The organism is Candidatus Uabimicrobium amorphum (assembly GCF_009002475.1).
Lineage (GTDB): Bacteria > Planctomycetota > Uabimicrobiia > Uabimicrobiales > Uabimicrobiaceae > Uabimicrobium > Uabimicrobium amorphum.
The window spans coordinates 5,047,672-5,105,342 of sequence record NZ_AP019860.1 but is presented as its reverse complement, the minus strand read 5'-3'; the positions used below and the strand labels follow the sequence as shown (position 1 = coordinate 5,105,342).

The following is a 57,671-nucleotide window of genomic DNA, read 5'->3' as shown; positions in this document are numbered from 1 at the left end:
ATGACCGAACAAGCATACATGGTCATCGCCGGAGCGGCACTCATCAAGGGAGCAAAAAGCCAAAAAATGACCTCTCTAGGCATCGGAGGACCCGACGTTCACGTACATATATCTAACTGTGCCGATTACCGTTGCCCCAACGATGAAACGCTACTAGAAAACATCCGACGTGAAATACAAAAACTACCTTCCTCTGCAGCAGATTACTACCGATACGGAGGACAAGCGGCAAACCCTCTATTTCCGGCAACTGAGTTACAAGGTCTATTCCCCAAAGATTACCGCATAGCATACGACATGCGACAAGTCATCGCACGTTTGGTAGACAATAGTTTGTTTTGGGAAATATTACCTGACGTAGGCAAAGAAATGATTTGCGGTGTGGGAAAAATAGGTGGTTTGTACATGGGATTTATCGCCAACAATATATACCTAACCGACCATCCCACCCAAGCAGGAAGCAAAAGACCAGGAAGTATCCTCTACCAACAAGGTATTGCCAAAATTTCGGCCTTTTCGCGTGCATGCAACTCCGATGGTATACCGATTATTTGGCTGCAAGATATATCGGGATTTGACATTGGTGCCGAAGCCGAAAAACAAGGACTCCTTGGATATGGATCCAACTTGCTATACACCAACTCTAACAACGAAGTTCCGATGATTACCGTTTTGCTACGCAAAGCTTCCGGAGCGGGTTATTATGCCTTAGCAGGTGCCCCATACGATCCCGTGTTACAAATATCTACGCCCATCACGCGCTTGTCGGTAATGGATGGCAAAACATTGGCCATTGCAACTTACAATACACGTTTGGACGATAATTTTGAAATTGCGACATCTGACCCTGAAGAACGCGCCAAAATAGAAAAGGGCATGGCGGATGTTCAGGCCCGTATCGAAAAAGATATGGACCCTATTGTCTCCGCACGGCAAATGGACACAGACGAAATTGTATTTATGCACGAATTGCGTGAATACTTAGAAACCATCAGTGAAATGTGCTACCAAACAACAGGGTATCGCACAATCAAAAATCCACGTATTTGGTCAATCCATGATATAAACGCATTGCAAGGATAAAGATATGGAAACAGCAATATGCGAAGCTACGCAAAATGGTTTTGTGGTAAAATCTCCCGCAGTTGGTGTTTACTGCAATCCACCGAGAAATGGTGCTCTTATTAACAGTAAAACGACTTGTGGAACAATTCGTATCTTAGGACAAAAATTTCCGTTACAATTGCCGGAACACGTTCAGGGAATCATAAAATTCACAAATCGTGAAGAATCGACAAATGTGGGATATGAACAGGAACTATTCCACATTGAAAATGTAGAGAGCCTTACCACAACAGCGGCGAGCGAAGCCGATGCGCAACAAGAAATGCAAAATAAAAATGTTGTCGTTGCCCACACCGACGGCATGTTTTACCGCCGACCAACACCAGAAGAACCTTGCTATGTCAATGTAGGTGACGAGGTAAAAAAAGGTCAAGTACTGGGACTTGTCGAGGTAATGAAAACATTTAACCAAATTTTATATAGCGGCGAAGATTTACCTGAAACAGGAAAAATAAAAGAAATATGCGTGGAAGATGGTGAAGAAGTAAAGAACAAACAAGTTTTATTTGTCATAGAATAATTCGCAATAAATATTCCTTCTATTATGAAACTTTTTTGTTTTTTGAGTGTCTAACCATCTACCGTTTATAACTTTTTTACTTTTGCAGTTCTACAAAACTGTAAAAGCATCTATGTTTATATGGAGTTTTTCATGAAAAAAACTTTAATCATACTAACCATGTTGTGCAGTGTTTTCTCTTTTGCCAACGTTCTAGAGAAAGCAAAAGCACTCAAAATAATTCCTAGCGATACCTGGGTCGCGGTCATGGCAAGTAACCTTGACGACCTGACCCTACGCCTAGGAAAAGAAGACATCATCAATAAATACAGCGATGTCTACAACGCAATGGTTGGTGAAGTCACCAAAGTAACAGGTGCGAATCTTTTTACTCCAGAAGGTTTAGCACAAAAAGGTATTGATATCACAAAACCATGCGGTTTCGTGGTTTTCGATGCGGAAAAAGAGTACCTTGGATTTACCGTTACCTTAAACGACAAAGAACTCTTTCGCAACTTTGTTATGGAAATATCAGAAAAACAAGGTGACAAGTTAGGAATAGAAAAAGTCGGTGATGCCGAACTCATCTACCCCAACAACGGATCTTTCAAATCAGGTATGGCTTTACGCGACGATCAAATGATTTTCTTTATTGCCGACCGTTATCGTTATCGCAAAATGGCTCTTGAATTCCTAAAAGGTTTGGCGGCAACAAAAACCGAAGATTCACTCGCCGGTAACGCCACTTTCCAAGAAAGTGTCAGCAGCCTAAATTTTGGTAAAGATTTTGGGGTATATGTAAATATCGATACCATTTTAAAGAAATCTCCTCTGGGTGGTAACCAAGAATTAATTGAGCAAATGTCAGGAAAACCTGCTTTGGCAATCGGTGCTGAATTGCACAGCAACTCTCTACAGTTCAAAAGTTATTTCCACATGAGCAAGAGCGCTGTTTTGGGAACATATGTACAAGACAGTCATGTTCCAAATCTTCTATTCGCACTCAACGAATCACCATTGATGTATTTCAGTACTGCGCTAGATATTCCTTCCTTGATGGAATCACTGAGCTCTTTCGCTCCTCCACAACAAATGGAAGAAGCCAACCAACAAGCCCAGGGAATGTTTGGCATGTCTTTTACAGAGTTGGTCACTCTGTTTACTGGTGAAATGGGTTTTGCGATCACCGGAAACGTCGATATGGCAAACTTTACTCCCGACTCTCTAAAAGAAATAAATGGGAGTGTCAACATTGGTATTACAAATCACGAAAAAGTGCAAGGTTTATTGGACAAGATGATTGAAATGCAAATGTTTCCGATACCTGTACAAAAAGAAGATGGCGTCTACAAGATTGCCACACCTGAATGGAAACCAGTTAGTGTTGCCATTACCAATGACCATATTGTTATTTCTAGCGATCAAAACGTCATTGACAACATGCAAAACGGAGTCAATGGTAATGTTACCAACCAACTAGTACAACTTTCGAGCCCTACATCTATCTTCAGTTTGGATGCAAAAGTATTTGGCTATTTCCTACTTTATAGCGTGATGGGAAAACACTCAGACTACGCAACATCAGCCAAAGAAAGTGTATCGGCAACCGCAAAAGTTGCTGATAACTCCGGCGTTCCTTTTTCCGAGGAATATCTCGCGAAGCAAAAAGAGCTTGAAGAATTAAGAGCAGCCAAAGAAAAGGCTTTGAATGATCTAAGAGACGCTCATGAAAATAAATTGGAACAACTACGTAACGAAACAAACAAACTCAATAGCGAACTAGAACAAAAAACCACAAAAATTGCGATGGACATCATCGGTCGCTTGGGACATGTAACACTTGTCTCACACAAGACGAGTACTGGTGTACGTATGAGCGGCGGACTTTTCATTACCGTGGATGCAAAACAATTTGCGATGAATATGTTCGATGATATCATGGCCATCAGTCAAATAGAGCAACAACGTAGCCAAAATAGAAGACAGCGCTGGCAAAAAGAAGATCAATACTACAGTGAATATCGCAAAAACCGCGATAGCACAAGAGAAGAATACAACGCCAAAGAATATAAACTAGAAGATGAATTACGACAAATTCGCAATAAAGACGTCGAAAATCATCTCAATAAAGACAAGTAATAGAACAAATAAAACCCGTCTAGATATTTATAGACGGGTTTACTAACTTCCCTTAAATCAAACCACGCCACTTTTGACCTACACACCATACGCTTTTGGACATCTTTCCCAACAAAAAAGCACGCCATTCTACTAGCGTGCTTATACTATGCATTTACAAATCAAATATCGAAATATATCATTTGGTGTATAAAGTAATTTAGTTTAGTCTGTTTTATCTTTTTCCCACTGAGCACTGGTGGCGACCGCCCAACCTTTTAAAGCGTTTATATCTTCAATATAAGTGTTTAATTGCTCCACCGCATTTTCGGGCGTCCATGCATCACCACCATTGCCCCATGCATCGAAATGGGTGATCACATCATCAATATCACCGGTGTCATATGGGAAGTCTACACCGAAAGTGCCTTTCCAGTTCATAATGTTACTGGTATTTTGCGAGACACGTCGTGTACCAGCATCCTTTGCTAGATAGGTACCGTTAAATTTGTTTGCCAACGCCTGTGGATCGTTGCGTAGCTTTTCTAATTCGGGAATAACTTTACCTTCGTAGTCACTGCAAACATCGGTAATACCTCCGCTGAAAACAGCGTTTAATAGAGCCATCGCTTTTATCAAATCTAACGGATTCATACCTGTCTTCTTCAATTCATCGGTTGCTTGGACGAAGGCAATCGCATTTTTTTTACTGCTTTGGAATTTCTTCAGCCATTTTTTGGGTTTTGTTTTTTTTATTTTTTTGCTAAATTTTTCGGCTTCGTCTTTTAACTCATTCACAGCGTCTATGGCGATTTGCATTTTGGCAATTTTTTTCTTATTTTTTTTCGCATTTTCTTCTAACGTTTCTTTTTCCTCACCAAATGCCTCCGCAGCTTTTTCCGCAAGATCCGCGGCTTTATTTAATTCATTCATGAGATTACTGACCTGTTTCCACCCGTCTCGTCCAAGTTTAACGGCATTGGTAACATCCGCCGCTTTGGTAATTTTAGGTGAAAAGACATCGGGAAAAACAAGGTTGTCTTTGTTATCCGATATACTTTTGTGATTTGCTTCCACTCGTTTTAGCACATCAGCAAGACCCGTTTTGTGTTTTTTCTTCGACAAACCAGCCTTTTTTCTTTGTTTGCGCCAACCTTTTACCGTCAAAATATCCTCAAGTTTTTTGTTGAGTTTTAATGACTTAATATCGGCATCTAGTTTTTGGCCGTCTTTACGGCTAAATGTATCCGCAGAACTAAAAGAAGCAACAATAAAAACAAACAGCATGAGCATTATCTTTTTCATATGATTTCTCCATAAAAATAGATACATTCGTTTAAATGTAATACTGCATAGTCGTATAACTTAGTTCGAGTTTACCGACAACGAACAAAAGTAGCAAGAACAAACTAATGTTCCTACTGCCAGTATTATGCATCGCATGCCCTAGGTAAAATATCTTTTTCCACAAAAAATTTCTCATACATCGCCAATTTCAACCACGACGAGGCAAACTGTTTTTCATCTAATTCGCGACGATACCCAATCGAATTGCGTTGTGGGCGCTGCGCTGCTTTATGAACGCCTTGTAAAAGAGCCACCGCGGTTTTTAACATGTTTTCTTGTAATACAAAGCTTTCCTTACTGACATTTAGAGCAAGATCATTTGCGAACGACGACACACCACAAAGAACCGCGGCACGAATTCTGCGCTTGCATAAGTCGATAGGACTTAAAGAAACTTCAGGGGTTGCAGCGATGACACAGGCATTTTTCACTCTGGGTAAACAATCTAGTGAAAAGTTATAATGTTCTGTGGCAAAACGCAGGGCAACTAGAGTAATTTTGCTATATTCTTTACGCGCAATACATTGGAATTCTTCGCCTAGAGGTAAACGTTCGTAATTTTTTTGCGCTTCTAAACAAGACGGGATCTTTGGTAAAGAAATTTTCCATTTGTACTGCTCATAAGAACAATCATTTGCAATTTGTAGGTATATGTAGTGCTCACGAACACCTTCTATTTTTCCACGAAAAAACAGAAATCCCTGTTGCTTTTCTTCCAAGACAGAAAGTTGCTCTTCGAGAGGAATATCCCATAATTTTTTTATCAACGGTGTATCCCAACTGCACGCACCACCACTTACGGCCTTAGCATTTTTGTGAGCACTGAGACGATGATCAAAAGAAGCGCGCGCATTTTTGATAAAGATTTGGCTACGACTCAAGTGGTGGTGCGTCATACTAAGATCTCCCAAGTCAGGAGCAGAATGATAATAGGTGTATATTTCCTCGCGAGTACCTGGTTGCACAGAGTTAATACTCCATAAATTGTGATCTTCGTCAGTAAACCAAGTGCTCACCCCTGTGTAGCCACTGTCGCTAATAATCGGTAACGAAAAAATACCAAAAAGTTTGCGTTGATCTATTTCTCGGTACGAACGACGACCAATACCAATCCATTTGACCTCACACGTCTCCTTTGTCGTCAAAATATGCGCAGTGAGCAAACTTTCGCGCATGGCACCAACAACATCATGGGGTTTTTTATCTTTTACATTTTGCATTTGTTTATACAAATACGTTGTATTTGCCGCTAAACGGTGCAACGATACACTTTTTGCCCTATGAATAATCCGCAATAACTTTGCTTCGAGGATAAGACCGGCATTACAACAACCACCCGCGAGAATTTCGCTAAGAGTGTCTAGTGCGGCAACACCGGCATCGTATTGTTCTTCACTAATAGCCACATCTTTGTTTGTGTTAAATTCAGGGGCTTCCGGCTGTGCAACTTTTTGTGTGGCATCGTCGGTCACTTCAAGAACCGCCAGACAAGCAAACACGTGATAACAACGAGGTGTTAGCAAACAACTACAAGTCACTTGTTCCGGTTCCTTGAGTACTTCGCCACAAAGCGTAATGCGTTCTCCTTTTTCACTCTCAATAACAACATTGTCTCCGTCGCGATTCCACTTCCAGTTCTCTGCAGCTTGCGGAGATTTTTCAATGCGTTTGCGAATGCGTCGGGGTAAATTTTCGGTAAAATCCGCCAACAACAACTGCGTAATTGTTGGACGTTCTATTTGCTTACTTTTTTTGCAATCCATCGCGATAACTCCAATGGTGTAAGAGCAGCTACCGGCATACCCGCACTCACAACTTGTTCAGCAATAGCTGTTTCATAGCACGGCTGGCCACTATTGTCAATCGCCGCCAGCCCCAGTAGATGACAACCGGTGTTTTTCAGTGCATCGACTTCGTGCAAAAGATGAGATACCGCACCGCCCTCGGCAAAGTCAGAAATCAACACCACAATCGTCTGCGCTGGCTTTTCAATCAAATTTCGTGCATAGTTCAGTCCTTTGGCAATCAAAGTTCCTCCGCCAATAGACACATGAAAGAGTAAATCCAAAGGATCTTGAACGCGCTCACTAAAGTCGATAACTTCGGTGTTAAAAGCCACAAAGTTCACAGATAAAGCGGGAAGGCGTGCTAAGATAGATGCGGTGATGGCGCTGTGAATGACACTGCGCTCCATCGACCCGGAAATATCCACAACGAGTACAATGCGCCATCCCAAACTTTTCTTTACTTTATTTTGAAAATATATTTTATTTGGCACAATGTGCAAACGATTCTTCGCATCATAATAGGCATTGTTCAGATTGGCATTTAAGGTTTTTTTTAGATGTATTTTACCGGTGTTGCGCATCGTAGGTTTAGGAGTAGATAAGCCAGTAAACGCTGGACGAATTTTTTGAGAAAGTTCCTGTGTTAGTTCGTCAATAATACGATTGGCCAATTTTCGCAAATGCTGTAGTTGTTTTTCGGAAGCGGCACCTTTTAAGGACAAAACTTGTTCCAGCAGATCTATAGATGCTGTCACTTGTTGTGGATTAATTTCACTAATAGCGGCAATACGGCCTTGCATTGCTGACTGGGCCAGAACTTCGTCACAAATTTGTTGTTGAAAAAACTTTTGCAACTCCTCTTTCCATTCGCGAATCGTGGGAAAGCCACTTTCCGTAGGCGAACCACTCTGCGAACCATATAATTCATCTAAGCAACACGCCACCTGCGAAGCAAAACCACTATGCCGCGGCGCATATCCAAAAATCAGAGAGCAACGATCTTGGGGAGAGATTTGCTGCTCTCTCGTTGTCTTTTTTATGTGTTTCTTATTGCGAGTGGTCACTTCGTGATGCGTCGGCATCTCAAAACCCAATTCACAAAGTCGTTGCCGTGCATACAAGTCCTGTTCGACCCACTGCGGTGTATTTCTTGTGGAATGTACAATATTTAGATCCTCGTCGTAGCGTTCTTTTAGCCATGACAGAACTTCGTGACGCGAGGTACGCGAAAGAGGAAGAAATCCCTGACGCAAAAACGGAAGACGCTGCAAAAATTGTGCATCATCCATGACTTCTATTTCGTCAAAAAAGTCACTTAACCAATCGTGCTGTAGCGCAAATAATTCGTCGGCGAGATAAATCCCTCCTTGCAAAAAGTCGCAAAGTTTTTTTGCCATTTCGATATACTGCGCCTCCCTCAACAACGAGCAAAGACAATGTGCAAAATCAGCAACGGTTTGTTGTTGTAAAAGGACAAGCGCCACATGAGAAATTCCGCGAATCATGTAGCTCTCACAACGAGAAAAACGCTGTAGTATTTCTTCTAAGTACAGGCTCTCGTAACTATTGCGAATTTGATACTGTACAACTTCTTTCATAACCGCAAGGTCCTCAGGTTTACTCCCGATCCCTTCTAAAGAAGCAAGAAGTCTTTCGTAAAAATGCTGCACATATTTTTCATATGTTTTTTCTCCGAGATCGCTTTGCTCAAAACCCGGTATGAGTCCACTTCGGATCTTTTCCAAAATAATCAATACTTGGTGATTTACGTGTAATTTTTGCGGTGTCTCATATAGCTTACACAAAATTTTACGGGCACTTTGTGGCAATATACAATGACAGGCAAATTCCAAACAATACACCTCATTGTTCGCATCCTGCTGTCGTTGACGCAATACCCCTTCGCATACTTGTGTGATATTCGCACCATTGATGGCATATGTATGAATTTGTGCCTCCACAACGGGATTCCACGCGATACTCCATTTACTGGTAAGTGGCGACGAAACAGAAATTTGCTGGGTGGTTTGTTTTTCCACCAATTGTATTCCCACATAATGTAAACGTTCAAAAAACACGTGGCGCTTATAATCCAGAGAAGAGCGAAGTGGATCTAACACAAGTTGCTTGGGTTGTTTCTCCAATTGTGGCAAAGAAGGTAATTTCAGGATTTGTAGATTCTGTTCGATATTCGCGTACAAACCGCTTCGCGGCACGCGTTTATGGAGAAATCCGCGCTGTTCGCCGACAAGTGCTTTTTGTAACGCGCGCGCAACAATTTGTCCGCGACCATATATTTCCCCTTGGGTAAGACAAGTTTCGATCGCCTCTAAAAACTCGCCGCGCCCAATCGTTTTTAGGCTGCGTAAAGAACTAAGGTCCTTGGCCATGCGTAATATTTCAATGGCATCTGGTGTTCCTGCACAATGGTCCTCATCGCGAATCGCCTGACAAATTTGTGTGAGTACTTTTGCCATAGTATCTTCGATACAGCCACTATTCCTAAGAGTTTCCCATACTCCTTGTCGCCACAACGGATCGCGTATTCCCGCTGGATAACCAGAACGAGAATCAAGAAGATCAAAAGAATAAGGAATCAGAGATGTGGTAGTATCTTCGCAAATTTTTCCGGTGGTCTCTTGCCACAAAAGAGGCTGGCGAAGTAAGGCCGCGGCATGAAAAGCCCCCACAATGACGACGACTTTTTGCTGTTGTGGATATTTTTGCAATTGTTGGCGCATAAAAGTCTCGCGAATCAAATCGCTGCGATCAATACTCTCATCGAGAAAAGAATCTACGCGCAATGCCCACCCCAAACGCAAGGCATTGCGACGTATTTTCCATGGATCACCACTATCGGTCTCCACAACACTATCCCACAGGGAGGAAAAATCTTTACATGAAAATTGATCTAAGAGGTGGTGGAGAACATAATCGTTGCGTATCACATACGAGTCATTTTCCACAGGGGATCGCTCCACAAAACAATCGCAAGGCTCAATAGCAACATTATTGCGTAATGCCCAACGAATCGCGACGAGCTCAGGAGAAAAATCTGCCAAAGGATAAAAAGAAAATAAACGATTTTCTTCTCCCCCTGCAAGAGCCACCGGAGCTTGAATATCTTTGTCGTTTAAAAAAGGTAGCCACTTGCGAAAAAATACCGGAAGCTCTAATAAAATGTGTTGCGGATGGTACTCCTCTAGTATACGCTCCACCATGTAAGCACATGCGGGAGAATGGTGACGAATTCCAATAATAAAAGGCTGTCTTTCACTTTCCAGCAGTTGCAAAGTTGTTTGCAACTCAGGTACTTTTTTTGTTTTTTCCATGACATCTCTCACGATAGTTCGTCGCGTAGTTCATACAACTGTTCCCATATGCGTTCGTTGCGTTTGGTACGTTCAAGAACGGGGCCGTCCCAATAGCGCAGAATTTTATCCTCATCTTTTGGTTCGTCTTTTACGACAACGCCCTTAATATAACCAGGAAGATCGCGAACAATGTCTTTTGCAGAAGAAAAATAACTTTGTTTGCGCGACAACGAGCAGGCAATGCTCACAGCTTCCGCGGTACTCATAATGGCCGTTGGACGTTCCACGCTCCACCCTTCCTCCGTAACTCCACTGCGCAAATCGCGAAAGCAAGTGACAAGAGCATCTAAAAGTACATCATCTAACTCAAACGTAAGTTGTTCATTTGCGAGGTATGTCGTCGCTTGGGAACGAATCAAGTCCGCTTCTTGTTGTTGATCGGCAATAGGATGAACATTTTCAAAATTAAAACGTCTTTTTAACGCCGCGGACATTTCCGAAACCCCCTTATCGCGTAGATTCGCTGTCGCAATAACGTTAAAACCTTGCTGTGCGTATTCTATAAGAGAATTTCCCGTGCTGTCCTCAATCTCCGGTACGACTAGGCGTCGTTCAGATAAAATAGAAATCAATGCGTCCTGAACTTCGGGCAAACAACGCGTAATTTCCTCTATGCGTACCACGGCCCCTTGTCGCATACCTTGCAACACGACCGATGGTGTTAACGCTTTTATCGAATATCCCTCAGCAAGTAGTAACGAGTAGTTCCAGCTATAGCGAAAATGCTCCTCTATTGTTCCCGCCGTCCCCTGGACTGTAAGAGCACTATTGTTACTGATCGCAGCCGCGAGTAGTTCTGACAACATCGATTTTGCTGTCCCAGGTTCCCCCACAAGAATAAGACCGCGCTCACCAGCAAGGGTGACAACACAACGCTCTACAAGTGAAGTATTGCCGACAAATTTACGGGTAATTTGTAAATTTTTGGGAATTTTCGCCGGTGCTTTTGTGCCCTTTTTCAACGACAACTTTTCTCCACCGAGAATAAATTTCACCGCAGCGCGTGGCGTGATCTGCCACCCCTTGGGACGTGGCCCTTTGTCCCACACTTTTAAAAAATCGAGCTCTTTTTTGTAGAGAGTTTCAATTGCTTGGCGTTGTGTTTGTTTGCCCATTACATTTTCTCCCACTGTGGAATATCACCATCGACGACTCGTTGCCAAGCATCATTAAATAATTGATGCACGCACTTTGTCGCCACTATAGTTCCCAAAGGTGTCACTAAACGATTTTCTTCATCCAAACATGCCTCGTATAATGGGAGCTTCCATAACTCAAGTGGCAAATGCGGCGCTTTGAGATCGAGCCATGCTCCCGGCAAAAAGTGCTCACGTCCCGCACGTTTTCTTTTCGCATGTAGAAGTAACTTCTTGTCTACGAGTTCCGTGGTGGCCTTTTTGTACTGTGCTGTTTTCCAGTGATTCCACTCTAATATGTTTGCTTTTGTAGGCTCAGCAAGCGTGAGTGTTTGTAAATATAAGGTCGCCGCCTCGCTAGATATTTTGTATTTTTTCTGTACTTTTGCTACGATTTTTGGCGCAGATTTTTCGGGATTGGCTTCGAACTCTCCGTGCCGCAAAGGTGAGCTTTCCATGCGTTTTATTACCGCAGCAAACGCCTTATCTTTGAGCAATGAAATACAAAAATGGTTGCTAAGCGCCCTTTTTGAGCGAGGGGCAATTGCTGTCATTTTACTCCATACGTCCTCCTCGACAAACAACGCCGGACGTATTAAAAAATAAAATGTGAAATAATACTTACCGCGCAAATACAAAACGATATCGTAAGATTTTTTGTTCCATATGAACGACTCACCATGTTTGCACTTCTTCTTTTTTGGTTTCCCTAACATCGTGGTGAGAAGTTGTAAAGTTTTCCCTTCGTCTTTCGGTGACTCCTCTAACCATTGTCGTTCCAGACACATCACAAAACTTTTGTTACTCATGCGTTCTTTTGTTTGTGCGTACAATTTCGCCAAGCCTGGAGCCAGTGCATCGCCTACCGCAAGCTTTGTCTGCAACCACAAGGTCATCTTACAAAACGTCTTGAGTGTCTCTTCATCAAAGCATGGTGTATCTTCACAGCTATTTGTCAACTCACCATCATCGGCAATGTTCCATTTGCCATCATTGGCGTAGCTGTGCTCACTAATGCTACCGTTTGCTATCAGTAAAAAGTTGGTGTAATCTATTTTCTGCGAATAGTAGTCTCCTGTGGCAAACTTTTTCTTGGCTTTTTCTAAAAGAGCCAAAGAAACGGGTTCGCGTTTACCAACAACCTTATTCCAATTTTTTGCCAAAAGCAGCGTCATTTTTTCCATACTACTAGACTTCCAATACGTTTCTAAAACGCCCTCATACAGATGATTAATTTGTGTCAGACTCAATTTGGGAATCTCTTTTTCTGCAATTTTCATTTCCTTTGCCTTAAGGCCTAGTTGATCACGCACTGTTTTTGCGTAGTCAGACTCATGCAGATATTGATTTCCGATAGAAACATTCAAAATATAAAAAGCGCCCCCTCGAGAAACTCCTGTTTCCTGTGCAAAAATTTCTAAAATTTGCGGAGTAATTGTAAAACATTGCTGATCGCGCAATTTTTCTAACAAGTCATGTATTTTTTTACTTCCCACATAGGACTGCTGCGTGTAGATTTCCTCTTGCAACGAGTGATATGCAACAAGTGTTGGTTTCTTTGCCGTAGATATTTCACTAATCGTTACCTGTGTTTCCTTATCCTGGTAGTAATATCCTTGCGAAACAAAGTTCATAATAAATACGGCATTTTTTTCGCGTTGCAACACGAAATTAGATCCCTCATATTTTTTTTCATACTTTGTCACATATGTTTTTAACTGTGCTTTTTTGGGGAAAAATGCGGCGATGTTCTCTAAAAATAGCCATAAGCTCTCACGTTGTTGATCTTCTAGAATAGGAGACAAGGCCATCATCCCCAAAGTTTCTATTCCGCTTAAAAATTTATTCCATCCCAGAATCGTATTTGTCGATACTTGGTCTTTGTTTGACTGCACAAAATCACTTACCTGTTGCAGTGATGGGTATAAATTGTTTTCAGAACTATAACCATAGTGCCGCCGGGCATTCAACTGGTACAATATAGGGGCGATCGTACGGCGCTCGATAATAACCCCCGCCACACTCTCGTTGCGTTTAGCAAGACTTTCTAGTTGTGCTTCGCGGTGCACGATAGAATTCAACAACTGTGTTATACTGTCAATGATACGTTCATTTTTTATCTTAGGTAATTTTTCGGCAATGGCCTTACATTGTTCGCGATGAATTTTCTGCTGTTTATCTTCATCCGCATCCAACTCATACAGGTTTTTACACGCTTTGTATATCTCTTCGACTTTGCTTTTGGAAATCTTACGCAAAAATTTCGACGCTGTTTCGTCGCGTACATCGTATAAATGCCACCACAAAGCAGGCAACGTAAAGTAGCTATAACTAGAAAGTGTGTATCCATCTTCATCCACAACAAAAGCGTCTGATCGCGAGTCGTTCACGCAAAGTGCCAGTGTTTCTTTTTGCTGTGGCATACAAATGACAGCATCTGGCTCGATGTGTCTACTCGTTTGAAATGTTTGCCTGCAAATGTTTTCGACAAAGGTGATGTCGTTGTTTTTTTTCACACGAAGTCCGTAAAGTTTTCCTTTTTGCCCTAAGATAGATTTGGAAATCTGCTTAGGTAGTGAGTGCAGTTGACATTGTCGATGCAGCAAAGTGTCTTCGTCTTGTAAAAATTCATCAAAAAATTTAGGCAAAGAAGCCCGCCCTTCTTTATTCGTTTCCAGATCCCACTCACAAAACTCTTCTTGTCTCTTTTGCATATTCCATGTACACGCCCAATATTTTTTACCGTCAAACAGTATTTGACGTCCATCCAGGGCACTCAAAGACTCGTCACTGCGAGGCTTGATAAGATATGGATATAGACTTGGTTCTTGGGTACGACACAATTCGTTAAGTCCATATATCGTCTGGTAGTAAGAGCCATTGTAGGTGAACTTCTTTTGCGGCTTTGACATCCAATAACACATGTGCTCCGACCAAGTTTTGCGCAAAATCACCAGTAAATCATCATGAACAAAAAAAGCTTTTTGGTAGGAAAACCCTTTGGCGATCGTAATGTCGTACTCCGCTATTGTTTTGCTGCTATCTAAAACAGCTATTTTTCCGCCGTGAAACACCACCAAATACGGGAATATACCGCTAATCTTGACTTCATCGCGCGCTTTCTCATCTAAGCTTTGCAAGTAACTATCCAACGATTTTAAACCGTATTCTGCCAAAATTCCCTTTTGTAAATTGCGTGTAATATTGGCAATAGGAGATCTTTTCTGCAAAGCTTTTTTCACTTTAGGGTATAGTTTTTGTGTATTAGGTGTGAGCGAACAGGCAAGAAGTTCGGTATTGTGGACATATTCAAAAACGTAACCTTGCTGTAAAGATTCAATTGTATTCAGTAGATACTCTTCGAGCATCTCTTTTAAATGGGCTCTTTTATAAATTTGTTTCTCAAGACCGATACGTTCGTTTTCATCGTCACAATAAATCAAATTTCCCAATGCGCGCATCAGCATGGGTCGAAATACAGTATTTGTCGCCACATACTCAAGCTCACGGCTTTTATCTGGCCCTGGAATTTTAGGCGACAACCACCTATCAAAGCTCATCAGTATTGTTTTCGTAGAAGGTGCAATATCTATTTGCATTTCGAGCAATAAATCCAATAAATCAACATCTACGGTAATTCGCGTATCGTACTGCCACCTTTTAAAAGACGATTGCAGAGAAAGCGACTCTTTAGAAAAAGCACTGTGGTAGTCACGTATAATCGCAAATAATTCATTGCACACGTTGTCCTGCGAATAGTAATCTACGCGATTGCAATAGTTAATCGTTTGTTCTAGCCAAGCGATTGTCTTAATGTCATGGTTTTTGCAGTATTTCTTGTCTTTCAGCGCCTCCAAGGCGCCAACATCGCGCAATAAATTCAGCCAAAAAGCGTAGTTTTCCGACTTGCTATGTTTCATCGGAAAAAGAAATAACAATTTCGCATGTAGATGTTTATCGGTCTTACACAGCTGAACAATATTTTTTTGATAATACTTCCAAAAATCCAACGGTGCATTGTTCAGGATGGGCGCTTCAATGATACTATGGAGAAATTCTTTCTCCAACGCCTGCGCGTTTTTTATTTGTTTGGTGAACGATGCCAGGAGTTTTCCCATACCAACAAATGGCGGTACTCCACCACAAATTCTCTTACTGCACAACTCTTGAAAGTGATTGTACGCTTCTTTGGCAGAATATAACTTTTGCAACTCCTTGGCGTAGTCCTTCAAACTAGCAGTGGTGACTGCCCCGCAAAGAGCAAATTCCAAAAAGGTTTCACGCCGTGCATTTTCATCTATTTTGAGCGCATATACTTTTTCTGCACTACGCGCTTTGGCGAAAAACTGCGCCGCATATTTTTGATTACTGTTGTCAATAAACCTTCGTCCCGCTTCTTCATGAAAAGAGGGCAAGAAATGCGGAGCTGTCTTTGCCAACTCTTTTGCCAAGTCATCAAATGCGGTTTTCGCATGTCCAGGCTTACTCTTGATAAGCTTTTCGCATTTTTTGAAATCTTTGAGAATCGTCAGTGCATATTTGGCGTTTTTGCTGTCATTGACCAAAGCCCATTCGGGAAAACCCATGGCGCGATTTATTTGTTTTCCTAACTTACCTAGCGTTTTTGTCAACGAAAAACCATAGTAGTTCATTAGCGCGTCTTCACCTGCACCTAATTTCTTCGTGGTAATGACTATGGTTTCCTCTTCTAAAACGGGGTGTACATAGTAACGAGCCTCTACCATGTCGCATTTATACTTTTTTGTTTTATATGCATGATCCGCCACACCTCCGGCTTCTAGCAATTTCGCTGTAGATAGAGCCGCTATTTTTTGTGGCGGGTTGCTACTTTCAGCAACAGGAGGCGGTAAATCCACAGGATATTTTTCTTCATCTTTCTTGCGCTGAGCAAAAATAGCACTCGCCATGCGATGCCCTTCAGAAAAAGCAATCGGGCCAATCTCTTGCAACGTTAAACTTTTACCTTTTTCATTTACCCAAATAAGCTCACCTGTATATGTTTCGTATTCTGGATACTCTGCTCCAATCCAATAACGAGCTTCTGTTTTCTCTCCTCGCTCCCAAATAAGGCATGTCGCATAACCACCTGAAACTTTATACCCTAAGTTTTTTGCACGTGTAATGGCATAAAATAGCTGTTCAAAATGCCCATTGTCGTAGTTGAGAATTTCTTTGGATTCCGATTTGTCATTGCTATTTTTTTCCCAAATCTCACGAAAAAGTTGTAAAACTTTTTGTTCTAAATCAAGCTCTGTAGCGAGTTCCCTTAAATCAGCAAGATCGGGAATTAAAATAGGGTGGGGAATCACAATATACGAAGCCCCCAACCACTCCGTTTCCCCATCAACATTGATAATACCGACACCTTTTTCGGCACAGATATTTTTGAGAAAACCACAGGCAGACAACTCGATATGATCGTCTTCAACAGGGCATACCACAAGATTTTCCAATGTATTTTGCCATAGCTTATCTTGCCATAAAATACACAAAATTTTCGTTGAAATTGGCAGAGAGCGTTGAAACCAAGTTTCAATTTGCTGTGCAATTTGTATTTTGCGCTGCGTGAGCCACTGTTGCAATTCTTTTAGCTGTTCTGTTTCGGGAAGTTCTTTGACTTTTTTGGGAAGGGTCTTGACGATTTTACCTTTGGCGTTGCGACAAAGTATATTGTTATCTACTAAGGCAATGTCGTACCCTAAAGATGTGGAAATCCATTTTTCATTGGACATGCGAATTCCTTTGTTTAATGAATGTGGAAATTTGTTCAAATAATCGCGATATCGTTTTGTTTATCGACAAAGTCTTTTACCGAGCTTAACTATACAATCGAACATCGCAATTAGGCAACCATTTTCGCCTTTGTGATGCTATGTACATTCTTACTCTGAGAACATTGAAAAATGAGAGCTAAATTTTAGCTCTCATTTTTATAGTTTTACTTTTGATTAAATAGAGGAAATTTGCGTGGTTTGAAAACGTCAAAAAGAGGTCTTAGGAACAATGACAATTGCAGAAGCCACTTCTCGTTCGATTTCTCCTCCTTGCGGTCGATTAATTAAGTCTCCATTGATAACAAGAGTGGAGGAACCTCCTCCGTCTAAATTTAGTGCTTTCTCAGCTCCTAGATTTACAAAAATGTCTGCCAATTCAATTAAAGATATCCCTGCGCTGGATGTTTGTCTTCCATCCACAACAACGATTAATAAATGCTGATCGGGAGTGTATCCTAGAGCAGTTCTAGGTTGTTTTTGCGTGGTGTTCCCTATTCCTGATCCAAAAAAAACTTCTTGTTCCCAAGTAACAGAAGGTAATCTAGAGTATACCAGCATTGGTCCTCCTCCTACGCCCATGTGAAAAGAAGTTTTCGTTCCAAGCGTTGGAAAAGTTTTGTGTGGCTGTGGTTGTGTTTGACCTTCCCGAATGGGGCTGGGAGATGTATATGAGAGTAAATCTCCTTGAAACTTATATCCCCAAAAGATATCCGCTACACCAAATTGGTCTACAACAAAAATGCTTCGTGTTGGATAGTAAACGATTCCTTTACGCCAAAACTGAGACACGTTGTTTGACAGTATTTTTTTGTTATTCGCAATAAAACTATAGGAAATTCCCTGTCCTTTGCTTACGCCAAAATATCCGGCATTGATAGCTACGAAAGCGTCGTGTTCCTTCGCAAATCGAGTGACAGGCTGTTTTCGTTTTGAGTTTTCTGCTAAAACTGCCTGCATTTCCATATCATGTTTTCGCAAATCAATATCAACATACCAAGCGCGTATGGGCGTCATGTCATTTTGCGCACTAAAAACTCGTATAGAAAGCGGTAATTTGCTATTGAGTTTCTCTACCGGTTGCCAGTCTAAATTTTGGCAGAACAGAATTTGAGAGAAGAAAAAAAGATATATTATATACTTCATCTTTACCTCTACTAATGCATAAAGAAGTTCTGTAAATTCATGTGTTGATGTTATTATATCAAAGAAGTGGTAGTATGATCTTGCAAAATGATTTAAATTTATTTGAAGTGCTGAACGAAATCTAAGGTATGCAGGCCATTGAGGGATCTACACTGACGGTTGAATTTGCTATGGAAAAGTTTTTAAATGTGGGCAAAAAATTAGAGGCTACCTTCAGTAGCCTCGATTGGTTCAAAAATGATGTAGAAACTCAATTTTTAGTAACTTTAATTACACACGGATTTTTGCAGTTGAAGAGAAACTGAGTCTCATTCTCAAAAACAATAATACAAAATTACAAAATAATACAATTCACTAATAACAGCACAAAAGGAAGTTTATGCTTTGTTTTTTCATCAAAGTAGAGGAGAGACTTTGATTACAAGGAGCTATAGACAAATTGATATGAGCGTCTTCTTTAATTGACACTGAGTCTCAATATCATGCTTAACTCAAGAGAAAAATAAAATTTAAAAATACATATAAGGTAAATTTGTGAATAGATTACCTTTCTGTAGAAGAAATGTCAAGAGTAAAAAAAATTTTTTTCCCATAAATAGCATTACAAATAAGCTATTAGCGATAAGACGCCCAAATATATTGGCTCGCAGAGTATTTCCTTGATAAGAAGATTAGTTTTCGTATATATGTGCAGAGAGGTGGTGATTCATAGGGATGCTTTTAGGAATAACGAGATTATTCTCGTTAATTCCTAAAAGTGGTAGTAATTTTATAAATTACTCTTAATGTACTCGATAGCTTTTTCTTCGTCTCCGACGATAGGTAGTCGATCGGAAAGCCCGATTGTTTCTATCAAGTTTTTAAACTTATCTGCATTTATGAGACAAGCACAACCACTTGCCATGCCAATTTGAGAAGTGATATTGATTAGAACACCAATACCTGTACTATTTATATTGTGAGTTTGCCCAAAATCAAAAATGTAAAACTTGATATCTTTGGAGTAGCACTCACTAATACTTGCTTCAATGACTTGCATACTTTTCTGATCTACAGAACCAATGAAGCTTAGAATAGCTACATCCCCGATTGTTTCGTAATTCTTAAATTCTGAAGTAATTTGGAATTCCATAGGTTTGCCACAACTAAAATTGAACTGCTAGAAATTATACTTTTGACAATGCCAATATACTAGTTATTCAAGCAGTTATCAAGATTTATTTGTTATTTGTAACAAATAGACAATGCCAGTACAGCATAAGCCGTAACCAATCGGGGATCACCCTCCCACCATTTATCTTGTGTATTCACCCAAGATCCATCCTCACGTTGTTTTTCAAGCAAAACCTTGGCTAAATCTTCACGCCAGTTATGCACAACATTTTTATCGTCGGTAATGGTATCTTCTCCGTAAACACTCATGGTTTTTGCAAAGGTGTGGTAATAATAAAAAAGTCCTTTGTGTCCGACACCTCCTGGATTTTCGCTAAGGTCGTAGTTACTTGCTATCCACTTATATGCCGCTTGAACACGTGGATCATTTTTATCTACGCTTGCATAAATATAACTTTTAATACCCGCGTAAGTCATACTACCGTAAGAGCGATATTTGCTACCATCACTTCCTGCCTTGCTATTTGCAGGATAATATACGAATCCACCGTCATTAGCTACCCAGCCTTTACCAATTTGGTCGTTACTCTCGGTACGATTTTGGCAACGTTGTAAAAAAATCAGGGCTTTCTTATATACTTCATGGTCTTTCGATAGGCCTGAGTCATGTAGTGCTTCCATTGCATATTGAGTATTCGACAGGTCAGGACGTTCATCTCCACCATAGCCAACTCCACCATAGAAGGGATCTTTTGCAGGATCGTAGCCTTCGCCTTCATCGCACTGTAAATCAACCAAATATTGCTGTGCTTTCTTGATAACATCTTCATGCTGTTTTGCCACATCGGGATTCCCCGACAATGCAAGTAGAGCAACCGCGGTAATATAGTTGCCTAAATTCGTTGCATATATGCCTCCATTTTTTTTCTGCAAACTCACAAGGTGTTCGATCGGTCTGCGAACCCATGGTCCATCATCAGGACCATACTTGCGAGGGCTTAGAAAAAAAGAATACAAAACAAGAGCTGTTACTCCTGGATGTCCCCAATGCCCTTCTTTGTTTTGGGAGTAACGCAAGTAGCGCACCCCACGGTCTATCGCGGACTTTACTTTCCCTTTTGTTTCTTTTGAAAGTTTTACGGAAGTTGATTTTTTCTCATCAGCAAAACTCATTTGTGGCAAAAACATACTAGCAAGCAAAACAATAACAAGATATCTCAAAGCGTACCTCCTAATTTAAAGATGTTTATCTGTTTACCCAATTTTATGTAGGGCATGTCATCAATTAGCTAAGAACACTAAGTGTAAATAAAATATGCATATGGTGTCATTCCTGGCTTGACCAGGAATCCACAAATAAAAGTACAAAACTCAATAAAAATAAGACTTTCTTTTTACATAAGAATTTTTTTCTTTTATTGTTTTTTCTCTCAAAAAGCGTGGATCCCGCATCAAGTGCGGGATGACACAGTAAAGGAAATTTCTTTAATTGATGACAGTCCCGAAGTTTGCCTATAAAAGTTAATTGACAACACGCCCTATTTAAGTAACGTATTTTCTGAATAAAAGTTCTGATATTATTATGCATTATTTCCAAGACATCTTATTCCAAAAACGCATAAAATCATTGCTAATTTCTTGTTCTTTTTCCTGTAGTAAAATTTCCGCAAGTAATTCTTGGGGTTTTCCTTTGCGTAGTGTCTCGTATAAAAATCTCTTAAAATCTTTCTCATACTTGGAGTTTAACAAGAAATAAACCCAAGCGTAACTCAAAGAACGATTTTCAAGAAACTCCGTGCCATAAAATAATTCATCATCAGTTATTTTATTCAGGTCTGCCTTACCAGTGCGAATAATATCCTTGATTCTAAAATAATGGTATAGCGAAATTTTTTGTTGTGCAAAATTTTCGACCATTCCTTCTTTTAGCCACACCGGAAGATTTTTTCCCACTACAAGTTCAAAAATACATGCTTTGTTCAATTGTAAAATCATTACTTCATTGTGCAGATCGGTACAACCGGCAAGCATATGTTGCTGTGGAGAAAATACGAAGTTGCTAAATTTAGGCTCTGCAAACAAGTGACTATCTAAATATTTCTGCAACGCATTTTGTTGCGAAAATATTTCAACGGTTGTTGACGAAACAGAAGGCTGTGCTATTTGCATAAGTTTACGAAAACGTTTATTCACATTTTCGAGGTAGTCACCAACAACTTGTTTTTTTTCTGTCAATTTGTAATTTGCCGTTTGATAAGGCGTATTATATTCTTTGATGTACGAAAAATATTTTTTCGCTTCCTTGTTCTCAGGGTCTTGCCCTATGTATGTTTTCAAAATAGATTGCGCTTTTCCGATATCATTGTTTTGCAAGTGCCAACTACACAAAAGATAACTTGTCAAAAACTCTTCTGGGGCAATTGTCTGCGCTTGAAGATAATCTTGGAGAGCATCTTTATAATGCTGTAAAAAATTATGTGCTATACCGCGAACGACATAAACAGTGTAAAGTTCATCTTCATTTTTGTCTTTTAATATTTGGATCACGTCAGAACAGTCTTTAATCGCGGCGGTGTAGTTTTTCATCTCGTTGTAAAGTCTTGCCCGCGAAAGTAAGATAAAAGGATTTCGTGGATATGCCGCATACAATTCCTCGATGAGCTTTTGTCCCACAAGCAAGTCACCTTCCACAAGCGTTTTATATACCTTTTCCAGAGAAGAACGTGAATTTTGGTCTAACTGCGTATAGTATTTTGCTAGAGATTTAGGTATACCGTTCACCCATACATTTTTCGTCACTTTCTTCTCTTGCAATCGAAGCTTTGTCAACGCAACCTGTTCCGTAAACCATTTTTGATCTACTTCACCGATGACGGTGATATCATCAAATCTCACGCGTGAGTCAAATGTACCAAAACTGACACCTCCTTGTTGGTAGGTCTTGTTCTCGCGTACATTCAACAAACGCCCGCCACTAAGATTCAACGAAAGTCTACCATTGTGAGCGTTTATATGAATTTTATAATTTTTGCCACTTGGTATTGTTGGCGACTTGGTACTGGCAAGTATCTGCAACTGGTTATCCTGGTAACACTGAATAATGTTCTGGCTATTTTTATCTTGTAAACTTTTTCTCCAGTTAAGAGCAAATAGGTAACCACCATTGTCTTTTGCATCTTCATGATACACTTTTGCATACAAATTGTACTTACTACGCGGTGCGATTTGTCCTTGAAATTTAACTTGTACTTTTCCGGTAAAAGGAACATGTAGATGAGCAAATGCTGGGGCAGAGGCATCCGCACTTACTTCCAAATATTCATTGATAATAGCCCCCGCAGCCGAAGTCTTGCCTCGGGTGACATTTTCCCAAGGTCCTAAGTTCATAGACGGAGAAAAATTATAGATAATTTTCCAGCGTTTACCTAAACGTTGAGGCTTTCCCCCAAAAATCTCTTGTGCAATTTCTTTTTCTGCAAACGTATGCTGTGAAGGTTTCTGGTAGTCTAAAATCGAAAAGTCCACAACCATTTTTTCATTGTGTTCCACAAGTCCATAGTAACGTGCCTGTAGTTTGGACAGCCATTGTTGTGCGAAAAGTACTTTTTCCGGAACTTTTTCGGTGGGCCAATACCAGCGTGAATTAGAATAAGTAAATCCCAAAAATTTTCTTGCTGCACGATGATTTGGTGTTAAGGAAATCACCTTCTCAAATTGTATTTGTGCGGGTAATTCTAAATTCTTTTCCAAACACCACAATCCCAGTTGATACTGCGCTTGGATATTATTGTCGGCTAGTTTCTTCGCGACCAACAAGTAAGTTTCCCAAGGAGAAGGGAACTGCACTTTTCGCAAAATTTGCGCTGAAGATAAATACCTTACCCCTTCGGTAGTACGCAACGTGTAAAGTTTTGTGTCTTTATTTTGTAAGAGATATCCACTGAGCATCTCTTTACGTAGAGTAACCAGTGACCAATTCCCCAAATTCTTTTTCACATGCCACTCACCATTAAACCATACAAATCCCTTATTCTTTCGATCATACATTTCATTTTCGCGTTTTACGGTTTGCGGCAGTGTCCAACGATGATCAAAAAAGACATAACCTTGTTGTTTGGCCATTTTTGCATAAAGCGCACGGCGCTTTCGTAAAGATTCTTTTTGTTTGTTTTCCCATTTTTTTAGGGGGGGAACTTGCTGCTTCTTTATCACATTTTGTTGTTGTTTTTGCTGTTGTTGTTTTTCCTGTTGCTCTTTTCTTTGGATGGCTAACTGGATTTCATTGTATTCACTTTGAGAAATAAATTCATCTTGGTACACCACGTACCCACCTTCAGGTATCGGAATCCCTGTTTTTGAAGACATGAGTTTCCAAGCAATATTTTCCTGGGTGGGATTTTGCGTAACGAATCTCACCAGCATTTTTTTTGCTTGCATATTGAGATTATATTCGTAACAAAATAACGCCATTTCCCAAGGATATTTACGATCAATAGAATAGAGGAAAAGTATATTGAGAAGTTCCGTAGGATTGATCACATTACGCTTTATTTCATAAATATTGTTTTGCTCGTTAACGACAATGGTTTCCTCTTTTACTTTTTCAATATAAACATTGTGTCCGCTAACATGTGCCACTTTCTTTTCAAAATTTACCGCTTCTTTAAGAGATGTGATGAGTTTACCCAACGAACGAAACTCACTAGCTCGTAAAGATAATTTACCATTTTGCTTTACATCTTTATTCTGCGAAATAATTTTCAAATATGTATTGTATACCTTCAAAAATTGATATTTGTTAATGGCATTACGCGAAATTTGCAACAGCTCCTCTATGGTTTTCTCACGCGGTTTTTCAGTAATTTTTGTCGGATTTTTTTTATCTTCAACACTAGACGCTGCCTGCTCATAAGCGATAAATATACCAATCATAATCGATAACACGACAATCGTCGCCGTAAAAACAGTCTTTTTAATTGTTGTATCTGCTTTTTGATAGTGCCCAAGAATGGTGTTAATGGTTTTCATTTCAATAGGGTTGGCACTTTTCAAACGCTCGCGTAATTTTTGCAATTCTCCTTGCAAAGCTTGCTTTTGCATCGACTGTGAAGTACGAAAAGTTTCATCCAGTTCTTTTTCAAACTCTTCTGTTTCTGCAAATTCTTGGGGATCAACATATTCCTCATGCGTTGGTAGTTCGACGGTTGCCTGCACGGTTGCGCTAACATTGGTATCATCGGCCATTTCACGTACTAGCTTTATACGCTGAGAATCCGCCCATTTTTTTGCAATGGCTTCTCTTTTCAAATTCCCCTTGAGTATTAATATATGTGAAAGAGGTACACTGAGGTTGTGTTTTGCAAACAATTCTTGAATTTCGAGTCCTTCATCCACAATGCTTTCTTTTAGCTGCTTTTCTTCTCGCATTTTCTCAAAGAACTGTTGTTCTTTGTCACTAAGGCAAATTAGATCAAAGCGAAGACTATATTCAATGCCAGACACTTTTTTCAAAAAAGATGCTATTTTTTGGCAATCTTCTGTCTTTAAAAACTCACAATAAAAACAGACTTCCAGATATTTCAAACTAAGCTCGGTAACCCCTAAAGATCCCTCCCACTTAGTCAAAGCCTCTTTGGCATTTTCTAGCGACATTTTATTATTTACAATTGCGATTTGATTGATAAGCACAGCAATGCTCTTTTTTACCGTTTTGCTATCAAAGCCTTTTGCAATATTCAAGCTACCAATTTTATCTTCGACATTGGGAATTAGATTTTTAATAGGATCAGAAAGAATTTTTTTGTGGAATAAAATATTTAAAAGAGGGGTTTTTATTTGGGAGTTTTCTAATTTTGCTTGAATATCAATACACAAATTCAAATCTTCAACACATATCGCAAATTTTTTTTTAAATTCTTCTGCGGAGAAATTTTCGTCATCTTGAAAACTTGTTTTGCCGCCTATCGCTTCGTAGAAAACTTCATCATCGGCAAAGGTAAATTGGCAAACGCGATAGTTGCGTATTTTTTTAATTTGCTGTGCACGAATCATGGAATAATAAACAGCGAAAATTTGCTCTATCGAAAGCAATCCTCGTTCGTACATAACTTGTGCAATATGTTTTTTTAAACCAAGAACTCTTGAGGTACTTACCTCTACGACACACATTTTAATATCTTCGCGCTTTACGAATTGGTATGTGGCAGCCGTTCTTCCAAACAAAACATCACTGTTTTTTACCATGTTATGATTCCATCAATTAAACCTATAAGAATTATAAATAGATAACGTTACATCTTATAACTTGTGCTAGTTTGTAGATAAAACGCCCCTGAATAATAACCCAAGTTAAAAATTCATATTGAGCATCAATTTGTGAAAATGGTTTTTTGTTTCTACGGGAGCGGGATCGGGAGCAGGATCGAGATCGAAAAAATAGTAATCTTTTTGCTAAGCAAATCGTTCGTTTAATGAAAAATGATGCAGGGTATCCCTACATCATTTTCAATTCTCATTCTGAGAGATAATTGCGGTGAATTGGAAGAGTCATATAAATAAAAATAGATTTTTACTTCACTTTAAAGGCAAGGATGGTAATATCATCAGCGTCCTCATGAGCCCCTTTAGAAAACTCTCCCACATCATCTTTGACAATTTTAATGACTTCCTCTAAATCGGAGGCACTTGATAATTCAATCACTTCGCACAGTTTTTCAAAACCGTACTCTTCTCCAGCTTTTGACTTAGCTTCGGTAATACCATCGGTGTATTGAATAACGATATCACCTGATTGTAATGGAATCTTTGCCTCTTCACACTTCAATGCCCAAGGAACACCAATGATAGTTCCTTTTGGAAGAAAGGTGGTAAGTTTCGGATCGCGTTCCTGGTTGTAAAGAATAAGTGGATTATGCCCCGCGCGTGCAAAAGAAAACACCTTTTGTTCTAAGTCAAGGACACCATAACCAGCGGTAGTAAACGTTGTGGTATCCATATCGGGATGAAGTTCTTGGTTGGCATACTCTAACACTTCAACAGGTGAATCTAAATTTTTAGACATCAATTTCACGATGGATTTGACCATCCCCATCACAACAGCGGCTTCTACCCCATGTCCGGTAACATCTCCAATCACAATTCCCATTTTGTTATCATCAAGTTTGACGAAATCATAAAAATCTCCCCCGATTTCTTCCATCGGTTCAAATGTTACGTGGAACTCGTAGCCTGGAACTTCGGGCGTCTTCGGGAACATTGCGCGGATACGTTTTTGGGCAACAGAGAGTTGCTGAGTTTCTGTATATACTTTGATATCTTGAAAAATTTCTTCGGCCTTTTGATATCTCTTTGCTGGAGATGGCTCCAGACATTTCATGACGATGTCACTCAGTGGCTGCGGAATTGCTGGCTTCACTTTGTTAGGAGCCAACTTGGGTTTGTATTTTAGTGCCTTGCCATACTTGGCCGGGTCTTTTAGTATATCTTCGGCATAAGGCAAACATCCACATAAACACTGATAAAAGATGACGCCTAACGAATAAAGATCTGTACGATAATCCACGTCTGCAGCACTTTTAAATTGCTCTGGGGAAATATAACCTTCTGTCCCCATGGCTTCACCTTTTGCGGTCAAGTACAATTTTTCTTCGCTGGGATCTACGATTTTAGACAAAGCAAGCCCAATGAGCTTGAGATATTTATCATTAGTAAGCATTATATTCGAAGGATTCACATCGCGATGGATGATATTTTGTCTGTGGGCAAATGACAGCGCACTTGCTAGCTGGCACATAATTTCACAAGTGGTTTCAATATCTAAGTACCCTTTGTCTTTTAGCCGAGAAGTTAAAGTCTCGCCTTCGACATATTCCATGACAACATAGTTCATGCGAAAATCTTGGCTGATCCCCGTATCATAAATTTGAACAATGTATGGGTGATTTAAGCGCCAGGCAAGATTCGCCATATTCATAAATCGTTTTACTAAGGTAGGATTATTAAGGTGTTGTGGAGCAACTGTTTTTATAGCGACGGGACGTTTGAGCGACTTTTGAATTGCCTTGTAGACAATCCCCATGTTCCCATAATCGAGAATTTCTTCAAAGAAATAACCATCGATTTCATGACCCACAGGATTGCTGTGGTCCTCAATTTCTTTTTTCTCTTCTTTTTTTGTCACAGGGACTTTGATAACAATTGGTAGTTTAGAAAATTTAGTGGAGCGGAATAATTCACGCCCAGATAGCTCATAGGTTTTAATATTTAGTAAAATATCTTTTGTCAGATAAATGACATCACCACTACGCAATTCCCTAGTGCCGTCAACATGGTCAACATTTACATATATCCCATTCTCTAAATAATTTTCAACCCAAATTTCACCATCTTTATTCTTTATCACACATGAATAACTATCGTCAATGTTATCAGGCGTATTGAGGTCTTCTACTTCTTGAAGAATGATTCCAAAGGAGTCTCCCATAGGAACATATTTTGAATATCTTCTTTGTTGGTTTTTAATTTTATCTATTGCCGTAATCGTTATTTTTACAGTCATAACAGTCCCATATCCATAAGCCATGAAATCTTTTCAAATAACTGGGGCCTTAGACTTTCTCCCAGCCACGGAATATACGCAATTTGTCGTACAACAGAATATCGAGATCTAAATAAATTTTTATTTTTTATGATAGCCGCACTTTGTAATGATGTCAAGTATCTTATGCGATTTCATTGTAAAGTTTTCCTGTGAATTTTGCACTTATTTTACTTTGCGATAAATAAAGTTGTCGTAATTATACGTATAATACGAGAACTCCGATCCCGATACCGTTTTTGTTCCGAAATCCAGATGATTTAATAGTAAAGAGATACACATTATGAAAAATAGGGATTTACGTTCGTTATCTCCTGATGAACGTCCGCGAGAAAAAGCGTTATTGCATGGTCTACAAACGCTCTCAAACAGAGAACTTTTTGCGATCATATTGCGTAGTGGGACGCGTCATCTAGATGTTTTGGACATATCAGCGGCAATACTCGACAAGTTTTCTAATTTACGTAACTTGGCCATAGCAAGTGTTGGTGAACTCAAAAAAGTACCTGGTATTGGTACAACAAAAGCCTTGCAAATAAAAGCATGTATGGAAATAGCACGTAGATTTTGTCAAAAATCCGTAGAAAATGGACAAGTATTGCTCAGTAGCAAGCAGGTTTATCAGCATTTTCAAAGTATACTACGCGATGAAAAAAAAGAAAAGTTTTATTTATTGCATCTAAACAGTAAAAATCAGCTACTCAAACAGGAATTAATCTCTATCGGTTCATTGAATGCATCCATCGTACACCCTCGCGAAGTATTTTCTTCGGCAATTAGGGAACGCAGTAATTCTATTTTATTAATTCACAACCATCCCTCAGGTGACCCAACCCCTAGCGACGAAGACATACATACAACAAAAAGACTTATCAAGGTAGGCTCCTTAGTTGGAATTAAAGTCATGGACCATATCATTATAGGAGATGGCTGTTATGTAAGTTTGGCAGAACAAAATATCGTGTGCTTTTAAAATTTTTTTGGTATCATATAACAACCTTGGTATCACTTCATACCAAGCACAAATATTTTATCTACACCATTTTGGGAGAATAAAATTGAAAGAGTTTATTTGTATTTTTTTGTGCGTCACATTGTCTTTTTGTTGGGCACAAGCATCTACCCCCAAAAATCTAACCGCGGAAGAAAAACAGCAAATTATCGATCAATTTGCTGGCGAAGGAGATAGTTGGGAGACCATTTGGGGAAAATATCTACAGTCGAAAAAGAATTTTCGCTTTAGTCCTCCGAAAGGAAAATTTATTGCTCCGGCTGAGTTTGAAAAGTGTGAAGGGGTTTGCATTTCCTGGACAGGGTACAATCGCCTTTTGACGAACATTGCCAAAGAAGTATCGATAACCGATAAGGTTTATATCGTTACTAACTCCCCGGACTATGTCACCTCGATATTAGAACAAAACGGTTGCAATATGGAGAACATTGTATTCTTACGTCAAAGACTGAACAGTGTTTGGATGCGCGATTATGGACCGTGGTTTATTTATACCGATAGTGGCAAAAGAGGTATCATCGACCTTGTCTACAATAGACCTCGTCCACTGGATGACAAGTTCCCTAAAAGTTTGGGAGATAAATTTGGCTGGGAGACATTTCAATGTCCGCTCATTTTACCAGGAGGAAATCTAATACTCGATGGTAAGAAAACCGCGATTATGACGGATGTCGTTTTTGATCCAAAGCAAGGCGGAGATCCTAATCTTTCAGAAGAACAGCTAAGACGCTACATGAAAGACTATTTTAGCTGTGACCAAGTTTATATAGTTCCGGATATGGAAAATGATGGCACTGGACACATTGACATGTTTTGTAAACTACTCGATGATAGAAATATTATCGTCGGCGAGTACGCAACACCTATGGACGGCTATGGTAACAACTACTATATATTGAACGATATCGCCAAAAAATTATCACAAATGACAAACAGCGATGGCGAAAAATTTGTGGTACATCGTATTCCCATGCCTGCATATCAGTGGGGAACGAGCTACACACATACAAACTCACTTATTGTCAATAATACAATATTAGTTCCTATCTACGGACGTGGCACAGATGAAAAAGCACTGAACGTTTACAGAAAACTCATGCCAAATCATCGCGTTGTAGGTTTGGACTGCAATGAAATTATTGGTGCGAATGGCGCAATTCATTGCATTACCAAGTTGGTAATGGCCAAAAAAGCATCGCAAAGATAGCAATTACATTTTTTTATTGATCAAAAACTACAAGTGTGTCATCCCTGACTTGATCAGGGATCCACGCATTTATAAATCAATTTTATATTGTGGATTCCTGCTTTCGCACATGGCTGTCAAGCTAAGACAGAAAGTACTACAAATAAAAGAATTACATTTTTTTCTCTGAAACTAAAAAACTACCTTACCGGTGTCATCCCTGACTTGATCAGGGATCCAGGCGCATACAATTTAACTTTGTGTTGTGGATTCCTGGTCAAGCCAGGAATGACACGGCTTTGTAAGTCTTTATTGATAAAGCTTTTACATCTTAGCTTGACAAGTATGTGCTTTCGCAGGAATGACACGGTGTAGTTATGGGTTCTATACCTAGCGTGGGCTATCCTTCACACAGCGGAAACCGATAAATGGCGCTGTTGCTGACGGCTCTTCACCCATTTCGAAATACCCCTGCAAACGATAGCGTGTACTATTAAAAGATCCACCTTTAATCGCTTTTTTGTTCTTATTTCTTCTGTGCGAATTTGAACACCATTCGGCGACGTTTCCACATAGATCAAAAACACCTTCCATACTTACGTCATCTTTAAAGTATCCCACAGGAGCACTGTATAAAAATTTGTCCTTGTACATACCAATTTGACGAAAATTTGCCCGAAATTGTTTTCCTTCGCGTGGTTGTTTATTCCCCCAAGGATATAAACGTCCATCGTTGTAACGCGCTGCGCGTTCCCATTCATCGGCAGTAGGTAGTCTTTTGCCCTTCCATTTTGCATACGCTTCAGCTTCGTAATAGGATACATTGGAGACCGGAAGTTTTTCTTCATTCACATTTGGATCTTGCCAATTTTGTGGTTTTTTGCGATTCTTGCGCCACAACCGTCCTTCTTTGCTCCAAACGTCGTCTTTGCTGTATGCCTTTGCCACAAAATCCGCAAACTCACCACGGGTTACTTCGTAGCGATCCATAAAAAACGATGGTACTTGTTTTTTGCGATATGGAAACTCAAAATCGTTTGCTTTTCCTAGTATCGCTGTTTTTTTCGGGATATACACCATACCTCGTGGAGTGTTCAGTTCCACCCAGTTGTCGTTCCAAAAACGTTTTGCAGTTGGCATATTCGCATCATACTTAAAGCACATATTGATAAAACTATTTGCCAACTCAATTTCATTGTTTTTGAAAAATACAACACTGGTGTTATAGCAAAGATCCGCCAAATCGCGGCGATACTCACTGTATACTTTAGAAGAAACATCTCCCTGATTCTGTGCTTGCATCGCGATCCGCTGTGTTTGTTTGATACGCTCTAATAATTTTCTATTTTCTTGATCTTGGCGTTGTAAAATTTCTTTTTTCCATTTGCCATGCTCTTGACTTATCTTGCCGTGCTCTTCATTCATTTTACTGTGTTCTTTTTGTAGTGCGTCATATTTATCTTGTAGCTTGTCTTGTCGTTGTTTAAATTTTTCTAGTTCCGATTTAAATTTCTTGAGTTCTTTGCTAGCGAGTTTTACGTTTTGTTGCGATTGTTGCTTATCAATGTGCTCTTTCATTTCCTTTGGTGAAACTTCTTTATCTGGAGAAATTGGTCCCATAAACATGCCTTTTTCAAAAAGCTGTAGCATTTTTTGGCCAATTTCCAACATATTGTGACGCATCTGTGTTGCTGCGATACGGAAGTCTGTTTCCAAACGATTGCGTTTTTGCTCTACATTCTTAATATCGGATTCCAGGGTTTCCATTTTCTTCAAAATGCGCGAACGTACATTCCCAACGTAACTCTCCAATCCACGAATCTCTGCGGCATTTTTATTGGTATTTTCCGCAATCGTCTTCACTTCGGATTGCTGTGCAGAAAATAATTTTTTGCGAATATCTTCCGACTCTCCACGCAGTAAATCCACAGTTTGCTTTAACGATTTTGCCATTTTGATGTCTTTGCTTTGTAAATTTTGCACATTCTTTTGTATCGTTTGTATATCTTCCTTATGGCGTGTGATCGCGGTTAGCATTTCACCTGTTTGCTGCTTAGAAGCCTGATATTGTTGTATATGAGAGGAGACAGATCCTTGAACATCCGAAATCTTGCCTATAATTTCTAAGTCGTTCTTTTGTAAGGCATCAATGTTACCCGCAATCAGTTTCGTCTTCTTATCCATTTGTCCAGAAAGAGCGTCTAGTTTCGCAATTTCTTTATCTTGGTAGTCATCACGACTAGACATACTTTTTATTGCCGACTGTAATTTACTATCTTCCTTTGCCAATAAATCGTCTTGCTTTTTCAGAACAGGTAGTTGCTGTTCGATGGCGATATCTTTTTGTTGCAAGAAGTTTACATCGGTTTGGATCTTCTTCGCTGTCAAGCGCACTTCTTCTAGACCAGACTTGACGGTCAATAAACTTTGTACGTAGTTACCGTTTCCTGGTAAGGGTGGGCACAAACTATTCAGACGTTTAACTTGCTTTTCTAACTCAACGGTATCCTTACTCATCTCATCAATGCGCGCAAATTTCTTTTCCCACTGTTTACTTTTATTGCCAAAGTTGCGCTCTTGATTTCCCAACCAACTTTGTTGTTCGCTCTTAAAATCGTCGATAGCTTTTTTGACTTCTGCATTTACACTACCACTCATATTTTGAAATTTTTTCTGCATGCTACTGGCAAGAGTTTGTTGTTTTGTTAGTTGCTGTTGCATACCGCGCACTTGCTTGATCAAAGTATCGAGCTTCTGTATTTCTTTTTTCAAATTTTTGTTTTCTGCGGCCACGGTATCGTAATCACTCTTTAAAGTAGCAATTTCTTGAGAATTCATCACCACTAACTTTGTCAGATCTTTAATCTTACTGGTGCTTCTTTGCTGCTCTTTTCTCCAAGCGGCCATCGTTTGTTCAATTTTAGTTTTTTGTTGCTGTTCGAGAGCTTGCAACTTGCTGTTCATTGTCGCAACGACTTTTTCTAATTCTTGTTGCTTGTTCTTTTGCAAATCGTCCATGACAACGCGCATGTCTTTATCAAACTTCTGAACCTGCTTATTGATCTTTTTATATTTGCGGCCGAGGTCGCGTATACCAGATGCATTGCGATTCACCTGGCTAACTTTTGCAAACGATTTCATTTCATTTTGCATGGACGAGACAGCCTCTCCTGGCGCAAAATATCTCACTAAACGAATTCCGCTGTTATTTTCTTCCACATCGTCGAACCACGGATATGCGCCAATGTTATGCTGTTTTTGTGCTAACTTCCACATATTTTCACTGGGAACACTCCAACCACGAGTTCGTGCATATGCACGTGCTTCTGCCTTAGTAATTCCTTGTACTGGTTGATACTCTTTTCCTTCAGGAGGACTTACTTCTTTCCAAGTACGCGGTGCGCGATCTCCACCTTCTATTTTGAATTTTTCATCAAAATTTTCTAAGACACTCGCGTCCCATAAATGTTTTTCATTGTAACCATCCTCCTCAATAAACAGGAAAAAATCCTGATTACTGATTTCCTTTTTACCAAGGTAAAACGCTCCAACCTGGATTCCGTCTACCTCTCCACTCTTTACAAACAGTACCTCTTCCGCGTAAATTAGCGAAAAAAAGATACTGAGAACACATAAGCATTTTTTCATTGTTTGGTCCTTTATATTGTCGCTTACAGCAATCCCAAATAAAAATAGGGTAGAAAGCTCTGAGGCTTCCTACCCTATTATTGTATCTATTTTGCTATATATGTAAATGATTATTTGTCAGTGTCTTTTGCAATAACAACATCTTGGTTTTCTTCTAGTTTAATCGTGTTGTCAGCAACTATTTTGTCATTGGCATATAGATTACTAACTCTTACATATCCATTTTCTCGCTCTTCACCAAGCTGTACATCACGGCGCAATACTTTATCTTTATCCTCTAAGATGACAAAAACAAATGTTTTGCCATTTTCGGTATAAACAGCACTGCGAGGAATCGCCATTACTTCGTGTTCCTTGTTGTACTTAAGAGAAGCCTGTTCTCCCAGTTTAATTTGCGATTCATTGTTGTTAATGCGCACATGTAGCCACAGAGTGACAGGCTGAGTTGAAGTATCTTCATTTACATTTTCTACAACAGCGTTATAGTTGTTACTGCCTATGGTAACTTCTATTTGGTCATCTTTACTCCAATTTTGAGCTTCACCTTTCGGTATGCGGAAACTGCAAAGTACTTCATCCGCTTCACCAATCGCATAGATCTTATCTCCGGAGTTCAATTGGCTGTTGTTTTTTGCAAACACTTGTGTAACAAAACCGTTTGCAGTCGCTTTAATTTCTTCTTTACCACCCATTTGCGATTTAAGCTTCTTCATCTGAGCGAGCCAAGACTTACCATTTTTGCGATAGTCCAACATGGTGTGGTAGATTTTCGCAGCTCTTTTTGTCTTTTTGTCTAGCGCACTGCGTTTACTGCGTGGAGTCTTCACATACTTCGCGTAGTATTTCTTTAAAGCGCGATGATATTTTTTGTTTTTCTCAAAAGTTTTTTTGCTACTGTCGTAACGCCTTTTTAGACTTTCATATTTTTTCTTATTCGCGGGATCTCCACTAGACGCCACTTCCGCAATGGTTTGACCTTTTTGTACAGAACTATTTGCGGATAATAACGCGGAGACAGTACCATTGGTATTTGTGGTTACATTTGTCTCGCGGATAGGCTTTACTTCTCCGGTGTAGCTGTATGCAGTCTCAGAGGTAATATTCTGAACAACATGAGCCGTTACCGTAGGGGTTTTATTGGTTTCTTTTGGAGGAAAAAAGAAAAATAGTGCTACAACGGCAAAGGTGAGAAGTCCCACACTTACCCCAGCCATGGTGCGCACTTTTTGCCTGCGCTGCATTTCTACAGAAGAGTAATGAATATTACTTTTTGGTGTTGAGGTACTGACGATTTCTTCATCAGAGCTATCTACAAAATCAATGGCTGCCTTTACAGAGGCTTCATCAATATCATCATAGTCATCTGAAATCCCCATCTCGGACTCGGTAAAAAGCTCTGCTTCTTCGCGATCGCGAGGTAAGACTTGATTCACAGAATCAAAGAGTAGCTCACCTGTTTCCAGTAAGTCTTCTCCACTACTTTGCTCGAAAATTAACTCTTCAGTGTCTTCCTTAACATTTTGGATACGTGGTTTTTTCATCTCACTTGAAATGTTAAGAATTGGTTGATTGTCATCTTGAGATTCTTCCATCGACAGCAAAGGTCCACTATCATCTATATTGACAAAAGCGCTACTTTCATCTGCCAATTCAGCCTGCAAGGCCACAGACGAACCAACTTCTTCTATAGCACTGATCGCCCCACTATCTACCTCATCTACGAGCAATACTTCTTCGCTGCTCTCCCCATTACCACTTGGAACCATGATTGTTCCAGCATCCATCTTATTGTTGCGTATATTTTCAATTTCACTCTTGGCGAATTTTACATTTTGTCCGTCATTAATTGCGTTTACTTCTCCTTCGGACACGAGCCTTTTTAACTCAGATTCCTCCATCTGCAACTCGCGTAGGACATCCTGAAAAGAGTAATATTCTTCAGCCATGAAGTTCCCCTAAATTTGCTAGGCATACCATTAATAATCTGCCTTAATTGCCAATAACATCATGAGGTTTTGGTTTTTAAGAAGTATAACAAACTCTTCTTTGCAAATCGAGAAAAATTTGTGAAAACCACGTAATTGAAATTTTACACTGACAAAAATTGTCACATGGTATAACCGGCTGACAATTTTTGTCACTTAACAGACAAATTTAACAACCGCAAAACAACGTATCTAAAAAAACTTCCTGTCCACAGCGTAGTAAAACAGAGAATACATGAACAATTCCTCATAAATATGTTTAAGAAAACCTCAGATTGGCATATTTGTTGCATTATATTTACGAAATTAATTGTTTTACAATCTGAAAAAAATAAAATATCACTTAATTTTTATACTTTAGATTGTTAGAATAGAAATACTCTCGAAGATTCGTACTATTTTTTGAATCTTCATACATAACAACTTATGTTATACAACAGGAGAAAATCTCAATGCTTAACAAAAAACAAAAAGGTTTTACCCTTATCGAGCTAATGATCGTTGTTGCTATCATCGCTATCATCGCTGCGATCGCTATCCCTGCTTTCCTAAGAGCGAGAATTACAGCTAACGAGGGTGGTGCAGTTGCTACCCTAAAAAGTATTTTCACATCTGAAGGTCTGTTCCAAAGTGGAAACATCCTAGATGCTAATGCTAACGGTTCTGGTGAATACGGAACTCTTGGTGAACTAACAGGTTCTTACACTCGCGCTCTTGGTACTACTGGTGGTGCGAACACAGGTCAAACACAAGCTTTCATCACAGCTTCTCTAAGACCTTCTACCGATGCTGGTGGTTTATCTGCTGGTGCGAAGTCTGGTTACCTATACCTAGTATTCTTACCAGGTGCTGTAGTTGTTGGTGATGCTGCTGCTGGTGGTCCTACAACAGACGCAACTATCGCTGCTAACGTTGCAGACGCTATCTTCCAAGAAGCTCGTTTCCGCGCTTACGCTTGGCCTACAGTTTTCAACAACACAGGTATTCGTTGTTTTGCAGTAAACGAAACTGGTGAAGTTTTAACAGCTCCAAATACAAACGGTGCAAACCCTCCAGTAGCTACTTACGATGGTACAACAGGTGCTAACATTCCTGCAGCAGAAGATGCGACAGCTACAACTGGTCCAGCTGATACTCCTCAGTTTACTGGTCTTTTCCAGTCTGGTCAAGTTGGTAACGGTCCAAACGCTATGCTTTGGGTTGCCGCTGGTAACTAATACCATAAATGCATAAAAATAAAGTGGGCTAGCCCACTTTATTTTTATACCCTAATTTCAAGTTAAAATAATCAAAAATTTTCATCCTAGAGTATATTTGCAATAGATCATAAATTACAAAATATCAAGTCATCAACAATCTATGTAAGGCAAGCTATGGTGTTTGCAAAAAAAAATAAAGGTTTTACTTTAATAGAGTTAATGATAGTTGTTGCCATTATTGCAATTATTGCGGCAATTGCTATTCCAACATTTTTGCGTGCTAAAATCAACGCAAATGAGGGTGCGGCAATCGCAACACTAAAAGGGATCCACGCGTTTCAAGCCCTGTTCCAATCATCGGCCACATTGGATTTTAACGCCAATGGAGCAGGTGAATTCGGAACAATGGGAGAGTTATCTGGAGCATACCTTCGAACTCTCACCAATGCCGGAGCCAACGGTACTCCACAGCCTTTTTGCCCAGCCTCCTTGCAGCCACAAATAGATGGAATTAGTCGTAAAACAGGGTATTCATTTGTTGTTTTTCTACCATCTCTTGGCGGAGCTCCCATCACGGATGCCTCGGATGTTGCTGCAACAGCAGCGGGAAATGTACAGGATGCAATACTACAAGAATCTCTATTTAGAGGTTATGCATGGCCCTCGGTATTTAACAACACAGGTTTACGTTGTTTTGCCGTAAATCAGAATGGGGAAATACTGATTGCTTCAAATGACAGTGGAGGAAATGTGCCCTTTTATGATGGGACCACATCAACTCCGAACTTTGATGCCGCTGTATCAACAGCACCGAATGCTCCTGCAGAGGTAGGCGCGCAATTTAATGGGATATTTATTTCTGGAACAACTGGCGTTGACACACAGTTGTGGGTGAGCGCAGGTGGGTAAAATAACCTTACTTGTAAAGCTCTCAAAACTCGTAATCATATGATTACGAGATTTTTTTTTATATCTTGCGAAACTTTCCATCTCCTTCATTTACCAATTTGGTAAAACCCTTCTTTTTCAAATTTTTGTCTGACAACAAATGTTTCTTTCCCACTGAAAATCCAAATGGCTGAATGATTTTTTTTATTTCGGTGCCACATTTAGGACAATGAGTAAGAGCGTCGTCTTTGATCGATTGCATGATCTCAAACTCTTCTCTACAATATTCACAACCTTTGTCTATTTCCTTAGCTTGATAAACATAAATAGGCATAATAGTTCCTTTGTAAACGGATAATTAAGGAAAATAACGAATTGTTGGACTGTTTTTTGTAAAATCAACAAGCCCTTTTTCACCACTACTAAGGTGCTCAATAACCAAATCTGCGTTAGGATTCTTTGATCTAGTCACAAGACGAACGTCTGGTTCATCAAAGTCTATACGCCGTGCATAATCGTAATAAAAATAGCGTATAGAATCATGTGTGAATCGCACATTAGAGGACAGTTTATACTCTGCATATTTTTCACCAATTTTAGGCGTTGTAGAACGTTCAATTAACTTAAAAATCTGAATGACAGGTATATTACCTTCTTTCGTAACAACGACGCAGATATTGTTTCCGGTGCTAAGTGCAAATTTTTGTGCACTTTGAAAAGCATTACCTACATAAGCGCAAGCCTGCTCAACTTCATTTACCGCACTACTGTCATCACTGAACAATTCTTCATCAGACAACAGCGGTTTTTTCACCACATTTTTTTGTGGAGTTACCACAGGCTGCATGCACCCACAAACAATTAAACAAATACACAATGCATAGTTATTCATTGTTTTCCCACCATTTTTTCCAAAGTTGATAATTTGCGGTATACTTCTGTTTTGTTGTTTCTACTAAACTTTTATGCGCCGTTTGTACAATATTGCGGTCCCAGTGCTGTAGTAATTGGATGGTGTATTTCGTGTTTTTGGGCAACTTGGTAATTGTCATTGCAGCGCTACGATATAACAAACTGTCGCGTTCAAATGCAATAACGGCGAGTAACTTTAAAGAGTTTTGACCACCACTTTTTGCTAGAGAAACAATAGCTTGTTCACGCACTCTTATGTGCAAACTGCTATTCTGTATACATTTTAGCAACACATCTTCATTTGCCAATTGTAATTTTTCCGTAATAAGAATAATGTTCTTTTTGGCAACATGATTAATGTCTTTCTCAAGTGCTTGATACAAATAACGCTGCGAAATTTTTCCAATACGGCATAAGTTATTATATGCTTGTTTGTTGTTATTTTGCAATGCGAGAATCCACTTTTGGATTTTTTTTGCGAGAAGTGGGTGAGGATTATTGGTCGTGGTGATTAATTTTTCAGGGAGAGAAAAACAAAATACACATAAAAGATAGAGGATAATGACTCTTGATATATTCATCAAAATTCTCCCAAGAGTAATAGTTCTCTGAGACCAAAGTCTCAGAGAACATATTGAATTAAGCTTGTAGAGCAATCATGCCAAATACCATGGCAAATACAGCAAAACTTTCTGTTACACCAACGGGAATCCAGCATTTACCGTATACAGTTTTATCTTCTACGGTTGCACGAATACCTGCGGCACAACAGCGTCCCTGCATAACACTGGAGATCATAATCGCTACTCCACAAAGAAGACCAATGGCTAAAAATTGTGCTCCACTACCATTTGCTCCTTTTAGTGTCATCATGAGAACAAGACCATAAATTGTTTGTGAAGATGGTGCAGCAGACATTGCAATGAGACCACCATGTGACTCTTTTGTGCGTGGCAAAGCACCTGCTAAACCTGCGCCAGCAATCATACATCCAATTGCCGATCCAATAGCACCCAATGCCATCGGGCTAATAATACCTAACCACTTGATAATTTCTTCCATAATTCTGTTGCTGCGTATCAGCAGCCCTCCATTTTAAACCTGAGCTTTTTTGGCAAAAGGCTTGTAATCGTAGCCTGTACCTTCAAAGCAATATCTGTAAAATTCCAAAAAGTTTAGGCGCAACCCATGGATAAATCCACCCATGACTGCAAGAACAATATTAATGGTGTGCCCCATAAATATTACGAGAACCATCAAAACGGGTCCAAATGTAGGAGAAACATCTCGCACTTGCATCCCTAAATCATTGAATATTTTCGCCATTACTGTACTCGCAAGTCCGAGAGCAAAGAGACGCAAATAACTCAATATGTCGGCAAAATTCTGCGTAATACCCAATAAGTCTAGTAGACCGAGTAAGAAACGCATAAATATGTTGCGGTGGTCACTTGCAAATAGCACTGCCAATACAGCTCCCACCAGAAGTGCGGTAAGTCCCGCGTCATTTTGCCATAAAATCTTGGCAATTGCTCCCCACATCATAATGAGCCACCCTAGTTGATTGATCCAAAATACGCTAGGGAAAACGCGAATGATTTGGATGAGACGTGCACAAGATAAATGTACAGCCCCCACATACACAGATAACATCATCATGTTGTTGAGATTTTGCTCTTCACTTTTGCTAGTACCAAGTATTTGAAACTGCTTTAGTGGATTGTCTTCCGACATTTGTATGGCAAACCAGTTACCACTGATTGCTCCAAACACAATACAACCAATGCTCAATGTTAGCATTAGACGGTAAACCCGTTGTCCTGCTTCGGAGCTTTTTAATTTTCCAGTTAGACCGAGCATGATGGCAAGGAGTATACAGCCATAACCAGCATCACCGACAATCATTGCAAAAAATATAGTAAACGCTAAATAAATAGAGGAAGAAGTATCCCATTCTTTATACCCAGGTGAGGCATATAGTTTTACTAAATCAACTACCGACTGTACCCACTTAGGATTTTGAATGAGTGTTGGTGGATCATCTTCCCCATCCACCTCTTCCACCATAATACCAGCGGTGACACTTTGCATTTCTTTTTGCAACGTCTCTACTTGTTTTTCTGGAATATATCCTTTGAGAGCGAAAACATCTTGTTCGCACAACAACTGACTTTCGACAGCACAAAACATCTGTTCGTTTTGTAGTGCTTGTTGCTGTTTTTGTAACAACGGTAAGTAAACCACCGCCTGTTGCAATTTTGTGCTCAGCTCATCTTGTTTTTGTTGCAGTTCTTGTATTTCTCGATCTAACTCGACTGTGCCTTTCTTAATGGGAAGTAATTGTGCACAGTCGGGTAGTTCATATTGTTCTTTATGTGAAAGAACCGCGGCAAAAACATCTTTTCCAATTTGTTTCTTGTAGGCGATTCTTCCAGAATCAAGCTGCGAGAGCTGTTTCAGCGATACTTTAACAAATTGCAGGTGCACACCATGCTTTTGCAATTCATCCCACTCAGATGTGGAAAATGCTCCCCACATCGACAACGCCTCTTTGCGCTTATTTAGTTCATTTTGTTCTTCCTGGTACTTTTGAATAGTGTTGTGCCAAGAAACAATATCATTTACTGTATTCTCAGGTAAATTTTCAACACTTTCTTTTTTGTCAGGGAAAGAACCTAAAATGGAGATCGCACGTGCAACCTGTTCTTGCTGCTCTAAAGTATCTACGTGACCTTTTAATTCTTCTTGCGAAGCCGGTACAACGTGGACAACTCCTATTTCCTGTAGTTTTTCCAATATCGCTTTGCGGTTATTCTCTGTGCCAAAAACCAATAGCTTTTTCATCGAAACAATCACTGCGTACCCCCTTTGGGCTGCATTTTTTGTTTAGCCATTTTGGAACGACCAACAGCTGCCGCTTGTAAATCACCAAGTTGAATGCGAATCATGCGAATATTCTCTTTACACTCAGGAATGAGTTTTTCTTTAAACAAGTTTATACGCTGTGTTGTTTTGCGCAGTTCTTGTAAGATAACTTGTTCTTTATTACGTAAAGACTTTTCTCTTTCCTGAAAAAAGATGATTTTTTTGACAACATCGATTCCTTTCTCCAACCATGGTGAAGTTAGATAAAGATCGTATTCATCTACCTCAAAAGATACATCGACAACTTCGCGAACGGAAATTCCAGCGATGTTGATCTCTTGCGTTTCCAAATTTGAGATGTGCACTAAGTGCTGAACATCTTTGGGATAATTTTCACAAAACAAGTTCTGCCATGATTGTATATCTTCGCGAAAACTTGTTATCTTCTTGCGAAATTCGTCCATCTCTTTCACGACTTTTCTACGCTCAAGTTCTAGCTGCAACTTTTTCAATTCCAAAGTTGGCAAAAAACGTGAAAATCTTTTGAGGGATTCTTTTTGCGCTTTTAACTCATTACGGGTTAACTTTATTTTAGCCATGTTGGTTACTCACCTGAACGCCAATATTTTTCTACTAATTTACTTGATATCCCCACTTCTTGTGGTTCAAAAATACTGCTGAGTATTTTCCAGCAACCATCAAGAGCTTCTTCTAACGTCAAGTTAACTGATAGAGACATCATTTCTTTTTCGAAACGTTCACCGTAGCGAAGAAGTTTTTCATCCCATGCTGACATCATAAAACCCATAGACTGCTTTTCGCGACTTTCTTTACATTTTGCGTATAACTGAATACAAGCGGTCATGATATCGCGGTGATCATCACGCGTCTTACCATTTACCATTTGTTTTAAGCGGCTTAAGGAACCAAAAGGTTCAATCCAACCATTACGCAAATAAAACTGCCCTTCGGTAATATATCCGGTGTTATCCGGTACGGGATGTGTTACGTCATCCCCAGGCATAGTGGTTACCGCCAATGTAGTTACAGAACCACTACCTTCGAAGTCAACGGCTTTTTCATAACGCATGGCAAGTTGCGAGTACAAGTCACCGGGATACCCACGGTTACTAGGTATCTGTTCCATGGTAATTGCGATTTCCTTCAACGCATCGGAAAAAGCGGTCATGTCTGTTAGAAGAACCAGAACACGCATGTTTTTCTCTACCGCAAAATTTTCCGCAACCGCAAGCGCCATATCGGCAACCATCAAACATTCCACAAGTGGATCTGCGGCGGTGTGAACAAAAAGAATCGAACGGTGTAGTACTCCACCTTCTTCGAATGTATTGCGGAAATTTAGATAGTCATCGTGTTTTAGTCCCATCCCACCAAAGACAATTACGTCTGCTTCTGCTTGAAGAGCAATACGCGCTAAAAGTTCGTTGTACGGCTCACCAGGAATAGAAAAAATGGGAAGTTTTTGTGACTCAACTAGAGTATTAAATACATCGATCATCGGAATACCGGTACGAATCATGTTTTCCGGTATTTTTCTCTTCGATGGATTTACACTAGGACCACCAATTTCGATCATGTTGTCTTGTAAATCGCTTTTGTTATCGCGCGGTTTACCACTTCCGGTAAAAACTCTCCCGAGTAAGTTTTCCGAGAAAGAAACCTGCATCGGATGGCCGAGAAAACGAACCTTATCTCCGGTAGAGACACCTTTTGTACCTTGAAAAACCTGTAGCGAAACTTCATCATGATTCAGTTTTACTACCTGAGCAAGAGAAGTACCATGACCACTTTCGACGATGGCCAAGTCTTCATAACTCACATTGTCGGCATTCAGGGTAACTACGTTTCCCGCGATACTGTTGATTTTCGTGTACACTTTTCTCATAGTAGTCCCTTTACCTTACTTTCTTGGTCTTTAAAAGCCTGTGATTCCCACTCGGTTAAGTTCCAGTTAAGGAATGCTTCTTGCAATTGGAAAAAGCCCGTTCGCGCCGCGTCTTTCGACTCGTAGCTAAACTGGTGATTCAAAACCTCAAGTAGCACGGAGAAGGTGTGTTTCTGTCTATCGAGAGAACATGCAGCATCAATATCGTCAAACGCATTTTGCTGTAAATACACGCGGTCTAGAAGTTCGGACTTTAAAAATAAGATAAAGTCATCGATACTCACACCTTCTTCACCAACAACTGTCATCATCTGTCCCACTTCGTTACCACTGCGTAATATGTTTTTCGCAAACGCAACGTCATCTTCGCTTATGCTGCCTTGGTACTTACTCCAAGACTCAATAGGATCCATCGATGGGAATCTTCGCGCATCCGCACGTGCACGTGACAATCCGTGGAAAGCCCCTACAACTTTTAGTGTTGCCTGAGTCACAGGTTCTTCAAAGTTTCCACCCGCAGGACTCACAGTTCCACCTACAGTCACAGAACCTTTTTCTCCGCTACGCAATTCTACGAGACCAGCACGTTCGTAAAAACTCGCAATTACTGATTCTAGATACGCAGGGAATGCTTCTTCTCCAGGAATTTCTTCCAAACGTCCACTCATCTCACGTAGTGCTTGTGCCCAACGCGAAGTAGAGTCTGCAAGAAGAAGAACATCTAACCCCATTAAACGGTAATACTCGGCAAGAGTAATTCCGGTGTATACAGATGCTTCACGGGCCGCAACAGGCATAGAACTTGTGTTACAAATAATAATCGTTCTTTCCATAAGAGGACGACCGGTTTTAGGGTCTGTTAACTCCGGAAACTCACGAAGTGTTTCCACAACCTCTCCCGCGCGTTCTCCACATGCCGCAACAATTACCACGTCTACTTCTGCGTGGCGACTGGTAATTTGCTGCATTACAGTTTTACCTGCACCAAATGGCCCAGGAATACAGTATGTACCACCTTTACATATAGGAAAAAACGAATCGATAATTCGTTGTTTTGTAGTCAGTGGTTCTGTAGGTAACAAACGATCCTTGTATCCCTTCATCGGAAGTTTTACAGGCCACTCGTAGCTCATTCCTAGCTCATGACTTGCCCCGCTACTGTCTTTTAGGGTGACAATTTTTTCTTCGATTGTATATTCGCCTTCTTTGGCAATTTTTTCAATCGTTAGTTCTCCGAAAAAAGACGGCGGCACAATAATCTGGTGGGTAAAGATTCCCTCAGGAACCGACCCCAGATAGTCTCCGGCGCTTACGGTATCTCCCACTTTTTTGCTCGGGGTAAATTTCCATTTAACTTCTTTATTAAGTGGATCTTTGTATACACCTGATTTTAAAAAGAATCCACATTCTTCCGCAAGCTGCGGCAAGGGATTTTGTAAACCGTCGTATGTTTGCCCTAAAAGTCCAGGACCTAAAGTTACCGATAAGAGTCCGGAGGTAATCTCTACTTCATCTCCGACTTGTAAACCTCTCGTCGCTTCAAAGACCTGCATATCAATATATTGATTTCGTAGGCGAATAATTTCTGCTTTTAGTTTTACGCCATCTCGACTACGGCAACAATACGCCACGGCATTTTGTCGTACACTACCTGTTACTTCGGCAGTCACCAAGTTTCCGTAGATAGCAACTATTTTTCCTTTAGTATCAGCCATTGGCCACCTTTTCAAAAATATCTATTTGCGATTGAGAAATAGCCCACCATCGCTCTAAAATGAGTAATTTAATAGCATATACCACAATTTCATCGTCTGAAAAAGAATAAGGTACCGCAAGGGAATCAGCAAATTTCCAACGCTCGAGATCTAAAAGTTTTTCACTTTCTAGTGGAGAAGTTTGCTTGTGATAGTCATTGACTATTCTTTGGTAATCAAAAGGGCTGTCTATTTCCAACGCTTTTACAAGCAAATTTCCCGAAAGAGATGTACCTAGTGACTCTGCGCGTGCATTTGCCAAATATTTACGTAAGCCTACTTCCCACTCTAACCAATCTTTTGCACAGCTATTGTATTTATGTGCCATTTCGTTTTGGTAGTTGTATAAATGAACCCATACGTTAGATTGCCACTTCTCAAACGACAAATTTTCCCAAACGTTTTGAGGTACATCATCGCGAAGTAAATTTGTGTCACTCTTTGCTTTTTGAAGTTTTTCCAAAGCAATGGTTCCAGAAAATACTGGTACATAACCGTTGGCAATTTTTTCCATATTGGCAATATCTTGTTGTAGTAGAATGCTGCGCACTAACTCTGCAATGCTGGCATTCTCTTCAAGTACTTTTTGCCAAAACTTCTGTATAGAAATCGCTGGCTGTTCGTTGTAAACGAACGATAGAGGGGGAAGCGACGCTAAAAGATAGTATTTTTTCAAGTTATTTCTCCTGAGTGAGAAGACCCTTTACCATATCACTTAAATGAGGAGTCAGGGCGTCTTGAACAGAATCATTCGTAACTTCAATACACCCACCATCAGGATCATGAACCAGAAAACCGGCTAAATTATCACTTTTTTCACAAGTAGCTTTGACTTCGGATACCAACCACGACTCTAAGTCCGTTGATAATTTTTGTGGAATTTCTATTTTGAGACTATGTCCGCTTTTTTGTGTATACTGAGAAATGAGGTTTTGGAGCAAGTCTTTTACGATATCAGCTTTTGCAAGGTTTTCTTTGACTTGTTTGTTTAAGAGATTGTGGAAGATTTGTTCAACATCTTTTTTTAACTGCAAGGTAACGTCACGGGCAGCCAGTTGCAAATTTTGTTTGCCGCTTTCAAGGATCTTGTCTGCTTCTTGTTGCGCTTCTTTAATAAGCGCTTGTTTTTTTTCCTCAGCTTCTTTTTGGATCTTTGCGGCTTCTTCTTGGGCAGATGCAATAATTTTTTGAGCTTCTTCTTTTCCTTGATCTACACCTTCTTGTTGCAATTTTTTTGCAAGTTCTTGTATATCCATAAAATCAATCCATAAAATTAACCATAGATCAAAAATTATTTTCCGACCTATGGTGATTCCAATTTATTCAGTGGAAAACATACTACAATTTTTTCTCTTTAAATATGACGTGTTTTCGCGCAATTGGATCGTATTTTCTGAGCTCCAACTTTCCAGGCGTTTTGCGTCTATTTTTTTCTGTTGTGTAGAAATAGCCAGTTTCAGAGCTAACCATTTTTACTTTCAAACGAACATCTTCTTTTTTTCGTGCCATGTTTTTTACCTTTCATTTTGTATTGTGGTTTGAAAGAAAGGAGAGATTACAATTTCACGTCAAAATAAATGTATAAATACACTTACCCAGACAACATTGTAACGAGGAGTTCCTTGAGGAGAGTTTAAATACAGCGGAAGCACCATAAATTGTCGTCACAATCGTCGTAAATCACGACGAAGATCGAAATACAAATTGTGAGAAAACTAGAAAATACAAAGGGTATTTTTCATACCATTTTTTGTATTTATAAAAAGGTACTACCAAATAATTCTTAATTATAGAACAAAATTACATTGTGTTTATCGTAATTTTTCTTAAAATTTTAGAAATGTGGAAGATCCACAGTTTCGATGAGATTCTGTGGAGCATATCAAATTTACCTAAAAAGTCAACTTTTTTTCTACACACAGGGGAGAATAATGACAAAATTTTTATCATTACTGCTGGTGCTATGTGGTGCGCTGTTCGTTCACAGTGCCGAAATCTACGTACACTATGATGCAAAATGGGGAAATCATATTTCTATTCGCGGCGATGCTAACTCTCTAAATTGGGAGAAAGGTGTAAAAGCCCAATCTGTTTCCGCCACTTTATGGAAATTCACAACCCCTGAACAAAATTTCTCTTTTAAGCCGCTTATCAATGATGAAGTATGGTCGATCGGCGCAAACTATCAAGTAGGGGAACGCAAAGAAGTACACATTTATCCCTTCTTTCACCAAAAAACCGGAAAACTACAAAAAATTGCCAATTTTTCTTCCGCCATTCTAAATAATCAAAGAACTCTACGTATTTACTTGCCACCTAGTTATGAAGAAAATCTCCAAAAAAAGTATCCGGTGCTTTACATGCACGATGGACAAAACCTTTTTGAAGCATCTACGGCTTTTGGTGGCGTAGAGTGGCAAGTTGACGAAAATATGAACACACTTATTGTTCAAGGTAAGATAAAAGAAGCGATTGTTGTGGGCATGGACAATACCGGCGCAAGTCGTCTAAGAGAGTATACTCCAAGTTCTGATGCCAAATACGGTGGTGGTGATGGTGAAAAGTACTTAGATTTTATCGCCACGGAAGTAATGCCATTTATCAACGAAAAATACCGAACCTTACAGGGTAAAGACAACTGTATGCTTATGGGATCATCCCTGGGCGGGCTCATTAGTTTTTATGCTGGCTGGACACGAAGCGAAACTTTTGGAGGCGTTGGTTGTTTATCGAGTAGTTTTTGGTGGAACAACGAAAACCAACTACAAAAAGTAAAAAGCACTACCCATGCCCCTATGCTCCAAATTTACATAGATAGTGGTGATGATTCCGATGGTAAGCAACAAATGCTGCGTATGCGCACCGCACTAAAGGAACATGGTTACAAAGACAAAGAGAATTTGTATCACTTCGTCGACGAGGATGGAAAACACAGCGAAAAATACTGGGCCAAAAGACTCTTTGTGCCTTTGATCTTCTTATTAGGAAAATAGCATGCACAAAAACCCTCTGGTAGTGGCTCACGGTGGAGGAAGAGCTTATGGGCCACCCAATACCGTTGCCGCAGTAGAAAAATCACTACAATTAGGTGTCGACATGGTAGAAATAGATGTCCACCTCTCCAAAGATCGTATTCCTGTTGTTGTTCACGACCACGATTTACGCGAATGTAGCGATGTACAGGAGAAGTTTCCGCGGCGTAAGTCTTTTTTTGTTAGTGATTTTACACTAAAGCAATTAAAAACACTGAATGTAGGAAAGTGGTTTAGCGACGAGTTGCAAAAACCACCGCATGAACGAACACTTTTCTTGCAGTCATTTACTGCAAACGAAAAACGCAAATACATAAGCAAAAAAGATATAGAACGCTACAAAACCGAAATTACCATACCCACCCTCGAAGAAGTGGTGGAAAAAGTAAAAGAATACAAGAGCTTAACAAATATCGAAATTAAACAACTACCACGTAATTACCCTAATATTACGCAAAAAGTGATTGCCATCGTCGAAAAGCTAAACATGGTGTCACAAGTCATTATTTCTTGTTTTGACCACCATGAACTCGCCGAGGCAAAAAAAATAAATCCGCACATCGCCACAGCGGTTTTAGTTCGTGAAAAGCTATATGATCCACATGTTTATTGTCAATATCTCGATGCCGAAGCTTATAATATTTCATGTTTGGATGTTCTAGATGCGATAGGCATTAACTCGGAGTATTATCAGAAAAACAAAAAAATTCCCAAGCATCCGTATATCCAAGAACTGCGCGATGAAAATATCTCTCTAAATGTATGGACAGTAAACGACGTAGAACACATGCGCGCATTAAAGGAAGTCGGTGTAGACGCCATCATCACCGACTACCCACATCGTTTGCAGAAAATATTAAAAAAACCATACATTGCCCCCATCGAATTTGCCAAATACGACAACTGGGCTAATTTTGAAGGGGAAACCGACAAAGGAAAATTTTACCTGCGTTTCCGCACCCCCATTCTTCAACAAGGAGAAACAAAAAATTATCAGTATCATTTAAACGTTTTTTGGGAATATGCGGAAGAAGGTTCCGGAGCTTTGCCCAGCAAAAAAGAACAAAAAAAACTGGATGCATTTGAGAAAAAAATCTGCAAAATTTGGGAGAAGGATCATTTAGCGATACTCACTGCCGTACAGATTTTCGACGGCGGGTATCAGTGGATTTTTTACACATACAATGCTGAAGAGTGCTTACTACGCATCGCACAAAAAAACGACAAAGAGTATCCGGTAGAGATTACCACCGAAAAAGATCCGAATTGGCTATACCTCCACGACGAAATTTTACCTGTCATGAACTGGCAAGAGTACCAGAAAAACTGGCAAAGTGAATTTAAGAAATGGAAGAAAGACGCGCAGTAAACTTTCCCCGTGACATCTGGGGAGATTTCGCACTCCCCGTTTTGTCTTGCGGTGTATTGCTCTATTCCACTACTTAATATTTCAAATCGCGCACTGCATTTTAGGAAAAAAGATGGACAACTTATTGACCGACACCAATGATATGACACAATTGCCTGAACATTTTGCATACCAAATCACCGAAAAATTGGGACAAGGAGGTATGGGAGAGGTTTACAAAGCGTTGGAAAAAAATTCACAACGCACAGTTGCTATAAAATTCATCTCTACGACGACTCATCAACAGGTTACCAAAAAGAGATTTTTACGCGAAGCGCAATTATCAGCGCAATTAAACCACCCCAATATTATCAAAGTTTACAAGGTAGGATTTGTAAACAATCACATGTACATTGTCATGGAATATATTTGTGGTGAAACACTCGATGTTTTCCTCAAAAAACAATGCTTGTCCTTGGAAGAAAAACTGCATCTACTAGAGTCCATCGCTCGTGCACTGCACTACGCACACACGAAAAAGATCGTCCATCGCGATATTAAACCCGCGAATATCATCGTTACACAACAACGGCATCCTATTGTCATGGATTTTGGTTTGGCAAAAAGTATCCAAGTGCAAGATCACAAACTAACAAAAACAGGAGATATCATAGGAACGCCGCGCTACATGTCACCGGAGCAAATGCAAGGACGCCACCAAATCGATGCACGCACTGACGTATATGCACTAGGGGCTATTCTATACGAAATGATTGCTGACACACATATGATCAAAGGAGAATCTGCAATTGAAATTTTATTCAATTTGCAAACGAGAAACATCATCCCTTTATCACAACACGTGCCCACTATTTCCAAAGACATAGAGAGTGTGTTTTTAAAAGCTACGGCACCGCAAAATAAACGCTATACCAATGCCAAAGTTTTAGCCGATGACCTCCACAACTTTTTATCTTCACAAAAAGTTTCCGCGAGATCATTCCGTTTCTATACTCGATTAAGAAAAGTGTTTCACCTTGCTTCGGCAGTTCTTTTTATATTTACAATTTTGATTGTATATCGCAATTTTTTCGAGAACAAGACTCCACAAATAAAAATCACACCCTTGGTAAGGGCAGAACGTCTAATCAATCAAGGTTTGTACGTCGCAGCGCAAGATCTTCTGCTAACAATTTATCGCAATAGCGAAAATAGCGACATCCAACAGAAGATCGCCCAAAAGCTCGTCATCACTTATGGAAATTCAAAACAATATGACGAAGCTCAACAACTATATGAAAAACACTTCCAAAAGCTTTCCCCAGACGTTCCCACAATCTTAGCGATTATGGAAGTATATTATGCAAAACAAAAACTCAAAAAAATAGACAAACTACCAGAGCCAACCTCTGCGGTACGCATCAAAAAACTTCATTACACAGGTATTCTCTATTATCAAAAAGGAAAATACTCCATTGCTCTACAGTTCTTAGAAAAAGCACAATCTCAATCTCAAACACCCGATGTACAGTTAGTTCTCCACATAGCGCGCTGCCGTTATGAGAGGTCACAACAAAAAGATATAAATATTCAAAGTCTTAAAAAAACAATAGAGAGTTTGCAACAAGTTCAAAAAAGCGCACCCGATAACCCTGAAATTTTAGATAATTTGGGAAGATACTATCTAATGGGGTCGGAGGTGAGCAAAGAAAAAAAATCGCAATACTTAAAAAATGCCGCAGAATGTTTTCAACAATGTATCGATCGCAACCCCAACAAAGGAAAATACTACGCTCTGTTAGGAGAAACTTATTTTCGCCAACACAAGTACATTTCTGCTCACAAAGTATTGACCAAATCCATAGAAATTAGCGGCGTAAACATTCAAGCGATCGATCTATTAATGCAGCTATTACAAAAACTACCCTCTTTACAAGAAAACAGTATGTCTTTTTTGAAATATATGATCAACCAAACCATCAAAGTCTCCCCTCCCGATCTTTTCGCGACTCATTTTACCGAGATCGAGAAAAAGTATGTCAAAGAATATACAAAGCGATGCGCTGCCAGAAAAAATGAAGGAAAAATCCTCCCACTTTTGCGAAAAATATCGCAAATCGTCAAAATGCAAAAAAACCACGTACGATCAGATCACGACAACACAGTTTATAATAAAGCATTCCAAGGTCTTTTTAGCCTACGTTACCATCCACAATTGCAACGAGAAATACGTAAATTATCGCGAAAATTCTCTGGGGAAAAACGACAAAAAATCTTAATGATGGGAAAAAATATTGACCTGGAAAAAACACGCGAGCAAGACTTTGCACTCTACCACAAAATGGCTTACTCGTATCTCCATGATGACATACTCATTTTTGAAGAGGAAGATCAACAACATTTGGCAAAAGTCGCAAACGATCACCGCATAGATGCAGATCTTCGTTATCTTGCCGCAAAAGCACTCTTAAAATTGACTCACTTTGCAGAGTTGGAAAGATTGTCACAAAAGTACCTCCAAGAAAAAAGCGATATCGTAGGTGCCATCATTGCGGTGAGTGTCTTACGTGAAGCAGGAATTCACAAAGACACGGAAGCTTTTCATCATTTAAATGTAGTGGACCATACGCGAAAAGACTATTCATTCATTTGTGCTCTTGTCGCCAAAAACGCTTTTGTCTACGACACAGATCGCCACAACAATACCCACAAACACACATCGGCAAAAAACAACAAACTATTATTGCAAACGATCATACCATTGTTAGAAAGCAACAACGTACGCGTTCGGTTGTACGCTGCCGCGAGTATTTTTTCAATATCGAAAAATCCCAAAGCGAAAAAAATTTTACTAAGAAGCATGGATTACAAAAACGACAAGGATTACAACAGCGACAATGAAAATTATCGCGCCTTTGCCCACTATTATTTTTGGATAACTCCCCAAAAAAAATACAACCGTAAGAAAATCATCGGTAAATACAAACAAGGGTTGCGTGATCCGAGCCCCAAAGTGCAGTCTGTGGTCCTTCTTTTTGTAAATATTTACGATTATTTAGTGGAAAAAGATTTCGCACACATTTTACAAAAACTCAGCGAAAAAAAGAATCATGTAGGTTTGAGCGCTCTATATGCATATTGCAGTAAAAATCGCGACTACAAAAAAATACAAAACCTTTTTATATACAATCCCAAGAGGAAGGCTTTCATTCAGATTTATGCATATGTGCTAGCTAATTTTGTACGCGCATTTAGTCCGAGCGGCCAAATGAAAAACAGAAAGCGCCTTTACCAAATGCAACACGAACTTCCCGTCATTTTGCAAAATTCCAATCCACTATTGAGTCAGTGGGCGTGCTGGTTTTTCGGTTTTTTAGGCCATTATCGTCTAGATATCATTGAAAAGCAAAAACACCTCCACAACTGCATCTTGGTGTGTATGAGACAAGCGGTAATCGACAAACCGTTTATTGATTTGATTGTGAAAAGAACGAGTATTCAAAAAAAATGGGCTTTCGTCAACAAATGCCTAGAGTCACAAAATCCGCAAATATACAAAAATGCGATGGCGGCAAAAGTATTACTCTCTCCTGAAGAGCGCGACAACATTTATCAACAAGTCAAGTCGTTGGGTGATGAGCAACGTTTGGGAGCGGCACTTGGTTTCTACAGTATATTGAGATCCACCATTGGCAAGAAGACAATTTTTTCCCAAGCGCATATTCATAAATCGGTAGAAGATGACTACCAAAAATACTTGACTTTTTTAGTCAAACACCCTCGGAAAAAAAAGTTTGTAAAATGGTTAACATATGCCATCAACTTGTCGCAAAACGCACAATGGGACCACGAACGTTTTTTAAATTACATACCCAGATTTTATTACGAAAGAGCTATCATTTATCGTCATATGAAAAAAACGCACGCCGCGATCACTGATTTAATAAAAGCCATTGATTTAGAACCAGATTACCCGCGCTATAAAATCGAACTGGCAGAAATCTACTTATCGCAAAAAAAGGCGCATTTGGCAGAAAAATTTTTGCCAAATTTATCAGAACTCACCACAGCAAGATTGCTGTCTCGTTTAGCAAAACTTCACAGTAAAATAGGAAATCACGATCAAGCGATCGCCATTGGAAAATATTTACTTTTGAAGTTTCGCAAAGATTTTTACGGCGCTTTTCTTGCTGATTTGTTCATCAGAAAAGTTGCTGCAGCGAAAAGACAAGGGAAGGACTCACAACAGTTGCAAATCGACACACAAATGGCACGTCAGAACTTATTATACGCTTTACGAAAAAACCGACGCATGAGTTTGGTCCGAAATCATCTGTGGATAACGAAACATTATTTGCAAAAAACTTTTCCAAACCTAACTCCATTTATCCAAGACCCACAAATACACGCGCACCTTCTTCTCATCAAACAACATATTGGTAAAAAGTAAAATGTTACAGATGCTCTGTAGAGTTTACATAACCAACGACGACAAGACTGTTATCAAAAGCCACCATCTCTCCTTCAAAAAATAAGGGGATGATTTCTTGGGTGATGTTGTTTTCAATCACACAGTTTTGATCTTGCCCAAAGACGACAATGCCACGCTGCACGTTTTGCTGGCTTTGCCATTCGACAACATCGCCCACAAAAATTTTGTTGCGATTGCGATCTTTGACTCCGGTGAATAAATCTTTATCGTCATAGTCAATTTCGCTACCGTTCCACCAAAAGCCATCTTTCGAAAAAAAATAACGTGTACCAATTTCGCGTGAATAACCGACAAATTTTCCATCTTTCTTTAAACGATATTGAATTTCCATTGCATTCCCCTACGGTCTCAAATAGTTTTTTAGTGTTCAACAAATGCACGTCACAACATATATTATACAACAATAAGGGAAAATGTCGACTATTTACCACGAAAAAATAATAATCGTACACTAGTAAAACCTAACTCGTGAACCCTCCCCGGCTTGAAGAAGCCGGGGCTTCCAAAAGCAAGAGATTTCAAGAAGTATACATCAGGTAATAAATGGGCGTTTATCCACAAGGATAAACTCATCTACAAAGGATGCCACTATTCCATCAGTACTCCCGACAACTGTTAGTACAAGTGAGTCAGACTTATAACCTGACTCTCCTAACAGGCTCGGAACAAAGCTTTCTACTACTTTTGCCACTTGCGGCAGGCCGTAGATACTTGATTTCATCAATTTTAATATCAAGATTTTTAATCACTTTATACTTATACAGCGAAAGTATATTACGTGCTCCATGTAAATCACGATGTTCGCGATAACCACAGTAACAAGAATATACTCTACCGCGAGACTTCTTCTTGCGGTTGCAGACAGGACATGTCTGCGTTGTCCATGCTTCATTTTCTTTGACAAGTTCTATTGGGTTTGCTGCAAGTTTGTAAGTGAGATAAGAGAGTAGCAAGCCAAATGACCATTGGCTTAGCTTCTGGTTTATTTTTCGGGAACGTCGTTTTTTCTTGGGATTTGCTTTCTTGCGACCAGATGTGTTGCGTTGTACACCCTCTACATCTCCCACAACAACTGTTTTGATATTGTTTTCTTTTGCCCACTTGACAAAGTTGTGACTAGTTTTGTGCAGAATATCGTTTTGTTGTGCACTCATTTTTCCAGCAATAGAGTGCATCGCTCGCTTAAGCTTCTTCCACCTTCTTGAGCCTTTTTTTCTCCGGGCAAGCTTTTTGTATATCTCTCGATATTTTTTGTTGCGCAAGCGCTTGATGGAGCGTAACTCTCGTGCGGTAATGATGAGCGATTTTCCTGTTTCACTCACACTAGCAATCGAGTGAATTTCACCCATGTCAATCGCTGCAACTTGTGTGCTGTTGTTTGCCAATATTTTTTTTCCATCTTCAAAGCACACAGCAAGCATCAGTTTTTTGTTATACACCAATTCGATTTCTTTTATCTTACCTTGTGGTAAATTCTTTACTCTTACCACTATTGACTTTTGTCTTTTTCGGTCTTTGATTCCAAGAGAAAGTGTTATGCGTTTTTTGTCTTCTGAAATACGAAAACCATCTTTTGTCCATTTCGTTGAAAAGTAATTTTTTTCTCGCCACGGATAGCGATTATTGTAACCTTTTGCTCTGGCTGAGCGTGCAGCATCTCGCGCATCGAGGTATTTGTGACATACTGCCTGAATCGACTGTGAATGTAGTGGATATTTACGTTTTGTTGCTTTTTGTAACTCAGTTTTCGTTATCCACTTTCCTGTTTGCTTGCTGTAGTTTTTGGATATTTGTAAACAATCGTTGTACACTTTTGCACTTATTCTATTGCAATCAAACAGTCGTTGTAAATCGCTCTTATTTGTCCGAAAATTTATCTTTTTTACCTTGAGCATCGATTTTTATTTCACCTTGAGTTTTATGTACTTTCCAAAAATATAATTTTTATTCCTAAATCCATTGTATCTTTATATTTTTTGATAGTCAAACAAAACTTACGGCTTATGTACTCACTTCTGTTTTTTTAGTATTGATCTTTGCACAAAGATAAATCATAATTTATCTTTGTGCAATATTTTAGATGCCCATTCATCCCCAACCTATAGAGGATGGGGACTTCTGGGAATTTTGTCAAATGAAAACTAAAAACTAATGTTCCCAAGTACTAGTTACTTTCTCAAAGCGTGCGCTTTTTGTAAATATTCATTTGCGAGGGGAAGGTCTTGTAGCTGCTGATAACAGAGATGCAGACCATAGTAAGGCCACCAATCACCCGGATGTAGAGAAGTTGCCTTTTTGAAATCGGAAATGGCTTCAGAATACTTCTTGTGACGAAAGTACAAAAGGCCTCTATTTTTGTATGCTTCAAAAAACTGCCTGTCAAGATTTATCGCTTTTGTAAAGTCGGAAAAAGCCTTTTTGAGATCTTTTTTTTCGTATGCGTAAATATAGGCGCGACGATTGTACACCGGTGCATAACGAGGGTTTATTTGTATTGACTTAGCAAAGTCATCCAAAGCTAGATCCACCTGCTTGGTTTGCGCATATAAACTTCCGCGGTTGTAATACAAAAGCGCATTATTGCTGTCCAAACTCAGGGCCTTTGTATAATCTGTCAACGCCAGATTCCATTTCTTGTCACGAAAAAACAAGTTACCACGATTGAAGTACGCGTTGGCGTAATTTGGTTTTAAGCGAATCGCCGCATTAAAATCATCCAATGCTTTTTCTGGTTGGCGCATTTGTACATTTAGGAGTCCGCGATTGAGGTGAGTATCTGCTCGTGGAGCTATGTCAATGGCTTTGTCATAACAAGCCATTGCTTGCAGATATTTTTTCAAATCAAAATACACCACTCCCAAATTGGTGTACGCTCGCTCATTGTTCGGCGCAAGATCTAAGACTTTTTGCAAATCGTCTGTGGCTTTTTGATATTCTTGCGTATCGATGTACAAAACAGCGCGGTTAAAATAAATACTGTGATTCTTTGGTTGTATGGCAAGAGCTTTTTCATAATCGGCAAAGGCTTTTTGATATTCTTTATTTCTTGCATAGAGTCCTGCGCGGTTACTATAAGCCTCGACGTTCTCGGTGTTGTTTTTTATTTCTTTTGTGTAATAGGCAATGCTCTTTTGTTTTTGTCCTGTCATCTGCGTCACATACGCTTTGACAAAACTCCAATCCTCATTTTCGCCATACCGTTCTACATCTTCAAAAATATTCGTAAACAGCTGCGCAAACCGCTTATCTTTTTGTAGAGACTTGTGGTGTTGTAACGAGTGATCTAGTACTTTCATCACTTTATTGAGAGCACTTTTCGCTTTTTCTTTTTCGCCCTCAGCATAATTGAGCGCATTCATTGTCACCACCAACGACCCAAGCAATATCACAAAAATAATGACAATGCTACTG

35 protein-coding genes and 1 pseudogene (2 of these 36 only partly in view) are annotated in these 57,671 nt (G+C 39.6%); 10 read left to right on the top strand and 26 right to left on the bottom strand.

The window, feature by feature from the left end:
• The 3 genes from UABAM_RS18455 to UABAM_RS18445 all read left to right on the top strand — a co-directional run.
• Positions 1-1,083: the 3' portion of an acyl-CoA carboxylase subunit beta gene (locus tag UABAM_RS18455; protein WP_151969485.1), read on the top strand. It extends 636 nt beyond the left edge of the window; the window shows 1,083 of its 1,719 coding nt (coding positions 637-1,719); the start codon falls outside the window, past its left edge; the stop codon is at positions 1,081-1,083.
• Between the two features lie 4 nt (positions 1,084-1,087).
• Positions 1,088-1,645 carry an acetyl-CoA carboxylase biotin carboxyl carrier protein gene (locus UABAM_RS33775; protein WP_229759274.1) on the top strand — a complete coding sequence of 186 codons (558 nt, stop codon included), beginning with the start codon at positions 1,088-1,090 and terminating at the stop codon, positions 1,643-1,645.
• 132 nt (positions 1,646-1,777) lie between these two features.
• Positions 1,778-3,763: a hypothetical protein gene (locus UABAM_RS18445; RefSeq protein WP_151969484.1), complete on the top strand. Its 1,986-nt coding sequence runs from the start codon at positions 1,778-1,780 to the stop codon at positions 3,761-3,763.
• Between the two features lie 204 nt (positions 3,764-3,967).
• Here UABAM_RS18445 and UABAM_RS18440 read toward each other — a convergent pair whose 3' ends face one another.
• From UABAM_RS18440 to UABAM_RS18395, 10 genes are all read right to left on the bottom strand, one after another.
• Positions 3,968-5,047, bottom strand: coding sequence for a hypothetical protein (locus UABAM_RS18440; RefSeq protein ID WP_151969483.1), 1,080 nt, complete (start codon positions 5,045-5,047; stop codon positions 3,968-3,970).
• A gap of 125 nt (positions 5,048-5,172) precedes the next feature.
• Entirely contained in the window at positions 5,173-6,852 is a 1,680-nt protein-coding gene (locus UABAM_RS18435; RefSeq protein ID WP_151969482.1) for a hypothetical protein, read from the bottom strand.
• Positions 6,825-10,208 (bottom strand): DUF5682 family protein, encoded by a 3,384-nt coding sequence (locus UABAM_RS18430; protein ID WP_151969481.1) that lies wholly within the window; start codon positions 10,206-10,208, stop codon positions 6,825-6,827. Before UABAM_RS18430 ends, UABAM_RS18435 begins: the two co-directional genes overlap by 28 nt.
• 8 nt (positions 10,209-10,216) lie before the next feature.
• Complete coding sequence (locus UABAM_RS18425) at positions 10,217-11,365, bottom strand: ATP-binding protein (protein ID WP_151969480.1); 1,149 nt, start codon at positions 11,363-11,365, stop codon at positions 10,217-10,219.
• Positions 11,365-17,139: a DUF4132 domain-containing protein gene (locus tag UABAM_RS18420; RefSeq protein WP_151969479.1), complete on the bottom strand. Its 5,775-nt coding sequence runs from the start codon at positions 17,137-17,139 to the stop codon at positions 11,365-11,367. The genes UABAM_RS18425 and UABAM_RS18420 overlap by 1 nt, the downstream gene beginning before the upstream one ends.
• A gap of 249 nt (positions 17,140-17,388) precedes the next feature.
• Positions 17,389-18,324, bottom strand: coding sequence for a phosphodiester glycosidase family protein (locus tag UABAM_RS18415; protein ID WP_151969478.1), 936 nt, complete (start codon positions 18,322-18,324; stop codon positions 17,389-17,391).
• Between the two features lie 769 nt (positions 18,325-19,093).
• Positions 19,094-19,456, bottom strand: a complete 363-nt coding sequence (locus UABAM_RS18410; protein WP_151969477.1) for an STAS domain-containing protein — start codon at positions 19,454-19,456, stop codon at positions 19,094-19,096.
• Between the two features lie 92 nt (positions 19,457-19,548).
• Positions 19,549-20,658 carry a prenyltransferase/squalene oxidase repeat-containing protein gene (locus tag UABAM_RS18405; RefSeq protein WP_151969476.1) on the bottom strand — a complete coding sequence of 370 codons (1,110 nt, stop codon included), beginning with the start codon at positions 20,656-20,658 and terminating at the stop codon, positions 19,549-19,551.
• Positions 20,659-21,024: 366 nt separating this feature from the next.
• The gene (locus tag UABAM_RS18400) at positions 21,025-25,680 is read right to left on the bottom strand and encodes a tetratricopeptide repeat protein (RefSeq protein ID WP_151969475.1); all 4,656 of its coding nucleotides are present in this window, start codon (positions 25,678-25,680) and stop codon (positions 21,025-21,027) included.
• A gap of 325 nt (positions 25,681-26,005) precedes the next feature.
• The gene (locus UABAM_RS18395) at positions 26,006-27,994 is read right to left on the bottom strand and encodes a SpoIIE family protein phosphatase (RefSeq protein WP_173013405.1); all 1,989 of its coding nucleotides are present in this window, start codon (positions 27,992-27,994) and stop codon (positions 26,006-26,008) included.
• Positions 27,995-28,316: 322 nt separating this feature from the next.
• Between UABAM_RS18395 and radC the strand changes: the two genes are divergently transcribed.
• Positions 28,317-29,006 carry a RadC family protein gene (radC, locus tag UABAM_RS18390; protein ID WP_151969473.1) on the top strand — a complete coding sequence of 230 codons (690 nt, stop codon included), beginning with the start codon at positions 28,317-28,319 and terminating at the stop codon, positions 29,004-29,006.
• Positions 29,007-29,091: 85 nt separating this feature from the next.
• A complete protein-coding gene (locus UABAM_RS18385; protein WP_173013404.1) occupies positions 29,092-30,252 on the top strand; it encodes an agmatine deiminase family protein in 1,161 nt (386 codons plus the stop codon).
• A 369-nt stretch (positions 30,253-30,621) separates the two neighbouring features.
• On the opposite strand, the gene UABAM_RS18380 is transcribed toward UABAM_RS18385, so the two are convergent.
• Both UABAM_RS18380 and UABAM_RS18375 read right to left on the bottom strand, forming a co-directional pair.
• The gene (locus UABAM_RS18380; RefSeq protein ID WP_151969471.1) at positions 30,622-33,879 is read right to left on the bottom strand and encodes an SUMF1/EgtB/PvdO family nonheme iron enzyme; all 3,258 of its coding nucleotides are present in this window, start codon (positions 33,877-33,879) and stop codon (positions 30,622-30,624) included.
• A 110-nt stretch (positions 33,880-33,989) separates the two neighbouring features.
• Positions 33,990-35,825 carry an efflux RND transporter periplasmic adaptor subunit gene (locus tag UABAM_RS18375; RefSeq protein WP_151969470.1) on the bottom strand — a complete coding sequence of 612 codons (1,836 nt, stop codon included), beginning with the start codon at positions 35,823-35,825 and terminating at the stop codon, positions 33,990-33,992.
• A 491-nt stretch (positions 35,826-36,316) separates the two neighbouring features.
• On the opposite strand from UABAM_RS18375, the pseudogene UABAM_RS34225 reads away from it, so the two are divergent.
• Positions 36,317-36,410: pseudogene (locus tag UABAM_RS34225) on the top strand (prepilin-type N-terminal cleavage/methylation domain-containing protein); the annotation flags it as partial.
• Positions 36,411-37,237: 827 nt separating this feature from the next.
• Positions 37,238-37,972, top strand: a complete 735-nt coding sequence (locus tag UABAM_RS34220) for a prepilin-type N-terminal cleavage/methylation domain-containing protein (protein ID WP_151969468.1) — start codon at positions 37,238-37,240, stop codon at positions 37,970-37,972.
• Positions 37,973-38,030: 58 nt separating this feature from the next.
• Here UABAM_RS34220 and UABAM_RS18360 read toward each other — a convergent pair whose 3' ends face one another.
• From UABAM_RS18360 to rpmG, 11 genes are all read right to left on the bottom strand, one after another.
• Complete coding sequence (locus UABAM_RS18360) at positions 38,031-38,285, bottom strand: FmdB family zinc ribbon protein (protein ID WP_151969467.1); 255 nt, start codon at positions 38,283-38,285, stop codon at positions 38,031-38,033.
• Between the two features lie 24 nt (positions 38,286-38,309).
• The gene (locus tag UABAM_RS18355) at positions 38,310-38,843 is read right to left on the bottom strand and encodes a hypothetical protein (RefSeq protein ID WP_151969466.1); all 534 of its coding nucleotides are present in this window, start codon (positions 38,841-38,843) and stop codon (positions 38,310-38,312) included.
• Complete coding sequence (locus tag UABAM_RS18350) at positions 38,836-39,444, bottom strand: hypothetical protein (RefSeq protein WP_151969465.1); 609 nt, start codon at positions 39,442-39,444, stop codon at positions 38,836-38,838. The genes UABAM_RS18355 and UABAM_RS18350 overlap by 8 nt, the downstream gene beginning before the upstream one ends.
• Positions 39,445-39,502: 58 nt before the next feature.
• Positions 39,503-39,925, bottom strand: coding sequence for an ATP synthase subunit C (locus UABAM_RS18345; RefSeq protein ID WP_151969464.1), 423 nt, complete (start codon positions 39,923-39,925; stop codon positions 39,503-39,505).
• Positions 39,926-39,958: 33 nt separating this feature from the next.
• Positions 39,959-41,707: a V-type ATP synthase subunit I gene (locus UABAM_RS18340; protein WP_151969463.1), complete on the bottom strand. Its 1,749-nt coding sequence runs from the start codon at positions 41,705-41,707 to the stop codon at positions 39,959-39,961.
• 8 nt (positions 41,708-41,715) lie between these two features.
• Positions 41,716-42,327, bottom strand: coding sequence for a V-type ATP synthase subunit D (locus UABAM_RS18335; protein ID WP_151969462.1), 612 nt, complete (start codon positions 42,325-42,327; stop codon positions 41,716-41,718).
• Positions 42,328-42,332: 5 nt separating this feature from the next.
• Positions 42,333-43,634: a V-type ATP synthase subunit B gene (locus UABAM_RS18330; protein ID WP_151969461.1), complete on the bottom strand. Its 1,302-nt coding sequence runs from the start codon at positions 43,632-43,634 to the stop codon at positions 42,333-42,335.
• Positions 43,631-45,349 (bottom strand): V-type ATP synthase subunit A, encoded by a 1,719-nt coding sequence (locus UABAM_RS18325; RefSeq protein ID WP_151969460.1) that lies wholly within the window; start codon positions 45,347-45,349, stop codon positions 43,631-43,633. The genes UABAM_RS18330 and UABAM_RS18325 overlap by 4 nt, the downstream gene beginning before the upstream one ends.
• On the bottom strand, positions 45,342-46,064 hold the full coding sequence (locus UABAM_RS18320; RefSeq protein WP_151969459.1) for a DUF2764 family protein: 723 nt from the start codon (positions 46,062-46,064) through the stop codon (positions 45,342-45,344). Before UABAM_RS18320 ends, UABAM_RS18325 begins: the two co-directional genes overlap by 8 nt.
• Before the next feature lies 1 nt (position 46,065).
• Complete coding sequence (locus UABAM_RS18315; protein ID WP_151969458.1) at positions 46,066-46,644, bottom strand: hypothetical protein; 579 nt, start codon at positions 46,642-46,644, stop codon at positions 46,066-46,068.
• Between the two features lie 82 nt (positions 46,645-46,726).
• A complete protein-coding gene (gene rpmG, locus UABAM_RS18310) occupies positions 46,727-46,897 on the bottom strand; it encodes a 50S ribosomal protein L33 (RefSeq protein WP_151969457.1) in 171 nt (56 codons plus the stop codon).
• 422 nt (positions 46,898-47,319) lie between these two features.
• Here rpmG and UABAM_RS18305 point away from each other — a divergent pair, with 422 nt between their 5' ends.
• The 3 genes from UABAM_RS18305 (at position 47,320) to UABAM_RS18295 (ending at position 54,218) form a co-directional block, all read left to right on the top strand.
• Positions 47,320-48,381, top strand: a complete 1,062-nt coding sequence (locus UABAM_RS18305; RefSeq protein WP_173013402.1) for an alpha/beta hydrolase — start codon at positions 47,320-47,322, stop codon at positions 48,379-48,381.
• A gap of 1 nt (position 48,382) precedes the next feature.
• Positions 48,383-49,789: a DUF695 domain-containing protein gene (locus UABAM_RS18300; RefSeq protein ID WP_151969455.1), complete on the top strand. Its 1,407-nt coding sequence runs from the start codon at positions 48,383-48,385 to the stop codon at positions 49,787-49,789.
• Positions 49,790-49,901: 112 nt separating this feature from the next.
• Positions 49,902-54,218: a serine/threonine-protein kinase gene (locus UABAM_RS18295; RefSeq protein WP_151969454.1), complete on the top strand. Its 4,317-nt coding sequence runs from the start codon at positions 49,902-49,904 to the stop codon at positions 54,216-54,218.
• A gap of 4 nt (positions 54,219-54,222) precedes the next feature.
• Here UABAM_RS18295 and UABAM_RS18290 read toward each other — a convergent pair whose 3' ends face one another.
• The 3 genes from UABAM_RS18290 to UABAM_RS18280 form a co-directional block, all read right to left on the bottom strand.
• A complete protein-coding gene (locus UABAM_RS18290) occupies positions 54,223-54,591 on the bottom strand; it encodes a hypothetical protein (RefSeq protein ID WP_151969453.1) in 369 nt (122 codons plus the stop codon).
• Between the two features lie 304 nt (positions 54,592-54,895).
• Complete coding sequence (locus UABAM_RS18285) at positions 54,896-56,155, bottom strand: RNA-guided endonuclease InsQ/TnpB family protein (RefSeq protein WP_151969452.1); 1,260 nt, start codon at positions 56,153-56,155, stop codon at positions 54,896-54,898.
• Positions 56,156-56,428: 273 nt separating this feature from the next.
• A protein-coding gene (locus UABAM_RS18280) for a serine/threonine-protein kinase (RefSeq protein ID WP_151969451.1) crosses the window boundary here: on the bottom strand, positions 56,429-57,671 show its 3' portion. The gene runs 887 nt beyond the window's last position; the window shows 1,243 of its 2,130 coding nt (coding positions 888-2,130); its start codon lies off the right edge, out of view; the stop codon is at positions 56,429-56,431.

Bases quoted from the DNA above. Each gene is read 5' to 3' on its own strand.
- UABAM_RS33775 (WP_229759274.1), top strand. From the start codon at position 1,088: ATGGAAACAGCAATATGCGAAGCTACGCAAAATGGTTTTGTGGTAAAA.
- UABAM_RS18445 (WP_151969484.1), top strand. From the start codon at position 1,778: ATGAAAAAAACTTTAATCATACTAACCATGTTGTGCAGTGTTTTCTCT.
- UABAM_RS18440 (WP_151969483.1), bottom strand. From the start codon at position 5,047: ATGAAAAAGATAATGCTCATGCTGTTTGTTTTTATTGTTGCTTCTTTT.
- UABAM_RS18435 (WP_151969482.1), bottom strand. From the start codon at position 6,852: ATGGATTGCAAAAAAAGTAAGCAAATAGAACGTCCAACAATTACGCAG.
- UABAM_RS18430 (WP_151969481.1), bottom strand. From the start codon at position 10,208: ATGGAAAAAACAAAAAAAGTACCTGAGTTGCAAACAACTTTGCAACTG.
- UABAM_RS18425 (WP_151969480.1), bottom strand. From the start codon at position 11,365: ATGGGCAAACAAACACAACGCCAAGCAATTGAAACTCTCTACAAAAAA.
- UABAM_RS18420 (WP_151969479.1), bottom strand. From the start codon at position 17,139: ATGTCCAATGAAAAATGGATTTCCACATCTTTAGGGTACGACATTGCC.
- UABAM_RS18415 (WP_151969478.1), bottom strand. From the start codon at position 18,324: ATGAAGTATATAATATATCTTTTTTTCTTCTCTCAAATTCTGTTCTGC.
- UABAM_RS18410 (WP_151969477.1), bottom strand. From the start codon at position 19,456: ATGGAATTCCAAATTACTTCAGAATTTAAGAATTACGAAACAATCGGG.
- UABAM_RS18400 (WP_151969475.1), bottom strand. From the start codon at position 25,680: ATGGTAAAAAACAGTGATGTTTTGTTTGGAAGAACGGCTGCCACATAC.
- UABAM_RS18395 (WP_173013405.1), bottom strand. From the start codon at position 27,994: ATGACTGTAAAAATAACGATTACGGCAATAGATAAAATTAAAAACCAA.
- radC (WP_151969473.1), top strand. From the start codon at position 28,317: ATGAAAAATAGGGATTTACGTTCGTTATCTCCTGATGAACGTCCGCGA.
- UABAM_RS18380 (WP_151969471.1), bottom strand. From the start codon at position 33,879: ATGAAAAAATGCTTATGTGTTCTCAGTATCTTTTTTTCGCTAATTTAC.
- UABAM_RS18375 (WP_151969470.1), bottom strand. From the start codon at position 35,825: ATGGCTGAAGAATATTACTCTTTTCAGGATGTCCTACGCGAGTTGCAG.
- UABAM_RS34220 (WP_151969468.1), top strand. From the start codon at position 37,238: ATGGTGTTTGCAAAAAAAAATAAAGGTTTTACTTTAATAGAGTTAATG.
- UABAM_RS18360 (WP_151969467.1), bottom strand. From the start codon at position 38,285: ATGCCTATTTATGTTTATCAAGCTAAGGAAATAGACAAAGGTTGTGAA.
- UABAM_RS18355 (WP_151969466.1), bottom strand. From the start codon at position 38,843: ATGAATAACTATGCATTGTGTATTTGTTTAATTGTTTGTGGGTGCATG.
- UABAM_RS18350 (WP_151969465.1), bottom strand. From the start codon at position 39,444: ATGAATATATCAAGAGTCATTATCCTCTATCTTTTATGTGTATTTTGT.
- UABAM_RS18345 (WP_151969464.1), bottom strand. From the start codon at position 39,925: ATGGAAGAAATTATCAAGTGGTTAGGTATTATTAGCCCGATGGCATTG.
- UABAM_RS18340 (WP_151969463.1), bottom strand. From the start codon at position 41,707: ATGAAAAAGCTATTGGTTTTTGGCACAGAGAATAACCGCAAAGCGATA.
- UABAM_RS18335 (WP_151969462.1), bottom strand. From the start codon at position 42,327: ATGGCTAAAATAAAGTTAACCCGTAATGAGTTAAAAGCGCAAAAAGAA.
- UABAM_RS18330 (WP_151969461.1), bottom strand. From the start codon at position 43,634: ATGAGAAAAGTGTACACGAAAATCAACAGTATCGCGGGAAACGTAGTT.
- UABAM_RS18325 (WP_151969460.1), bottom strand. From the start codon at position 45,349: ATGGCTGATACTAAAGGAAAAATAGTTGCTATCTACGGAAACTTGGTG.
- UABAM_RS18315 (WP_151969458.1), bottom strand. From the start codon at position 46,644: ATGGATATACAAGAACTTGCAAAAAAATTGCAACAAGAAGGTGTAGAT.
- rpmG (WP_151969457.1), bottom strand. From the start codon at position 46,897: ATGGCACGAAAAAAAGAAGATGTTCGTTTGAAAGTAAAAATGGTTAGC.
- UABAM_RS18305 (WP_173013402.1), top strand. From the start codon at position 47,320: ATGACAAAATTTTTATCATTACTGCTGGTGCTATGTGGTGCGCTGTTC.
- UABAM_RS18300 (WP_151969455.1), top strand. From the start codon at position 48,383: ATGCACAAAAACCCTCTGGTAGTGGCTCACGGTGGAGGAAGAGCTTAT.
- UABAM_RS18295 (WP_151969454.1), top strand. From the start codon at position 49,902: ATGGACAACTTATTGACCGACACCAATGATATGACACAATTGCCTGAA.
- UABAM_RS18290 (WP_151969453.1), bottom strand. From the start codon at position 54,591: ATGGAAATTCAATATCGTTTAAAGAAAGATGGAAAATTTGTCGGTTAT.
- UABAM_RS18285 (WP_151969452.1), bottom strand. From the start codon at position 56,155: ATGCTCAAGGTAAAAAAGATAAATTTTCGGACAAATAAGAGCGATTTA.